44 protein-coding genes and 3 tRNA genes (1 of these 47 cut by a window edge) are annotated in these 50685 nt (G+C 35.8%); 29 read left to right on the top strand and 18 right to left on the bottom strand.

Features of this window, described 5'->3' with window-relative positions:
- Nucleotides 1-1074, top strand: partial view of a M23 family metallopeptidase gene (locus GN105_RS05575; RefSeq protein ID WP_155284447.1) — the 3' portion only. Its footprint begins 603 nt before the window's first position; the window shows 1074 of its 1677 coding nt (coding positions 604-1677); the start codon falls outside the window, past its left edge; it ends in the stop codon at nt 1072-1074.
- A 48-nt stretch (nt 1075-1122) separates the two neighbouring features.
- Nucleotides 1123-1500 carry a RidA family protein gene (locus GN105_RS05580; protein ID WP_095896936.1) on the top strand — a complete coding sequence of 126 codons (378 nt, stop codon included), beginning with the start codon at nt 1123-1125 and terminating at the stop codon, nt 1498-1500.
- A 64-nt stretch (nt 1501-1564) separates the two neighbouring features.
- Here GN105_RS05580 and hemW read toward each other — a convergent pair whose 3' ends face one another.
- Genes hemW through GN105_RS05595 form a run of 3 tightly spaced genes read right to left on the bottom strand, consistent with a single transcriptional unit; the run spans nt 1565 to nt 3804 of the window.
- A complete protein-coding gene (hemW, locus tag GN105_RS05585; RefSeq protein WP_155284448.1) occupies nt 1565-2710 on the bottom strand; it encodes a radical SAM family heme chaperone HemW in 1146 nt (381 codons plus the stop codon).
- Nucleotides 2711-2722: 12 nt separating this feature from the next.
- On the bottom strand, nt 2723-3268 hold the full coding sequence (gene ruvC / locus GN105_RS05590) for a crossover junction endodeoxyribonuclease RuvC (protein WP_155284449.1): 546 nt from the start codon (nt 3266-3268) through the stop codon (nt 2723-2725).
- A 2-nt stretch (nt 3269-3270) separates the two neighbouring features.
- On the bottom strand, nt 3271-3804 hold the full coding sequence (locus tag GN105_RS05595; protein WP_155284450.1) for a hypothetical protein: 534 nt from the start codon (nt 3802-3804) through the stop codon (nt 3271-3273).
- 233 nt (nt 3805-4037) lie between these two features.
- On the opposite strand from GN105_RS05595, the gene pyrH reads away from it, so the two are divergent.
- The 3 genes from pyrH (at nt 4038) to nhaA (ending at nt 6910) form a co-directional block, all read left to right on the top strand.
- The gene (gene pyrH / locus GN105_RS05600; RefSeq protein WP_155284451.1) at nt 4038-4745 is read left to right on the top strand and encodes a UMP kinase; all 708 of its coding nucleotides are present in this window, start codon (nt 4038-4040) and stop codon (nt 4743-4745) included.
- 43 nt (nt 4746-4788) lie between these two features.
- A complete protein-coding gene (gene frr / locus GN105_RS05605; protein WP_155284452.1) occupies nt 4789-5343 on the top strand; it encodes a ribosome recycling factor in 555 nt (184 codons plus the stop codon).
- A 208-nt stretch (nt 5344-5551) separates the two neighbouring features.
- Nucleotides 5552-6910 carry a Na+/H+ antiporter NhaA gene (gene nhaA, locus GN105_RS05610; RefSeq protein ID WP_155284453.1) on the top strand — a complete coding sequence of 453 codons (1359 nt, stop codon included), beginning with the start codon at nt 5552-5554 and terminating at the stop codon, nt 6908-6910.
- 91 nt (nt 6911-7001) lie between these two features.
- On the opposite strand, the gene GN105_RS05615 is transcribed toward nhaA, so the two are convergent.
- Complete coding sequence (locus tag GN105_RS05615) at nt 7002-8309, bottom strand: alginate export family protein (RefSeq protein ID WP_155284454.1); 1308 nt, start codon at nt 8307-8309, stop codon at nt 7002-7004.
- 196 nt (nt 8310-8505) lie between these two features.
- Here GN105_RS05615 and nrfH point away from each other — a divergent pair, with 196 nt between their 5' ends.
- The 10 genes from nrfH to GN105_RS05665 all read left to right on the top strand — a co-directional run bounded on the left by nrfH (nt 8506) and on the right by GN105_RS05665 (nt 18333).
- Nucleotides 8506-9111, top strand: coding sequence for a cytochrome c nitrite reductase small subunit (gene nrfH / locus GN105_RS05620; protein WP_155284455.1), 606 nt, complete (start codon nt 8506-8508; stop codon nt 9109-9111).
- A gap of 53 nt (nt 9112-9164) precedes the next feature.
- Nucleotides 9165-10631, top strand: a complete 1467-nt coding sequence (gene nrfA / locus GN105_RS05625; RefSeq protein ID WP_155284456.1) for an ammonia-forming cytochrome c nitrite reductase — start codon at nt 9165-9167, stop codon at nt 10629-10631.
- Nucleotides 10632-10750: 119 nt separating this feature from the next.
- Entirely contained in the window at nt 10751-11524 is a 774-nt protein-coding gene (locus GN105_RS05630; protein ID WP_155284457.1) for a hypothetical protein, read from the top strand.
- A 461-nt stretch (nt 11525-11985) separates the two neighbouring features.
- Nucleotides 11986-12177, top strand: a complete 192-nt coding sequence (locus GN105_RS05635; RefSeq protein ID WP_155284458.1) for a hypothetical protein — start codon at nt 11986-11988, stop codon at nt 12175-12177.
- Between the two features lie 32 nt (nt 12178-12209).
- Nucleotides 12210-12521 carry a membrane-binding protein gene (locus tag GN105_RS05640; RefSeq protein WP_155284459.1) on the top strand — a complete coding sequence of 104 codons (312 nt, stop codon included), beginning with the start codon at nt 12210-12212 and terminating at the stop codon, nt 12519-12521.
- 331 nt (nt 12522-12852) lie between these two features.
- Complete coding sequence (locus GN105_RS05645) at nt 12853-14013, top strand: Imm26 family immunity protein (RefSeq protein ID WP_155284460.1); 1161 nt, start codon at nt 12853-12855, stop codon at nt 14011-14013.
- A gap of 87 nt (nt 14014-14100) precedes the next feature.
- Entirely contained in the window at nt 14101-15330 is a 1230-nt protein-coding gene (locus tag GN105_RS05650) for a cytochrome c biogenesis ResB family protein (RefSeq protein WP_155284461.1), read from the top strand.
- A gap of 3 nt (nt 15331-15333) precedes the next feature.
- On the top strand, nt 15334-16128 hold the full coding sequence (gene ccsA, locus GN105_RS05655) for a cytochrome c biogenesis protein CcsA (RefSeq protein ID WP_155284462.1): 795 nt from the start codon (nt 15334-15336) through the stop codon (nt 16126-16128).
- 111 nt (nt 16129-16239) lie between these two features.
- The gene (locus GN105_RS05660) at nt 16240-17103 is read left to right on the top strand and encodes a helix-hairpin-helix domain-containing protein (protein ID WP_155284463.1); all 864 of its coding nucleotides are present in this window, start codon (nt 16240-16242) and stop codon (nt 17101-17103) included.
- 87 nt (nt 17104-17190) lie between these two features.
- Complete coding sequence (locus tag GN105_RS05665) at nt 17191-18333, top strand: acyl-CoA dehydrogenase family protein (protein WP_155284464.1); 1143 nt, start codon at nt 17191-17193, stop codon at nt 18331-18333.
- A gap of 83 nt (nt 18334-18416) precedes the next feature.
- Here the strand turns inward: GN105_RS05665 and purE are convergent, their stop codons facing one another.
- Nucleotides 18417-18896, bottom strand: a complete 480-nt coding sequence (gene purE / locus GN105_RS05670; RefSeq protein ID WP_155284465.1) for a 5-(carboxyamino)imidazole ribonucleotide mutase — start codon at nt 18894-18896, stop codon at nt 18417-18419.
- Between the two features lie 32 nt (nt 18897-18928).
- Nucleotides 18929-21112: a beta-N-acetylglucosaminidase gene (locus GN105_RS05675; RefSeq protein ID WP_155284466.1), complete on the bottom strand. Its 2184-nt coding sequence runs from the start codon at nt 21110-21112 to the stop codon at nt 18929-18931.
- Between the two features lie 314 nt (nt 21113-21426).
- Here GN105_RS05675 and GN105_RS05680 point away from each other — a divergent pair, with 314 nt between their 5' ends.
- From GN105_RS05680 to GN105_RS05690, 3 genes are all read left to right on the top strand, one after another.
- Nucleotides 21427-23376 carry a DUF349 domain-containing protein gene (locus GN105_RS05680; protein WP_173014971.1) on the top strand — a complete coding sequence of 650 codons (1950 nt, stop codon included), beginning with the start codon at nt 21427-21429 and terminating at the stop codon, nt 23374-23376.
- A 90-nt stretch (nt 23377-23466) separates the two neighbouring features.
- A complete protein-coding gene (locus tag GN105_RS05685; protein ID WP_155284467.1) occupies nt 23467-24045 on the top strand; it encodes a non-canonical purine NTP diphosphatase in 579 nt (192 codons plus the stop codon).
- A gap of 8 nt (nt 24046-24053) precedes the next feature.
- The gene (locus GN105_RS05690; protein ID WP_155284468.1) at nt 24054-24668 is read left to right on the top strand and encodes a 3'-5' exonuclease; all 615 of its coding nucleotides are present in this window, start codon (nt 24054-24056) and stop codon (nt 24666-24668) included.
- An 8-nt stretch (nt 24669-24676) separates the two neighbouring features.
- Here the strand turns inward: GN105_RS05690 and GN105_RS05695 are convergent, their stop codons facing one another.
- The 5 genes from GN105_RS05695 to tgt all read right to left on the bottom strand — a co-directional run bounded on the left by GN105_RS05695 (nt 24677) and on the right by tgt (nt 31007).
- Nucleotides 24677-27010, bottom strand: coding sequence for an ATP-dependent helicase (locus GN105_RS05695; protein WP_155284469.1), 2334 nt, complete (start codon nt 27008-27010; stop codon nt 24677-24679).
- Nucleotides 27011-27154: 144 nt separating this feature from the next.
- Entirely contained in the window at nt 27155-27841 is a 687-nt protein-coding gene (locus GN105_RS05700) for a PAS domain-containing protein (RefSeq protein ID WP_155284470.1), read from the bottom strand.
- A gap of 248 nt (nt 27842-28089) precedes the next feature.
- Nucleotides 28090-28569, bottom strand: a complete 480-nt coding sequence (locus GN105_RS05705; RefSeq protein ID WP_155284471.1) for a Dps family protein — start codon at nt 28567-28569, stop codon at nt 28090-28092.
- A gap of 131 nt (nt 28570-28700) precedes the next feature.
- On the bottom strand, nt 28701-29786 hold the full coding sequence (locus GN105_RS05710; protein ID WP_155284472.1) for an LptF/LptG family permease: 1086 nt from the start codon (nt 29784-29786) through the stop codon (nt 28701-28703).
- Between the two features lie 90 nt (nt 29787-29876).
- Entirely contained in the window at nt 29877-31007 is a 1131-nt protein-coding gene (tgt, locus tag GN105_RS05715; protein WP_155284473.1) for a tRNA guanosine(34) transglycosylase Tgt, read from the bottom strand.
- 289 nt (nt 31008-31296) lie between these two features.
- Between tgt and GN105_RS05720 the strand changes: the two genes are divergently transcribed.
- The 7 genes from GN105_RS05720 to GN105_RS05750 all read left to right on the top strand — a co-directional run bounded on the left by GN105_RS05720 (nt 31297) and on the right by GN105_RS05750 (nt 38890).
- A complete protein-coding gene (locus GN105_RS05720; RefSeq protein WP_155284474.1) occupies nt 31297-32706 on the top strand; it encodes an SPOR domain-containing protein in 1410 nt (469 codons plus the stop codon).
- 39 nt (nt 32707-32745) lie between these two features.
- Entirely contained in the window at nt 32746-33378 is a 633-nt protein-coding gene (locus GN105_RS05725) for a 7-carboxy-7-deazaguanine synthase QueE (RefSeq protein WP_155284475.1), read from the top strand.
- Nucleotides 33379-33534: 156 nt separating this feature from the next.
- Nucleotides 33535-36297 carry a sodium-translocating pyrophosphatase gene (locus tag GN105_RS05730; RefSeq protein ID WP_155284476.1) on the top strand — a complete coding sequence of 921 codons (2763 nt, stop codon included), beginning with the start codon at nt 33535-33537 and terminating at the stop codon, nt 36295-36297.
- Between the two features lie 313 nt (nt 36298-36610).
- Nucleotides 36611-36694 (top strand) — tRNA-Ser (locus GN105_RS05735).
- 18 nt (nt 36695-36712) lie between these two features.
- A tRNA-Pro gene (locus GN105_RS05740) sits at nt 36713-36787 on the top strand.
- 71 nt (nt 36788-36858) lie between these two features.
- A tRNA-Arg gene (locus GN105_RS05745) sits at nt 36859-36932 on the top strand.
- 131 nt (nt 36933-37063) lie between these two features.
- Nucleotides 37064-38890, top strand: a complete 1827-nt coding sequence (locus GN105_RS05750) for an alpha-1,3-galactosidase-related protein (RefSeq protein ID WP_155284477.1) — start codon at nt 37064-37066, stop codon at nt 38888-38890.
- A gap of 597 nt (nt 38891-39487) precedes the next feature.
- Here GN105_RS05750 and GN105_RS05755 read toward each other — a convergent pair.
- Together GN105_RS05755 and GN105_RS05760 are read right to left on the bottom strand one after the other, a co-directional pair.
- Nucleotides 39488-40531, bottom strand: a complete 1044-nt coding sequence (locus tag GN105_RS05755; RefSeq protein WP_155284478.1) for an isochorismate synthase — start codon at nt 40529-40531, stop codon at nt 39488-39490.
- A gap of 51 nt (nt 40532-40582) precedes the next feature.
- The gene (locus tag GN105_RS05760) at nt 40583-41005 is read right to left on the bottom strand and encodes a PaaI family thioesterase (protein ID WP_155284479.1); all 423 of its coding nucleotides are present in this window, start codon (nt 41003-41005) and stop codon (nt 40583-40585) included.
- Between the two features lie 95 nt (nt 41006-41100).
- Between GN105_RS05760 and porD the strand changes: the two genes are divergently transcribed.
- Nucleotides 41101-41982: a type IX secretion system protein PorD gene (gene porD / locus GN105_RS05765; RefSeq protein WP_155284480.1), complete on the top strand. Its 882-nt coding sequence runs from the start codon at nt 41101-41103 to the stop codon at nt 41980-41982.
- A 24-nt stretch (nt 41983-42006) separates the two neighbouring features.
- Nucleotides 42007-43665: a DNA repair protein RecN gene (gene recN / locus GN105_RS05770; protein ID WP_155284481.1), complete on the top strand. Its 1659-nt coding sequence runs from the start codon at nt 42007-42009 to the stop codon at nt 43663-43665.
- 44 nt (nt 43666-43709) lie between these two features.
- Here recN and GN105_RS05775 read toward each other — a convergent pair whose 3' ends face one another.
- The 3 genes from GN105_RS05775 to GN105_RS05785 form a co-directional block, all read right to left on the bottom strand.
- Nucleotides 43710-44144: a PepSY-like domain-containing protein gene (locus GN105_RS05775; RefSeq protein ID WP_155284482.1), complete on the bottom strand. Its 435-nt coding sequence runs from the start codon at nt 44142-44144 to the stop codon at nt 43710-43712.
- Between the two features lie 76 nt (nt 44145-44220).
- On the bottom strand, nt 44221-45504 hold the full coding sequence (locus GN105_RS05780) for a sensor histidine kinase (protein ID WP_155284483.1): 1284 nt from the start codon (nt 45502-45504) through the stop codon (nt 44221-44223).
- Nucleotides 45501-46172 carry a response regulator transcription factor gene (locus GN105_RS05785; protein WP_155284484.1) on the bottom strand — a complete coding sequence of 224 codons (672 nt, stop codon included), beginning with the start codon at nt 46170-46172 and terminating at the stop codon, nt 45501-45503. The genes GN105_RS05780 and GN105_RS05785 overlap by 4 nt, the downstream gene beginning before the upstream one ends.
- A 171-nt stretch (nt 46173-46343) precedes the next feature.
- On the opposite strand from GN105_RS05785, the gene GN105_RS05790 reads away from it, so the two are divergent.
- Nucleotides 46344-47882: a sulfatase family protein gene (locus GN105_RS05790; protein ID WP_155284485.1), complete on the top strand. Its 1539-nt coding sequence runs from the start codon at nt 46344-46346 to the stop codon at nt 47880-47882.
- Nucleotides 47883-47965: 83 nt separating this feature from the next.
- On the opposite strand, the gene GN105_RS05795 is transcribed toward GN105_RS05790, so the two are convergent.
- Nucleotides 47966-48376, bottom strand: coding sequence for a DUF4293 domain-containing protein (locus tag GN105_RS05795; RefSeq protein ID WP_155284486.1), 411 nt, complete (start codon nt 48374-48376; stop codon nt 47966-47968).
- Between the two features lie 179 nt (nt 48377-48555).
- Between GN105_RS05795 and GN105_RS05800 the strand changes: the two genes are divergently transcribed.
- The gene (locus GN105_RS05800) at nt 48556-49728 is read left to right on the top strand and encodes an AIR synthase related protein (RefSeq protein ID WP_155284487.1); all 1173 of its coding nucleotides are present in this window, start codon (nt 48556-48558) and stop codon (nt 49726-49728) included.
- Between the two features lie 95 nt (nt 49729-49823).
- On the opposite strand, the gene GN105_RS05805 is transcribed toward GN105_RS05800, so the two are convergent.
- Nucleotides 49824-50534 carry a DUF6261 family protein gene (locus GN105_RS05805; protein WP_155284488.1) on the bottom strand — a complete coding sequence of 237 codons (711 nt, stop codon included), beginning with the start codon at nt 50532-50534 and terminating at the stop codon, nt 49824-49826.
- Between the last annotated feature and the right edge of the window lie 151 nt (nt 50535-50685).

A 50685-nucleotide genomic window follows, 5' to 3' on the forward strand; every position in this document is an offset into this window, starting at 1 on the left:
CAAACGGTAAAACTCGTTAAGCAAGCCGACGGCTCGTATGTTGCGGATAAAATTTTTGCCAACGGAATGATAGGATTCGGATTGCAGTCCATAGACAAGCAAAATGACACGCATCATCAGAACGGCGTATATAAAGTGAGCTTGGCGGTAAACGGAGAAACGCACTTTCAGTATGTATTTGACAAACTTAGCTTTAATGAGGCTCGTTATATCAATACATTTATTGATTATCAAACGTATGTTAATAAAAAGTCACGCGTGCAATTGCTCTATCGTGGCAAAGGGAACAGAATTTCCACCATTTACACAGTCAATAAGAACGAAGGACAGCTTGATGTTCAGGAAAATATGGATTATCTCGTAACAATTACTGCCGAGGATATAAAGGGGAACGTCTCCAAGATTAGTATTCCGGTAGAAGGCAAGAAGTTGAAAGTGAAAGAGCCTCGACCGGTGATAAACGGAGAGGTTATAGTATCAGGACGCAACCAATATTTCACCTTTGATGGCGGGAATATCTATTTTCCCGAGAGAACTTTCTACGATGATTTTCTGATGCAGATAGAAAGCAAAAATGACACGCTAACCTTGCATAATCCGGCAACAGCTGTGCATAAATTATTTAATTTGTCGTTCAATAATACGAAATTCAGCGAAAAGGAAGCCAAACAAGTGTTCATTGCCCGGTTAAATGAGAAAAATAAGCCGTCAGCCGAACGAACTATTTATAAAAACGGACTATTTACAACCCGAACGCGTAATTTGGGAAGGTTTACGCTTATGAAAGACACTATCGCTCCCACTTTGCGTCCGTTAAACTTTAAAAACAATGCAACGGTTACTGCATCTGCTTTGAAAGTGGAGATAAAAGATGATTTAAGCGGCATTGAAAGCTATTCGGCGACGTTAAACGGACAGTGGATTTTGTTTGAATACGAACCAAAGACGCAAACCCTTACGTTCGACTTTTCAGACATCGATACGAAGAAGACAGATACCTATAAATTGGAGATGACAGCCAAAGACGGAGTCGGAAACGTGCAAAAGCTCAATGTATCTTTCAAAAAGAAATAAGAATTAATACATTAACAATTAAGTAAATAATTAAAAATAAGTAAATATATGAAACGTATTATTTTTACAGAAAACGCTCCTGCCCCAATTGGTCCTTATAATCAGGCAACTTTGGCAGGTAATACTTTGTATGTATCAGGACAAATTCCGGTTGACCCAAAAACGAACGAAGTTGTAAAAGGAATTGAAGCAGCTACGGTTCAGGTGATGGAAAACTTAAAAGCAGTGCTTGAGGCTGCGGGTGCAACGTTTGAAAATGTAGTAAAAACAACTATATTTTTGGCAGATATGAATCAGTTTGGAGAAGTAAATGCCGTATATGGCAGATATTTTGACGAAAAAACAGCTCCTGCTCGTGAAACGGTTCAAGTAGCGAACTTACCGAAGTTTGTTGAGGTTGAAATTTCGTGTATTGCGGTTTTATAATTCCCAAAATGATATAAAAAATCCGAAGAATTCAGAACGTTCTTCGGATTTTTTTGTGAATTTATCAATCAACGATGAATAAATCTGCAGCAATGCCGTCGGATAGGAACTTTCCTTTGTGAGTTACTACAAGATGTTTGTCTTTGAAGGCAAGCAGTCCGTTTGTAATGTGCTTTTCGGCTTGTAATTGAATGTAATCCGAGTATTTTTTTCCGAAAACACTTTCAATTTCTTCAACGGAAATGCCAATCATCGTTCGGATTCGGGTAATGATGAGTTCGTTGTATCGGTCGTTTTGTGAAAGCACTTCTTTTTCTGCAGGAAGTATGTTTTTTTGTATCTGTTCGATGTATTTTATGTTGTTGGCGATGTTCCAACTGCGTTCAGTTCCGTTAAAACTATGAGCAGAAGGACCAATTCCCATATATTTTTTTCCAAACCAATAAGCAGTGTTGTTACGGCTGAAGTATCCTTCCTTCCCGAAATTGGAAAATTCGTAGTGAATGAAGCCTTCTTCTTCCAAAATAGAAAGCATCGTTACGAAATGTGCGTGAGCTTGCTGCTCATTAACGTCAGGGATTTTCCCCAGAGCGATAAATTTGTGTAATGCGGTTTTAGGCTCAACGGTTAATGCGTACGCCGATATGTGCGGAATGTTAAACGACAGAGCTTTACGAAGGTTTTGTTCCCAGCGTGTGTCATCCATATTGGGGATTCCGTAAATCAGGTCGATGGTGATGTTATCAAAGAAATTGGGAGCTTCCGCAAGGAGTAATTCGGCTTGTGTTGCGTTGTGGGCTCGATTCATAAGGTGTAAATCCGCATCATAAAAGGACTGTACGCCAATACTCAACCGATTTATGCCCAATTGTTTCAAATTTGAGAGCAATCCGGTAGGAGAGGAGCTATCTCTGAAAAAATCATCAGGATTTGCTTCCAGAGTAATCTCTGCATCGGGGCTGATATTGTAATTTTCGTGAACGGTTTGCAGAATGTTTTGTAATTCTTCAAAGGAAAGTATGCTGGGCGTTCCTCCTCCGAAGTAAATGGTTTGTAGTTGGCTGTTATCGGCTTCTTGTTTTCGTAAAATCAATTCTTTTCGGATAGAATTTACCATTTCATTTTTCCGTTTTAAAGTTGTGGAAAAATGAAAATCACAATAGTGGCAAGCCCGCCTGCAAAAAGGGATATGAATGTAAAGACTATGCACTATTTGGAAGTATTAACGCACCCGATTTTCGTTCTGTTTGACAAAAGATTCCCAACTATTGTATGATTTTTGTGAAGAAACTCGTCCGCTGTTAAAAAAGTGGCACACAGCTACGGCTAATCCGTCGGTAGCATCGAAATATTTGGGCAATTCTTTGATGTTCAGTAGCTGTTGAAGCATTTTGGCTACTTGTTCTTTGGAAGCATTTCCGTTACCGGTGATAGCCATTTTAACTTTTTTGGGTTCGTATTCCGTTATGGGAATTTGTCGGGAAAGTCCTGCTGCCATAGCGACTCCCTGAGCTCTTCCCAGTTTCAGCATCGATTGCACATTCTTCCCGAAAAAAGGAGCTTCGATTGCCAATTCATCGGGATGATAGGCGTCAATAAGTTCTAAAGTTCGCTCGAAAATAACACGGAGCTTTAAATAATGGTCAGAATATTTTTTTAGTTGTAATTCGTTGATTTGTAATAACTCCATTTGTTGTTTTTCGACCTTTATAAGCCCAAAACCCATTATGGTAGTACCCGGGTCAACTCCTAAAATTATTTTTTCCAAAATTATTTTACGTTAATAGCGATGGGAATTGTAAATTGCGAACTTACTTCCAATCCTTGTTTTGTAGCAGGAATTACCGGATTTTCTTTTGAAATGTTGTTTAAGTGCATAGCCAAGATTTCCTCAAAAGATTGCTCGGCTGTTGCCAAAGTTTTACTCACTTTATCGGAAGCTTCCAAACTAACAAGCACGATGCTTCCTGAGTTATCAACTTTAATATTTACCAATATTTTTTCGTTAATTGCTTCTAAAGCCTCAAGTTTTTCTTTCTGAAGTTTTTCCGTAAGTAATTTTACGAAAGAATCTTCAAAACATTTTTTTTGCTCTTCTTTAGGTAAAGAGTCAGAACAAAGACCTCTAAATACAGGAAAAGTATCCACTTCGTCTTTGTTTATTTCATTGAGTTTTACTTCAACGATAGAATCCAACTTTGCTTTTTTTATTTTTTCCTTCTCTTGACTTGACAGATTTGAATTATTTCCATTGCACGAAATAAACATAAAAGGCAAGCATAAAAACCAAAAACAATATTTCATAAATAGATGTTTTAGAAATCAGGTTCCAAAAATAGTATAAAAAATGATACAAAAAAAATAAAACTGATTTTTTTATTATTTGTAAAATTTTATATCTTTGTGGACTGTACACAGGAATGAATGTAAAAATGTAATTTTGTAAGATTTTATAAAAAATGATTTTTTGCCAAAGATTAATTTTTTATGCTTTTTAATTCCTTGTTAATCAGATAAGAAAATATAAACAAAAGGATATGAAATACAAAAGGATTTTGTTGAAATTGAGCGGTGAAGCCTTGATGGGAGGACGTCAATACGGAATAGATCCGGTTCGTTTAAAAGAGTATGCAACTGAAATCAAACAAGTTGTTGAAAAAGGTGTTGAAGTAGCGATTGTTATTGGAGGAGGAAATATTTTCCGCGGGGTTGCGGGAGCAAGTAATGGAATGGATAGAGTACAAGGCGACTATATGGGGATGCTGGCAACGGTTATAAATTCGCTTGCCTTGCAAAGTGCTTTGGAAGAAGAGGGTGTATTTACGCGTTTGCAAACAGCCATCACTATGGAAGCCATTGCAGAACCTTTCATCCGTCGTCGGGCGGTGCGTCACTTGGAAAAAGGGCGTGTGGTGATTTTTGGTGCAGGAACCGGAAATCCGTACTTTACAACCGATTCGGCTGCGGTTTTGAGGGCAATTGAAATCAATGCCGATGTAATTTTAAAAGGAACTCGCGTAGATGGAATCTATACCGCTGACCCTGAGAAAGATAAAAATGCAGTAAAATTTGAGAACATCACTTTTGATGAGGTGATGAATAAAGGTTTGAAAGTTATGGATATGACGGCTTTCACTCTAAGTCAAGAAAACGAATTGCCAATTATTGTTTTCGATATGAACAAAAAAGGCAATTTGTTAAAGGTGGTTTCGGGTGATAATGTGGGAACTACCGTGAATTTGTAAAAAGACTATTGAAAATAAAACTTTGTAAAGAAATTTGATTTATATGAATGAAGAAATAGATATTATTCTGGACAGTACAGAGGAGGCGATGCAAGGGTCTTTAGCACACTTGGATAAGGCATTAGGAAACATTCGGGCAGGAAAGGCGAGTCCGCAAATGGTGGGAAGCGTCTTTGTCGATTATTATGGTTCGCAAACTCCGCTGAGCCAAGTGGCAAACGTAAGTGCCCCCGATTCCCGAACAATTACAATTCAGCCGTGGGAGAAAAAAATGATTCAACCTATTGAAAAGGCAATTCTGTTGGCAAATTTAGGTTTCAACCCGATGAATAACGGTGATGTGGTTATTATCAGTGTACCGCCTTTAACGGAAGAACGTCGTAAAGAACTTGTTAAACAAGCTAAAGGTGAGGGAGAAGATGCGAAAATCAGTATCCGAAATGCTCGTCAGGAAGCAAATAAAGAAATTAAAAAAACAGAAGCTTCTGAGGATGTTAAAAAAGGAGCAGAAGAAAGCGTACAAAAACTCACCGATAAATATATCAAAAAAGTAGAAGAAGCTTTAACGGTTAAAGAAGCTGAAATTTTGAAGGTGTAATAAGGTTAAAATAAATTGAGGAAATGAGCAATGGAATAATTTTTCGTTGCTCATTTTTTATTTGTGAAAGATTAAAAAAAATGTTGTTGCAAATCATTATAACAGAAATGAATACACTTACACTTCTTTCATATATCTTGAATTTTTTGAAATTATCTTGATTTTTTATTGAGAAAATATTAATTTTACCACGATAAAACTTTGATATATGGAGAAACATTTAATAGACCGATTAACCTCCCCGATTCACAAATTTACTAAACAAGCAAAATCCGGAGGTATTGTATTAGGACTTAATGTAATTATAGCTATTGTGCTGGCAAATTCACCTTGGGCTGAGCATTATTTCCATTTTTTTGAACATCATTTAGGATTTACCTTTGATGGAAAAACATATTTAAATATGCCATTACACCATTGGATTAATGATGGATTGATGGCATTGTTTTTTTTCGTTGTGGGGCTCGAATTAAAACGTGAAATTGTTGCAGGAGAGTTATCAAATCCTCGAAAAGCATTATTGCCAATTGGGGCAGCTATTGGTGGGATGCTCGTACCTGCAGTCATATATATATCATTAAACCCAACAGGAGAAGTACACGGAGGTTGGGGAATTCCTATGGCAACGGATATTGCTTTTTCATTAGGAGTGTTGTATTTATTAGGAGATAAAGTGCCAATATCGTTAAAGGTATTTTTGACTGCATTGGCAATTGTTGACGACCTTGGTGCAGTATTGGTAATTGCATTCTTCTATACTTCCGAGATTTCGTTGGCGAATTTAGGAATTGGTTTAGGGTTATTATTCTTGCTTTATGTAGGAAAACGTATCGGAATACGTCACGTTTTGTTTTATGCATTGGTAGGAGCCGTTATTTGGGGGGCATTTTTGCTTTCTGGTGTTCACGCTACTATTGCGGCGGTATTGATAGCTTTTATGATTCCTACTGATGTACAAATGAAAGAAAATGAGTATGTACACAACATAAAAGGTTATTTGAAAAAGTTTAAACGATTGGATCCTAATAATAAGATTCCAACACTTACTGAAAAACAATTGCATTTGTTGGAGAAAATAAATGTGGATACACGTAGGTCTATTCCTCCATTACAACGTTTGGAACACGCTATGCATCCCTTTGTTACTTTTGTGGTAATTCCAATTTTTGCCTTGGCAAATGCGGGAGTTTCTTTATCTATAGATGTAGATCAATTGTTTAGCACCAATATTGCTTTGGGTGTTGCACTTGGTTTGTTCTTCGGAAAAGTTATTGGAGTTTCAGGATTTACAGTGTTTATGGTAAAAGTTCTTAAATTGTCTCCATATCCGAGGGGAATGAATCTGCGAAACCTTATCGGATTAGGGCTTTTGGCAGCCATTGGATTCACAATGTCTCTATTTGTAACCACATTAGCTTTCGAACATCCACTTTATATGGATCAAGCCAAAATAGGTATTTTTGTAGCTTCACTTTTAGGTGGAACTTTGGGATATATAGTTTTGAATAAAAAGGAAGATAAAATAAATAAAGATGAAACAATAGATATAGGTCAATCGGAAGAATAAATAAGAAATTAGATAACAAATTCATAAAGGAAAAACCTCTTCAAGTTTTATGTTTTGAAGAGGTTTTCCTATTTTATAAAAAGATTAAATTTTAAAATTTAGCCGAAAAAATCTTCGGATTGATGTTTAAACTACACCAGAACCAATCTTGATAGCCACGTGCATTAGGCGTTTTTTTGAGTGTATTGAGGGCATCTGTGGTAAAGTAGGTAGAATATCCCATTTGTAACCCGATATAAGGCTGTACTTTAAGGGTATAAACCAAATCTATTTCGTTACCTAAACCGCGTTTTTTGTTGCCTTTGCTATCGTAAACAATTCCTGCTGAAGCAAAATTATGCCAAGTAGCAGAAAAGCTGCTTTTTTCACCAATTCGGAAATTAGCCGTCAGGTACGGATTGATAAGTCCGAAGGGATTTACCGCAGGAACGTAATAATAGTCCATAAATCCGTAAAATTTATGGTTAGTTCCCGAAAATGGGTCGAAAGCCTTATCTTTTCCTGATGTGTCATCGGCATTTTTTCCGCTCAAATAATCAATTCCTGCCGATAAACTGAACACATCCGAAAATTTATATCCCATATTTACAGCAAACATATAAGCACTTTTGGTAGCTCCACCGGCATTTTTTCCGGTTTGGAAGTACGAAGTCAGCCCATATTTCCAATCGTTTGTTGTTCCCGCATAATGAAACCCGAAAGTCTGCATATTATGAGTTTCATTTGAAACCGCATCATCTCTGAATCCTAAATTGCTGAATAGTAATGAAATTCGATTACTTTCGGAAATACGATACAGTCCGTGAAATGCTTCTAAATGCTGATAATTCTGAGCTCCTTTGGTAAAATACTGACCAGCCGGATTATTGATGTTTTTATCCGTGTAATTTTGGTTGAAGGCAAAGAAACTGCGAAGCAAAAACTTATCCGAGGTCTTCCAATCTAAGTTTACCGCATCGTGGCTTCTGCCAGCAGGATGCCAATCCAATGAACCAAAAATGCGGTCGTCATCTAAAACAATCATCTGCCTACCGATTTTTGCACTTAATTTTTGTGCTATGGGGAAGGAGGCGTAAGCTTCAAAAACAGAGAAACCTCCGGTTTTGTCCGTTACTTGAATTTGAGGTGCTTGCCCCCAAACATTAACATTTTGAAGCGAGAGATAAAATCGTAATCGGTCTGTATTTTTGTAATCGAAATTCAATCTTGTACGATTGTTCACCAAGATGGCAGGTTGTTTGCCTTTCTCCAAAGGAAGATACGCTCCGTTACGATACTCAAAACGCGGACGGATTTGAGCCGAAAGCGAAAATTCATTGTGTTCCTCTTGAGCATTTGCCGGAACTGACAACGTTAAGAGGACGCCAAGTGTAACTGCTGAAAAAAAATGTGTCTTCATATTTATTAGTTAATTTTAAGTTTCTCTTCAAATTTATAGTTTGCTGTAAAATAATGTAAAACTTACAGAATATATGTCTCTTATTTAGAATAAAAATAAAATACCTTAAAATCTTAAAATACTTTATTTTGCTCTTGCAAATGTAGTTAAAAGATTTTAAATTTGCAATAATAAGATACAAATATCTTTTTAAACGATGACAACAAGAAATAAAGAAACAAAACAGGTCAAAAAGGGCAAGTATTTTAAATATTTGATTCCTTCTTTGGTAGGGGTGTTACTTGGATTGAGCGGATACATCTTTTATATATCCAAGGCGTATTCTTACCTATCTGACGACCCCAAAGCCTGTGTGAATTGCCACATTATGGCTCCCGAGTATTCCACGTGGTTTCACTCCTCACACGGGCGAAACACCGTATGTAATGATTGTCACGTTCCGCACGACAATTTCTTCAGAAAGTACTATTTTAAAGCAAGCGATGGCCTACGGCACGCCACAATGTTCACTTTCCGAATGGAACCGCAAGTGATAACAATGCACAAACCGGGGCAAATGGTGGTTCAGGAAAACTGCATCCGTTGTCATAGCGAGCTTAACAGCGTGGTAGGTATGGGAAATGTAACGGCTCAGATGGCACACGCCGACCAAGGTAAGTTATGCTGGGAGTGCCATACCGATGTACCTCACGGAAACGTTCGCGGGCTGAACTCGGCACCCAATGCCAGAGTACCCCTTGCCTCCGAACCAGTGCCTGATTGGCTTAAAAATATGGTAAAAAACCAACAAAAAGGAAAATAATCCGTTTTGTAAGCGAAATATAAAATATTGACTGACAATTAATACACTTAGCGATGAAAAAGAAAAATTGGTTAATCGTAGGAATTTTGGCTGTGGTAACCTTCCTTTTAGGAATGCTTGCCAACTCCATTATGGGAAGAAAAGCCGAAGCACAGATTATTTCGAGAGCAAATACCGATATCAAAGAATTTGAAGCTCGAAACGAAATTTGGGGAGAATACTATCAACGTGAGTACCAATCGTGGTTACAAACTGCCGATACTACTTTCCGAGCCAAATATATGAGTAGTGATAATGATGATTTATTGGCAGAACGTCCCGAGATGGTCATTTTATGGGCAGGATATGCTTTTTCAAAAGATTATACCGCACCACGTGGGCATATGCACGCCGTTGCGGATGTTACGCATACGTTGCGTACTGGGGCTCCAACCGATTCCACACATTCGCCACAACCCGGAACGTGCTGGACTTGTAAAAGCCCTGACGTTCCCAGACTTATGAATAAAGTGGGTATTGAAAATTATTACAAAGCTCATTGGGACGAGTGGGGAAGTGAAGTAGTAAACCCGATTGGTTGTGCCAACTGCCACGACCCTAAAACAATGAATTTGACCATCACGCAACCTGCTCTTGTAGAAGCGTTTAATCGTCAAGGGAAAGATATTACCAAAGCTACTCATCAGGAAATGCGTTCGTTGGTGTGTGCACAATGTCACGTGGAGTATTATTTTAAAGGAGATACTAAATATTTGACTTTCCCTTGGGATGAAGGAACAAAAGTAGAAGATGTCGAGAAATTTTACGACAACGTAGGTTGGACGGATTTCGTGCATAAAGTGAGCCGTACGCCTATCTTAAAAGCTCAACACCCCGATTATGAAATCTTTAAGTTAGGAATTCACGCACAACGTGGTGTTTCGTGTTCGGATTGTCATATGCCTTACAGAACTGAAGGAGGTGTGAAGTACACAGACCACCACATTAGTAGTCCGCTCAGAAACGTGAACGCAAGCTGCCAAGTTTGCCACAGACAACCTGAACAAGAGTTAATCAAAAACGTGTACGAACGTCAGGATTACGTATTTACTTTAAGAAATCGTTTGGAAAAACAATTGGCAAAAGTACACTTCCAAGCTAAATTTTTGTGGGATAACGGAGCAACCGAAGAGCAAATGAAGCCGATTTTAGACCTTATCCGTAAATCGCAATGGCGTTGGGATTTCATCACAGCTTCACACGGTGCGGCTTTCCACGCTCCGATTGAATCACAGAAAGTGTTGGGTGATGGTATGTTTTTCGCAATGCAAGCCGAATCGGATATGAACAGCTTGACCGACAGATTGAGAATCGCTGCCAAATTTGAAATGCCGGATATCAGCACGAAAGCCAAAGCTCAGGCAATTATCGGTTTAGATATGGAGAAAGAAGAAGCGAACAAAAAACAATTTATGAAAACCATCGTTCCGAAATGGATAAAAGAAGCCAAAGAAAAGGGCAATTTGGTTACTCAAAAGTAAAATCTTCCTAAAAAATTAACAAACCGTTGCAGATTATTTTGAAATACAAAACACTGCAACGGTTTTTTTTATAATTTTGAACGATAAGAATTTAAAAAAGAAGAGAATAACAAAATATAATGAGTATAATCAACTCGGTGATAAATTTAGGTGTCAATGCAAAGGATTTTCCTGCTATTGATGTGGATATGTACGGAAATTTCATCGCTTTTGATGGAAAAAATAGCGTAAATAGCAACGGAATGATTGTTTCTTTGCAAGAACACATCAAAATGAAATTCCCATTGATGCAAATGCTTGATAATGGTTCGTTTTTGCTTGTAGATATGCGTGCAGTAAGTACCAATGCGTTCATTTTCAACGCCGAGGGCGTATTGAAAAAGTCTTTTTTTATAGGCGATGCTGTCCAAGATGTTACTTTTAGCGATGGAAAACTCATTGTCAGCTATTTTGACGAAGGTGTTTTTGGCTATCCGCCCAGTACGGAAGGTTTGGCGGTTTTTAATATGGAAGGAGAATTGCTTTTTGGGGTTAATTCCAGCTTTGGAGAAGACTATATTTGCGATTGTTACGCTCTTTGCAAGTCGGGAGCAAATGCGGTGTACTTTTTTGCCTATACGGAGTTTGAACTTGCCCAACTTTTTTTGAAAAACTTCAAAATAGAGCGTATTAAAATACCTGAAACTTTGGCAGGGGCTTCCGCAATGGTATTAGACAAAGGGACGATTGTTTTTTTTAATCCTTATGAGCATAAAAACACACTATTTCGTTATCATTTGTATAACAAACAGCTTGAAAAACTTGGGAAAGTGGATTTTTCCATACTAAAAGGACTTGAAAATGGTCGGTTTTTAGCAATAAAAGATGATGTTTTTCATATTATCGGTGTTTAAATATTTATAATAAATAAGAAGTTGCAATCGGGTAAATTTTTGTGAATTCGAAACTTTTTAAAAGTGGTTGATGAACAACTTTATGAGGAATGAATATTTGTTCTGTATGTCAATAAACATAACCTCAGAACAATTGCAACCACTATAATAAAAGAGATTTTGCTTCTGCAATTAAAAAAATCATTAATTTTGTAATTATAAACTAATGTAATGTTCATTTTGCAGTAAAATTAGTATGATTTTCCTTATGCAGGGTTAATGTATAAAGTAAATTTGTGATATTAACAAAAGAAATATATCAATTATTTTGTTCGTTTTAGATTTTTGCATTATCTTTATGGAATTAAATACGATATAAAGTGATATAAATATTATTTCGTGCAATTTTATTGCTATTTTTTGTAATAAAAAATATAAGTTTAATATTAAAAATAGAAGATTATATATCTATTACTTTTTGTTTGGTAGTCCTTACACGAGATGATGTATATAAAACACAATGTTGTGCAAGTGTTACACGAGGTTGTGCAGAAGTTGCACAAGATGGGGCAAAGGTTACACGATATAGTGCAAGCGTTACACAAGCTCGTGCAGAAGCTACAAAAGATGGTGCAAGAGTTGCACAAGCTATTTTATGGAATGTTTCTTATTAAATTAATGGTTTAACAATAAAAAAAGTAAAATTATGGCAAGAAAATCATTTGCTGAAACTATTGCATCAGCACAATTGTTAGTGAAATCTCTTATTGAAAGAGGGGATAATCTTCCGGTAGGTGTTACTGCCGAAATGCGTGATAAACTTGAAGCTGCTTATAAAAAGGCAGTCGATGCCAATGTAGAGCAAGAAAAACTCAAAGCTCAACTTAAAGAAAAAACTGCCGAAGTGGATAAGCACATCACAGAGACTGAAGAGGTATATGCACTTTTGAAGAAATATCTTAAAATAGCAGAACCGCAAGAGCGTTGGCGAGAGTTCGGCTTTGAGGATAAGAGATAACATAAGATTACAGCTTCTTTTTTTGAATATTTAATTTGATGTTTTTTAGAGGGTTATTGCTAATTCTCAGGTAAAGTATGCTTTGTGCTGAAATGAGTAAACAAGGCATTATAACTAACTTAAAATAATTGGGTTGTACAATACTTTCTTTTGAAATAGATAGAAGAATTTGATAGTTAATATACCATTCTCCATTGTTTTTTATACATTCCACTTTTAGGATTTTCCTATTTCAAAAGAAGATTTTAAGGATTGACATGTTAAAGTGAATTAGCAGTATGTCGAAAAGAAAAAGCATCATAAAGAAGACTTTACTTTAAAGCTAAGAACTATGTATGAACTAAATAATGAAGAGCGTCGCTATTTTGGGCTTGACCCTATTGACATTTCGTGGGATAAAGTAATTCTGAAAGGTGATATACATCGTCCTGATAGTATTTTGTATTATGAAGGGGAAACTATCAAAAGACATATTATTTCAACCCCCAATGAGTACAAGGAAGCCCACTACAACGAGCAAACTCGAAATCGTGAAGTTCTTCTTCCTAAAACTTCAAGAGGTAAGGAACAGAAGCTCAATGCTTCTACTTTTGAGAAGCGAAATCCGATAGGCGTGTATTTGTCTGTATTAGAATACGGAGATTTAACTGTGGGGAATATTACTTCACAGACTTCTTTTTATAACAGATTGTGGGAATATCCCGTGCAAAAGGGGCAAAAGCCTGCGGACTTGATACGTGAGTTTATACAAAATTCTCCTGAAAATCACTTTGAAGAAATCGAAAAATTTAAGCAATTGCAACGCAAGAATGTCAAATTCCGAAAAGGCGATTATTTTTGTTTTAAGCTCAATCGTACTGAATTTGGCTTCGGACGAATTTTGATGAATATTGATAAACTCAGGAAAAACAATGTGTTACCGCTTGACCATACATTATTTCGGTTGATGGGGAAGCCCGTGCTGGTGCAATTATTCGTATATGCTTCACCCAAGAAGGAAGTTTCTTTGAAAGTGTTGAAGCAACAGCCTCTTTTACCTGCTTCGGTAATGATGGATAATGCGTTTTTCTATGGTGAGTATGAGATTTTTGCAAATGAGATGATTCCTGATTCGCAGTATGATTTTCCGATGTCATTCTATTACGGAGAAGATAAATCCTTATTGCAGTGGGGTTTCATCGAAATAGAATCTGATATGTACCACTTCAAACAACAAGCATCCGAAGCGTTGAAACAGTTGCTCAATCATCAGTATTTTGAACACAATGCTATTGGTTTTTCACCGGCTTATTCTAATTTTGAAATTAACAATGCATTAAAAGGGATTGAGATTGGGCAAGATAATTGGATGTGGAAAGAAGATTTACGCAATCCGAAATATAAAACCATCAAGGAAGAACTTTTTACTATCTTGGGGCTTGACCCTTCCCTTAACTATGTGGAAAATTGCCAAAAGTTGGGAGTGAAATTACCCAGTGAAGTGAAGGAATAGTTTAAGAAAGGAGTAATTTCATAAGTGAAAGTTACTTCTGTACTCTGTAAAGAATAAAAAGCGTATAATTATTAGTAATAAGAACGTATGAATTTGGATAAAGAATTTCACAAAAGTAACCAATATCGTTATTCGGTGTTAATTGCCCTATTGTCGGTGTTGCTTGGGCTTATTTTGCAGTATTTTTTGGGCAGTATCCCAAAGAGTTGGTTTAGCTTTCCTCAAAACATCGTCGGGGGATTGGCTTTTGTACTGCTTAATACGGCTATCTTCTTTCTTTTTAAGAAGAAAAATTTCATCAATTTGCATTCAAGCACCCCTTTTGCTATCGTTACGGTTATCACGCTTGGATTGCTAACCATTGGTTTGGGGAGTATCAGCGTGGATAAGGGGCATCATCAAACTTCGCCACTCATATTGCAATTTGGTTTGGACGATATTACCAAGACGTGGTATTTCGCACTCGTTTTTTTGATGGCTTTGACCAACTTATGGCTGGCAATCCTCAAACGTTCGGTGGTTTATCAAGCTAAGAATATTACTTTTCTGCTGAATCATTTTGGGCTTTGGCTGGTGATGTTTGCCGGAGTATTGGGGCAGGGAGATTTGATACGCCTGAAAATGGATTTGCGTAAAGACCAGATTGAATGGCGTGCTACCGATGATTACGGAAATGTTATTCAGCTTCCTATCGCAATGGAGTTGAAATCTTTCGACATTGATATTTATCCTAACAAACTATTTGTGATTGATTCCTTAGGGAATTCGCTTCCGAAATCAAAACCTGAGGGCTTTATGCTGGAGAAAGATGGCTCGGAGGGCAAGATTATGGATTGGAAAATCACTCAGCATACGTATTACGAAAAGGCTGTGCCGGAGTCGGATAGCACGTACGTAAGTCACGGAATGTGGGGGGCTACCAATGCAGCTTTCGTTACGGTTGAAAACTTGAAAACGGGAGTGAAGAAACAAGAATGGATTTCGGCAGGGAATTTTCAGCTTCCGCCACGCACTATTGAGCTTGATGCCCAACACACGTTGGTAATGGCACCCGCTGAGGCACGAAAGTTCCAATCGGAAGTGGTGATTTACCAAAAAAATACAGAACAAGTCCGCAATGAAAAAATAGAAGTGAACCATCCTGTGAAGGTTGATGGATGGAAGGTGTATCAGGTAAGCTATGACGAGCGTATGGGGCGTTGGTCAGATTTGAGTGTTGTGGAACTCGTTTTAGACCCTTGGTTGCCTGTGGTTTATACGGGTATATTTATTTTGATGGCAGGAGGTATTGCGTTTTTATTGACAAACAGAAAGTAAACTATGTGGAAGTATTTTGATTATATTACAATTGCAACGTTGTTGTTGTGGATAGTTTCGGGGATAATGCTTTATTCCAAAAGTAAGATAAACAAGCAGATAAGTTTGGTGTTTCACTTGTTGGCAACGCTGCTTATTGGCGTGTTCATAGCCCGATTGTGGGTGGAGCTTGCTCGTCCGCCGCTTCGTACTTTGGCAGAGACGCGTATTTGGTACGCCTTTTTTATGGGGCTTATCGGCTTTGTTATTTATTGGTTGTATCGTCAAAAATGGATGTTACACTACTCGGCTTTGATGGGGATTGTGTTTATGCTCATAACGTTTTTTCGTCCCGATACGATGAACAAGACGTTGATGCCTGCCCTACAAAGTGTTTGGTTTGTGCCACACGTGATTGTGTATATTTTTGCTTATGCGATGTTAGGAATGGCTTCGCTTACGGCTATTTACGGGATGTATCTCTGTAAAAAACAGAAAGACACAGAAAAAACAGCTTTAGTAACCGACCAACTCATTAAAGTGGGGTATGTTTTTCTGACTTTTGGGCTGCTTTTCGGGGCTTTGTGGGCAAAAGAAGCTTGGGGGCATTACTGGACTTGGGACCCCAAAGAAACGTGGGCTTTCATCACTTGGCTTGCCTATCTGGTGTATATCCATTACAAGCACAAACACAAGGAAAAGAAACAGTTCAATAACTTCCTGATTGTGGTGGTTGCTTTCCTATTGTTGTTAGTTTGCTGGTTCGGTGTGAATTATTTGCCAACAGCACAAATGAGTGTGCATACCTATTCGGGGTAAAGATAATAAATGAAGGAAATTGTTTTTTTGTAACAGAGGTTAAGTTGTACGATTTTAGCTTTCTTTAAAAAAAAGAAATATATTTGTGTCGAAAAATTAATTCTTTTGGCTATGAATCGACTTTTCTTTTTCAACAGAAATCAGCGTATCGGTGTTGTCGTGTTGATTTTGATAATTGTAGTTTTGCAAATCGTTTATTTCACGGTTGATTTTTCAGGGGGTAAAATTTCTTATAATCAGCAACAATTTGCTGAATTGAATAAAGAATTGGATTCGTTGCGAAAAGTAGCTTCAATGCCCAAAAGAGATACGATTTATCCGTTTAATCCGAATTTTATAACGGATTATAAGGGGTTTATGTTGGGAATGAAACCTGAAGAAATAGACAGATTGCTGGCTTTTCGAAAAGAAAACAAGTTTGTAAATTCAGCAAAAGAGTTTCAGAAAGTTACAAAAATTTCGGATAGTTTGCTTTTGAAAATTTCTCCTTATTTTAAATTTCCTGATTGGGTAAATAAACCAAAATCAATTGAAAATAAAAGTGTTAAATCGGAAAATAAACCGAAAGCAATCGTTAAGAAAGATGTAAATCTGGCGTCAAAGGAAGATTTTATGGAAGTACGTGGCATTGGAGATGTTCTTTCTACCCGAATTTTAAGATATCGAGAAAAATTGCAAGGATTTTCTGAAATTATGCAAGTCTCTGAGGTATATGGCTTAGAAAAAGAGGTTTTTAATAGAGTTGCGCAGCAATTTGAAGTAAAAACGTTGCCTAACATTCAAAAAAAGAATCTTAATGAGTTAAATATGTATGAGTTAGCTAAAATTCCGTATATTAAATTTGATGAAGCCAAGAAGATTATTGCACTTCGTTCCGAATTGGTGAATATTAAAAATTTTGAAGAACTTTTAAGAATAAGCGAATTTAATCAAGAAAAAATAAGAAAAATTCAAATATATCTGTACATTGACTGATTGTAATGGTTTTTGTAAATTCAAATATTTTTCGTAAAATTGCACGCTTTTTTGCGTAGATATTTTATAATTAAAGTAGAACTATAAATGAATTTTAGCTATTCTGAAACACAAAAGATGGTAGCCGAATTGGCAAGAGATTTTTCTGAAAAATATATTCGCCCCAACATTATGAAATGGGATGAAAGTCAGGAATTTCCATTAGAGGTATTTAAAAAAGCAGGAGAAATGGGCTTTATGGGAATTTTAGTTCCTGAAATTTATGGAGGTGCGGGTTTGAATTATCACGATTATATTGCCATTGTTGAAGAAATTTCAAAGGTTGACCCTTCTATCGGTTTATCCGTTGCGGCTCATAACTCTTTGTGTGTTAATCATATACTTGAGTTTGGGAATGAAAATCAGAAAAATAGATGGTTGCCTAAATTGGCTTCGGGTGAGTGGATTGGAGCTTGGGGACTTACAGAGCACAACACGGGTTCAGATGCAGGAGGAATGAGCACTACGGCTGTAAAAGATGGAGATTTTTGGATTTTAAATGGAGCTAAAAATTTTATAACTCACGGAAAATCAGGAAATGTAGCTGTGGTTATTGCCAGAACAGGCAAAAAAGGTGATAAACACGGAATTTCAGCTTTTGTTGTGGAGAGTGGCACAGAAGGATTCAGTAGCGGAAAGAAAGAGAATAAATTAGGAATGCGAGCCAGCGAAACAGCCGAAATAATTTTCCAGAATTGTCGCATTCCTGCAGAAAATTTGTTAGGTGAAGTAGGAGAAGGGTTCATTCAGGCTATGAAAGTATTGGACGGCGGACGTATTTCTATCGGGGCTTTATCACTCGGAATTGCTAAGGGAGCTTACGAGGCATCGGTTAAATACGCTAAAGAACGTACACAATTTGAAAAAAGATTGATTGATTTTCAATCCATTGCATTTAAGTTGGCGGATATGGTCACTGAAATAGAAGCTTCGGAATTGTTATTGCACAAAGCAGCCTATTTGAAAAATAATAAAGAAAAAGTAACGCAAGCAGGAGCAATGGCGAAAATGTACGCTTCGGAAGTTTGTGTGAAAGTAGCTACAGAAGCCGTTCAAATTCACGGAGGTTATGGCTACACGAAAGATTTTCCTGTTGAAAAATTCTTCCGTGATTCAAAACTTTGCACTATTGGAGAAGGAACTACTGAAATTCAGAAATTAGTTATCAGTAGGCATATTGATAAAAAATAATTCCAAATTTATGGAACCAATAAAAAAAGGAAATTAAAATCATTGTTTTAATTTCCTTTTTTAGTTTTCTAGAAAAAGCTTAATTACTTCAATTCCTCTGCCGATTTTAACACAGCTTGCTTTAAATTTTCTTTGTAGGCAATAATTTTTTCTAAAACTTTAGGTTGTTGTGCCGCAATGATTTGTGCTGCCAAAATCCCTGCATTTTTTCCGCCATTTAAGGCAACGGTAGCCACAGGGACGCCTCCCGGCATCTGTAAAATCGACAAAACCGAATCCCAGCCGTCAATGGAATTACTGCTTTTTACAGGCACTCCAATAACGGGTAGTGGCGACATTGAAGCAACCATTCCGGGCAAGTGTGCCGCTCCGCCCGCTCCGGCAATAATTACCGAAATTCCTCTTTTGTGTGCATTGGAGCTGAAATCCATTAGTTTTTCAGGGGTGCGATGAGCCGAAACAATATCTACAAATACTTCAATATCAAATGATTCTAAAATGGTAATGGCTTCTTGCATTACAGGTAGGTCGCTTTTGCTTCCCATAACAACAGCTACTTTCATAGTTTTTTTATATTTTATTGATTTTAAAAATATTACTCTTGCGTTACTTCAAATTGTTTCAATTGAATATCATAGGGTTGTCTTGAATGACTTATGAAACGTACAAACTTGGCATTTCCTAAATCTTCCGAACTTTGCCAACGCGTTTTTTTGAAGCTTCCGTTTACGGATTTCCAACGTTTTCCGTCTGTTGAAATTTGAATTTTTCCTTTGGTGATGCGTGCTTCTTCGCCAAAATCAACTACAATTGATTTTAAATGAACTACTTTTTCAAATTCGATACCTAAAAAGTTGTTGTTTTTCAATGAAATATATTCCAAAGCAGGAGAAATTCGCAAAGTTTTTCCTTTTTGCCAAATCGGCTGACTTTCTAATTGTTTGATGTTGGTAATCAGTGTATTTGGATTGAAATTTAGCGAAAGTTTCAAATTTTCACCGGTTTCAGCATTGAATTTTGAAATGGTGTATGTAAGCAATTGATTTAAAAGAGGTTCTACAACCAAAGAGGCGGTTTTTACTCCGGGTTGATACGGATTTTGATTGTAATTTTGGTCGATTTCAAACATCTGTTTTTGTAAATCTTGCACGTTTGCATAAGCCGATTTAAAATGCTGATAATCTTTGTTTTTCAATGAATTATACATCTTCATTACAGAAACGCCCGTTTTTCCGACCAACTCAAATTGCAATAGCCAAGGATGTAGTTCTTCTGTAAGATATTTGTTTTCAGAGGTTTTTAAAAGTTGTTCGGAAGCCCAAACCATTTTTTCAAATTCTTGGGTAACGGTTTTCGTTTCAGGATTGTTTAAAGTTTCCAAATTCTTTAAGAAACTTGCTGCAATAGGCTTAAATTCAACAGATTCCTCTCTTCGATAACGATGCCCATTAGCTCCTAAATCCGAATTGTGTTTGGCAAAAGTGAGCAATGCTTCTTGGTTTTGTGGCATCATTTCGGCAATGGCATTTTTCCAAGCGGTATTTGAATTGTATTTTTCTAAATTCCAAGTATAATCGGCTACTCCGTAAATAGCTATTTTTGAGGCTTCTGGGTGTTCCATAGGATTGGAAACGAAGCCTGACATATCGTTCTTAATATTAGAAGTATTTCCGTAAGCAGGACCTAAAAGTATGTGGTTTCGCACATAATCCGAAACGGGAAAATTCCACCAAATGTAGGCTTTTCGCTTGATTTTGGCGTTAATCCATTGCATAGTAGGTTTGTCGATGTCGGCAACTACGGTGTTTCCCGTCCACATAATTTCGATGGAAGGATGCAGGGTTTCTCCTAATGTTTCCAAATAGCGTTTTTCAGGATTTGACCAAGCTTTGTTGTACTCTGTTGGACACATAATCAGCGGATTAACATCTTTTTTACGAGCTACAAATTCATTGTGAAGGAAGTTAAGCAGCTCGGCTTGTTTTTGCGGATTGGTGCCTTCTCCCGAAATATCATCAAAGAAAACGGCAAACGCCCGAACGCCCAGAACGTACATTTTCTCGAATTTTTTTAACAGATTTTGCCGGTCTTCGTCATTCCAACGGATATCCTTTCCGGGGTGAATTGCCCAAACGAAATCCACATAATTTTCTTTGGATTTTTGCACCAATGCTTTGAGTTGTTCGGCTTCTTTTTCAGGATATGGTTGTCGCCAATTTGGGGAACTGTGGTAAGGGTCGTCCTTTGGTCCGTAAATATAGGTGTTGAGTTTGTGTTTTCCGTAGAACTCAATTTGTCGCAAGCGTTTTTCGTGACTCCAAGGCGTTCCGTAAAACCCTTCCACTACGCCGCGGCTGGGCAAATTGGGGTAGTCAATAATCTCTCCCAGAGGAAGTTCTGTTTTTGAAAGCAATTGCTCCAGAGTTCGAAGTCCGTAATAGGTTCCTCGAAGGTCATTGCCAATTACGTAAATGTTGTTTTTCTCGATTCGCAAGTAGTAACCTTCCTTTCGGTTAGGAACTTTGGAAACGAATTTTTTCGCCGACCGCGAATTTTTGTCCGCAATGTAGAGATTCATTAGGTGTTTTTTGCCTTTTCTCTGCGAAAGAATTTCTTTCAAAAGGGGAGATTCTGAAAAAATGTTCTTTGTTTTTAACTGAAAATGAGTAGGAACAACAAAATCACCTTCAAAGGTAAAATACTGAGGATTAGGGTTAATCATCTGCCCCCACGAGCTAATAGAAATAAGCATTAACAAGGTAAAAAATAAATTTTTCATTGGAAAATGGATTAAAAGTTCAGCCTGCAAAAGTATGATTTTTAGTGCGGATTTCAAAGAATAAAATTCTTCAATTGATATGAAGATTTTTTAACTCTGAGGATTATTTTTCCATAAAAAGTAATTCTTTTTTTGAAAAGATAATTATTTATTTAAGTGTTTGTTAATCAAAAAATTGTGATTGTATGCTTAAAAAAATATTAAAAAAGTTAAATAAATAAATAAAAAAAATTAGGAGATTAAATATTTTGTTGTACCTTTAGGTCGTGTTTTACTTGAAAGTTAAAAACAAATAACCATAAATCATTAAACTTATGTCAGAACTAAAGAAGGATAATCTGCAACCAACAGAAGAAGGGAGAGATTTTCACAAGAAAGAAAATCTTGAAGGAAATGTTAATTTGACTGCAGAAAGCGGTAACACTACTGAGTATTTGGATGAAATTCATCAAGAAAATGCTGAAGATGCTGAAGATTTTGAGAATGCAAAACGGCACGAGATTCCTATGCTAAATTATGAAGCAATGTCTTTGGAGGCTCTTTCAAAAGAATTTAAGAGGCTGCTTCATACCGAGAAGGTACAGGCAATCAAAAAACACGCTGAGGCAATTCGGCAGGAATTTGATAAAAAATACGAAGAACTTCTTGAAGAGAAAAAAGAAGAATACATTGCCGATGGGGGAGAAGAGTACGATTTTAAATACGAAAGCCCTATTCACAGAACTTTTTATGGCTTGTTTAATGAATATCGTGAAAAACGAAATAATTATCACAAAGAATTAGAAAAAATCCATAAAGAAAACCTGAAAGAACGTCAGGAAATCATTGAGGAAATTAAAAAATTAATAAACGTAGAGGAAAATATTAACACTACGTTCAAGAGTTTTCAGCAATTGCAGGAGCGTTGGCGTAAGGCAGGACCTGTTTCACGCAAGGATTATGATGTTTTATGGGGAAACTATCATCATCACGTTGAAAATTTTTATGATTTTATTGATTTAAGTCGTGATTTGCGAGATATTGATTTCAAAAGAAATTTAGAAGAAAAATTAAAGATAATTGAAAAAGCTGAGGCTCTTTGTAAAGAAGACGTAGATGCTTTGAAAGCTTTCCGAGAGTTACAGCTTTTACATAAAGTCTGGAAAGAAGAAATTGGTCCTGTGGCTCGTGAGTATCGTGAGGAAGTGTGGCAAAGATTTAGTGAAATTACAAAGAATATTCATAAGAAAAGGCAATATTATTTTGATAATTTAGATAAAGTTTACGAGCAAAATGCAGTAAAAAGAACAGAAATTATTGCAAAAATTAAAGAAATTGCAGATAAGGAAATTACTTCTCATAATGGTTGGCAGAAAGGAATCAAGGAAGTAGATGCGTTGCGTGAAGCTTTCTTAAACATAGGAAAAGTTCCGGCTCATCTTACTAACGAAATTTGGGATAAGTTTAAGGAATCAGTGCGTTCTTTCAATCGTAAGAAAAATAATTATTACAAAAACCTGAAAAGAGAACAGCAAGAAAATCTTGAGAAAAAGTTAGCATTATTGGAGATAGCCAAAGCTAATAAAAACAGTAGAGATTGGGATGCCGTAACTCCTGTAATGAAAAAAATTCAGGAAGAGTGGAAGGAGATAGGAAACGTTCCGAAGAAAAACGCGGATAAAATTTGGAAAGAATTCCGAAAGGCTTGTAATGAGTATTTTGACGAGTTACACAAAGCCATAAAAAGTAGTCAAAATGAGGAATATGCAGCTCTTGACAAGAAAAAAGAATTTCTTGATAAGATAAAAGAACACAAGCTTACACAAGATAAAGAAAAGGAAATTGAAATTTTACAAGGTTTTGTAAGTCAGTGGAATGAGTTAGGGAAAGTACCTCACGCTAAAAGAGGAATTGATACGAAATTCCATAAGGTTATTGATGCTTTTTATAAAAAACTGGATTTTGATAAGCAAGAAATTGAGCTTATTAAATACAATAATAAGTTAGAAAAATTAGCCAATGAAGATGATGAAAGCTCATTGAATCAGGAGATGTTTTTTGTTCGTCGCCGAATTGATGAACTTAAGTTGGAAATTTTACAATTGGAAAATAACTTGCAGTTTTTCAATAATGTAGATGAGAACAATCCGTTGTTCCGTGAGGTTATCAAAAATATCAATAGCCAAAAAGAAAATCTTGAAACTTGGACTGTAAAGTTACGCGAGTTGAAAAATTTACAACAAACGCAAGCAGGGGAATCAGAGGAAGAGAATAAAGAAGAATAATTTATTTTTCATAATTTTGTTGAACGAAGAGGTATATGTGTTCAAACTAATATACCTCTTTTTTTTGTCCAAATAATAAAAATAATGAAGATGCGTAAACTTGTTTTTGCTACACATAATAAAAACAAAATGAGGGAGATACAGTCTCTTATGCCTGAGGATATTCAGCTTTTGAGTTTAGATGATATCAATTGTTTTGAAGATATTGAAGAAACGGAATCAACCATTGAAGGAAATGCGATTTTGAAGGCAAATTATATTAAGAAAAAATATGGTTATGATGTTTTTGCTGATGATACAGGTTTGGAAGTGAAAGCATTAGATGGTCAGCCTGGGGTTTATTCGGCAAGGTATGCAGGAGGTCACAAAAGCGATGCAGATAATATGCAATTACTTCTGCAAAATATGGAAGAAAAAACAAATAGGGAAGCTCAGTTTAAAACGGTGATTGCCTTATGTTTAGGTGATGATACGCACATATTTGAAGGAATCGTAAAAGGGACAATTACTACTGCCCCAATAGGAACAAATGGATTTGGTTACGACCCTGTTTTTCAGCCAATTGGTTTTTCACAAACTTTTGCACAACTTCCACTTACTACTAAAAATGAAATAAGTCATCGAGGAAAAGCTTTTAAAAAATTGCTTAGTTTTTTGAGAAAAATATAAAATTTTTTATGTCTCTATTTAATATATTTCGACGTAAATCAAAAAAAAATGAAATTCCTTTGGAGGAAGTTCGATTTGTGGTTTTTGATACGGAAACCACAGGATTTAAATTTTCTACTGACAGAATATTATCCATAGGGGCTGTTAGCGTCTTAAATGGTCGTATTGATTTGAAAAACAGTATTGAATTTTTCTTAGAGCAAGAAAAATCAAACCCGGAAAGCATTCCTATTCACGGCATTATAAAAAATCATAAATATTCAAAACTATCTGAAAAAGAAGCTCTTACTCAATTTTTGGAGTATATAAAAAACGCCGTTTTGGTGGGACATCACGTAGGATATGACATAAAAATGATAAACGCTGCATTAGAGCGAAACGAATTATCTCCTCTGAAAAACAAATATTTAGATACTAATTATTTATTTAAAAAAACGAAAGTAATCAATTATCTTTTGAAAAATGATAAGAATTACAGTTTAGATGAAATTTGTCAGGAACTGAATATAACAACTCACGACCGACATAATGCGGCAGGAGACGCTTTTTTAACAGCAATTGCTTTTTTGAAAATTGTAAACAAATTGAAAATAAACACTTTGGGTGCTTTATTGAAATTATAGATAAAAGTCTAAACTACAGTAAGTTTAGCAAACTTCAATAAAATCTTTTTGATTCCGCCTACTTCAAAATTGATTTCGGCTTTCCTGTCATTGCCAGCTCCTTCCAATGATAATATTTTTCCACGTCCAAAACGTTCGTGTTCTACCAACATTCCTATTTCTAAGTGCGAGTTCGTATTTGGGTTTGTTGCTGATGAAGTTCCATTGATTGGTTTCAATTTTCGCAGTCTTTGCAGGGCTTCTCCTGTTGGTGCATTGGCTGTTGGAGGTGTTGAACTTATTGGCTTTTGTAAACGTAATTTGCTTTTATCTACTTCTCCAAAAATGTCTCTGTTAATCAATGGTTTGTAACGATAGTTTGGGTTGCTAACAGGAGGAGTTAAATATTGTACGTATTTTGAATCGATTTCATCAATGAAACGACTTGGCTCACTATCAACTATTTTGCCCCATCGGTAACGATTTTCAGCATACGTTAGGTAGGCTTGTTTTTCGGCTCTTGTTAAAGCAACATAAAAAAGCCGTCGTTCTTCCTCTAATTCCGAACGTGAATGCATACTCATTCCGGACGGAAATAAATCTTCTTCCATCCCAACAATGTAAACATAAGGGAATTCCAGCCCTTTGGCAAGATGAATTGTCATTAGAGCTACACGGTCATCGTCTTCAATTTCTTTATCCATATCGGTAGCCAAGGAAACATCTTCAAGGTATTCAGAAAGGCTGGCAGTGCTATCGGCAACGTCTTGCTGTCCTTCCACAAAATCCTTGATTCCGTTGAGCATTTCCTCGATATTTTCCATTTTAGCAATGCCTTCAGGAGTTCCATCTTTTTTAAATTCTTGTAATAGTCCGGTTTTTCGGGCTACTTGTTCAGCTATGTCGAAAGCGTTGGCTTGTTTGCTGAATTCCTGAAAGTTACGAATCATCACTACAAATTCCGTTAATCGCTGTTTGATGCCAGCACCGATGTTTAACCCTTCAATTCGATTAATGTTGTACATTACATCAAAGATGGATTTCTTATAATGATTTGCAGTCAGAGTCAGTTTTTCAATGGTTGAACTCCCAATTCCTCTTGCCGGAAAGTTGATAATTCGGATAAGAGCTTCTTCATCGTTTGGATTGATAATCAGGCGTAAGTAAGCCAACATATCTTTGATTTCTTTACGCTGATAGAACGATAAGCCACCGTAAATTCTGTAAGGAATATCTCGTTTTCGCAAAGCATCTTCAATAGCACGAGATTGAGAATTGGTTCGGTAAAGTACGGCAAATTGTCCATTCTGCATCTGGTGTAACATTTTATTTTCAAAAATGGAACTTGCTACGAATCGCCCTTCGTCCGAATCAGTTGCACTGCGGTGTATTTTTACAGGCTCTCCCAGTTCATTGGCTGTCCAAACTACTTTTTCTAAGCGAGTTTTATTGTGTTCGATGACAGAATTTGCAGCTTCTACGATATTTTTGGTAGAACGATAATTCTGTTCTAATCGATATACTTGAACATTTTGATAATCTCGCTGAAAATTCAGAATGTTATTGATATTTGCTCCTCGAAAGGCATAAATACTTTGTGCGTCATCGCCTACCACACAAATATTTTGGAAACGGTCAGCCAAAGCCTTTACAATCAAATATTGAGAATGATTCGTATCCTGATACTCATCTACTAAAATGTACCTAAAACGATTTTGATATTTAGCTAAGACTTCAGGATACATATTTAGCAATTCATTGGTTTTCAGTAGTAAATCGTCAAAATCCATTGCTCCGGCTTTAAAGCAACGTTCTACGTAATTTTGATAGATTTCTCCCATTCGTGGGCGTTTTGCCATTGCATCGGCTTCCATTAATTCAGGATTGTTAAAATATGCCCGAACAGTTATCAAACTATTTTTAAAGGACGAAATACGAGATTGAATTTGTTTGTATTTGTAAATATCCTTATCGAGTTCCATTTCGCGAATGATGGCACTTATCAAACGCTGGGAATCTTGTGTGTCGTAAATGGTAAAATTTTGCGGATAACCTAATTTATCAGCTTCAATACGTAAAATTTTTGCAAACACCGAGTGGAATGTTCCCATCCACAAGTTTTTAGCCTCACTATTTCCTACAATCTCTGCGATTCGTTTTTTCATCTCGTTGGCAGCTTTGTTGGTAAATGTAAGAGCTAAAATATTGAAAGCATCAACTCCCAAATGCATCAAGTTGGCTATGCGATAGGTTAGTACCCTCGTTTTTCCAGAACCTGCACCTGCAATAACCATTAAAGGGCCATCTTTTTGAAGTACAGGAGCTTTTTGAGCATCGTTGAGTAGTGATAAATATTGTTCCATAATCAATTTTTTGAAGAGGCAAAAATAGGAAAATAATTGAAAATTGACAATGAATTCAGAAGAGACAAACCGATATAAAAAATATTGCCGACTTAAATAAAGTCAGCAATATTCTCGTTTTTGATTATGAAAAAGTATGATTTACTAATTTATTGAAAATAACCGAGTGAAAAAATTTCTACGTCTTGTATCTTCACTTTTTTCTTCGTTAAAAATATCATCAGAGATTTCTTTAAGAGGCATAATTTCATCGTCAGGTTTTTCGTAATTAGCAACAATTTGCGTAATATTTGCGGTTGTATCTTCGCCTACGATATCCATTATATATTCAACATACGATTTTCCTTGCTTATCCAGAAATCCTTTGAAGTAACGATTACTTAAGTCTGTTCCACCAATCTTTTCCAGTTTTAGAAGCGTTTCATAAAGTGGCACAATGTGTTCATTAATAACATTTTCTGCCACAGCCCTCCTTCTTGCAGAAAAAGAGATAATCTCTCCTTCAGTATTTCTATTTACTTCAAAATCAGTGATAACCCAGTAGTATTTTCCTGATTTTGAAATGTTTTTAAGAATTACGTGAAAATTTCTTCCTGCTAGAATATTCTCCCAAAGAATCTTAAAAAGAATCTTAGGAGAGTCAGGATGCCGAATGATATTATGCGGCTGTCCTAGTACTTCTTCAATTGAATATCCACAAACATCTAAAAATGTTTGATTGACATCAATAATCGTCCCAAATTTGTCAGTAGTAGAAACAATGGTCTTTGTTTTGTCCCAAACAACTTCTTGATCAACGGGAACCGGCTTACAAATAGCTTGCTTTATCATATAGCATATTATATATTCGGGGCAAAAGTAATAAAAAAATGTGAAAAGAAAAATGTAAAATGTTAAATTTTTTCACATTTATAACTTTCCTGAATATGCAATTTGATGGTTTGTTGTTTTAATTTGTTGATTTATAGTGTTTTTATGTTTTATTTGTTAAAATAAAAAGTTAAAGAAATTATAATTTTAAAAAGTTTTAAAAACTGCTCTATAAATCGTTTTTTTGATTATAAAGCAGTTTTTAATACTTATATAGTTTCATTCAGATATGCTTTTAACATCCAGATGTTTTTCTCTTGGTCTGCTATTAGCTCACCAACCAAAGCGATAGTTCCTTCGTCGTTAGCTTCATCGGCTGTATTGAGCAAGTTACGTTCTAATTTAAGAAGTTCAGAAATGCTATCCATAATTAAGCGAACAGTTTCATCATCATTAAAAACATTATGCCCAACAGGTACTTTTGAATTTTTTACATATTCTTCGAATGTGTGGAAAGGAGTAAACCCTAATGTTAAAATACGCTCTGCTATTTCATCAACGTGAAGTTGAGCAGCGTTGTAAAGTTCTTCAAATTTTACGTGAAGCTCAAAGAAACGTTTTCCTTTGATGTTCCAATGTACGCCTCTCAAATTTTGATAGTAAGTTTGAAAGTTTGCCAAAAGAACGTTCAATTCACTTGCTACATTTTCTACTTTTGACTTTTCAAGTCCCAATGCATTATAACTCATAATGTTAATATTTTTTGATTTCGTAATGCAAAGGTAAGAAAATTAATTTGGCGTGGGTGAATTTCGGATTGATTTTTTTTATAGTGCTATTTATTTTTCCTAATGAATTGATTCTTATTGTTGTATGTGATTTATCTTTTGGTAGAATTCAGCAAGTATATAGCTAAAATTAAAAATATAACATTCGGGATAGCTACTGCCATTAGGGGAGATAACCCTGAAGTTTCAGCAAGAGTTCCGAAAATACGGTCAAAAAATACAAAAACAAACCCTATGACAATCCCAAAAGCTAAATTTATTCCCATTCCTCCTCGTCGTTTTACGGAAGAAACAGCCACGCCTATGATGGTTAAAATAAATGCAGTAACCATCAACCCCCAACGACGGTATTTTACTAAGAGATAGAGGTTTATGTTGGGAGAGCCTTTCATTTTCTCACGTTCGATGAATTTATTTAATTCAAAAATATTTTTACTTTCGGCGGCATATTCCACCGGCATTAAGTCATCAACCTCAAAGGTGAAAAGTGTATCCAATGTTTCTTTTCGTTCGATAATATCTTCATTTTTACCAATCGTTCGTTTTACATAATCGGTTAATCGATAGGTTTTTATGCTGTCATTTTCAATCCATTTGATGGATTGAGCCATTATTTTCTGCTTTAAATGGATTCCTTCAAAATGTTCAACAGAAAAATTATGTCCCATCTTTTCTTCATAATTAAAAGAACTGACATACAAATAATCATCTTCCGAAAACTGATTGTACAAATCGGTTACACTTGTTACAGATCTGCTTTGTAAGTATTTGTTGTAGAATTCATTATAAATTTTACTGGCTTCAGGAACAATAAACATTCCCATAAAAAACACAATAATCGAAATGACAGAAGCACCGATAAAGTAAGGACGTAAAAACCTTGTAAATGAAATACCTGAGCTTAAAATGGCAATGATTTCGGTGTTATTAGCCAACTTCGAGGTAAACCAAATGATGGATAAAAATAAAAAAATCGGGAACAAGATATTGGCAAAATATACTGTAAATGCGGCATAGTAGGTTAAAATCTCATTCAAAGGTGCCTTATTATTCTCGTTGAGCATTTTATCCACTTTTTCCGATAAATCTACCATTATACCAATCGGTATAAAGAGAAGCATCAGAAAAAAAAATGTTGTTAAGTAGCGTTTGAGTATGTACCAATCCAATATTTTCATTTGTATCCGTAGATTTTTAATCCGTCTTTATCTTTTTCGCAACAAAATTGTGCCAAATTGCTCATTATTATGAACTTTAATTTTTTTGATTTACAGTCGTTGCCCCATTTGTTTTACCATATTTTCTTTCCAAATAGGAAAATCGCCAGCCAAAATACGTCGCCGAGCCTCACGAACCAACCACAAATAGAATCCTAAATTGTGAATAGAGGCAATTTGCTTTCCTAAAAATTCATTAGCTGCGAATAAATGACGTAAGTAAGCCTTTGTGTAATAAGTATCTACATACGTATGTCCGTCAGGGTCAATGGGTGAAAAATCATTTTCCCATTTTTTATTTTTAATATTGATAATTCCTTGTGAGGTAAAAAGCATTCCGTTACGTGCATTTCGTGTAGGCATCACACAATCAAACATATCTACTCCTAAAGCAATGTTTTCCAGTATGTTAATAGGAGTTCCAACGCCCATCAAATAGCGTGGTTTGTCTTTTGGAAGGATATCGCAAACCAAATCTGTCATTTCGTACATATCTTCGGCGGGTTCACCTACAGAAAGTCCTCCGATGGCGTTTCCGTCGGCTCCTTTGGAAGCAATGTATTCAGCCGATTGCTGACGCAAATCTTTATAAACCGAGCCTTGTACAATCGGAAAAAGTGATTGTTGGTAGCCATATTTCGGTGGAACTTTTTCCAAATGTGAGATACAGCGGTCGAGCCACCGGTGCGTCATAAACATTGATTTTTTAGCATATTGATAATCACACGGATATGGAGTACATTCGTCAAAAGCCATTATGATATCCGCTCCGATGCTTCGTTGTGTTTCCATCACATTTTCAGGTGAAAAGAAGTGGTATGAGCCGTCGATATGGCTTTTAAATTTTACACCTTCTTCTTTAATTTTTCGCGTGTCAGAAAGCGAATATACTTGATAACCACCACTATCGGTAAGGATATTCCTATCCCAATTCATAAATTTGTGAAGTCCTCCTGCTTGTTCCAAAATATGCGTGGTGGGACGGAGATATAAATGGTAAGTATTTCCTAAAATAATATCAGGATTGATATCTTCTTTGAGTTCCCGCTGATGAACACCTTTAACCGATGCAACCGTCCCAACGGGCATAAATATCGGAGTTTCAATTACTCCGTGGTCTGTTGTGATTTTTCCGGCACGGGCTTTCGTATGTGGGTCTGTTTTTAATAGTTCAAATTGCATTTGTTTATAATATTGTAAGATATAAGTAGTTATGTGTTTGAAAAATTAATATTTAAAATTTCAATACATAATAAGGTATTAGCGAGCAAAAATACAAATAAAATTGAATAATTCTTTAAAAAAATAATTTCAGTATTGATTTTACACATTTTGAAACATTTAAAGATTGTTGTTTTTTCGGTTTTATTATAATTGTTTATGTAATTTATGATTTCTCGTTTTCGTGTTTGGTTTTTGGTTTCTTGAAGAAAATATTTTTTATCTTTGCGAACTCTAATAGAATCAGAAAATGAAATATTTACTACTTATAACTTTGGTGTGGATGATGATTTCTGCCCATTCATACAGCCAAACGTCTTCTCAAGAATTTAATATTCGGTATGAAACTTCCGTGAAGGGAGAAATGAAAATAATAGGAAATAATATAGTTAATAGACAAGACAGACGAAATAAAGCAAATGTTCCTTTTGATGACCGTTCTAACAAGGTGAAAATGAACGATGAATTTGATATGCAATATATTGATATTGATGATAATCCGGATACATTTTCTTCAAGTAGTGCAAATTTTTCTTTTGAAGGTAAAGAAAATGCAAAAGTGATTTACGCTGGACTTTATTGGACGGCAACCTATCCGTATGCTTTAGGTGTGCTTAAAGGGAAAAATTACAAAGCAAAACAATCAAATCGTGAAAATCCTGATAATGTGATGATTAAAACTCCATCAAATGAGGAATATTCTTTGGTAAAAGGAGAACTTATTTTTGATGGAATTGGTGATTCTTCATTAGAAGGAGTAGCTCCGTACGTTTACTATGCTGATGTATCTCAATTACTTACAAATTCTTCAATGGTTGAAGGAGAGTACACGGTGGCTAATGTGAGGGCTGCAAATGGTCATATTGCGGGAGGCGTTGCAGCTGGTTGGGCTTTGGTATTGGTTTATGAAAGTTTGGAAAGCAGTGAGAAAAAAATCATAACTTATGATGGTTTTTCAACTATCAATAACCAACCTAAAACATTTAATTTCAGAGGATTTTTAACGCCAAAGGAAAATGCTTTTCAAGCCAAAGTTATGGGAGCTGTATTAGAAGGGGATTTTAGTATATCGGGGGATAAAGTTATGATTTACAATCCGGTAACTGAAGTTTCTTTGGATTTGGAAACAGGAACTCGTTCTGCAAGAAATTTTTTCAATAGCGGAATAACGGAAAACGATACTTTTGTAATGAATAGAAATCCGGCAAGTAAAAATACATTAGGTTTCGATATTTTTAGCTTCGATATTCCTAATGAAAATCAGTTACTTATCCCAAACGGAACAAACTCACTGGGATTGACATTCACACGAAGTGCAGACCAATATTATCTATTCCTGACGGCATTACAAATAGAAAATATCCGCAAAGAAATAGATGTAAATCAATTTTCAGAAATAGGTTCAGAAAATTCTAATTTCAAATATTATGTAGTTGTGGGAGTGTATATAAATCGGCATAATATGCTGAAGCAAGTAGAAAAACTTAAAAAATTAGGATACGAAGCACATACAATTTATAATGAAGAACGAAATCTCAACTATATCTACATTGAAAAGTATGATACCTACAAAGAAGCTTCTTTAAAAGCAGAGGAACTTAAAGCAATAGCCAATATTCCGGATACTTGGGTACTGAAAATGGAAGATTTATCAGAATAAAATTATTATTGTATTTTTGCACCGCAATAATTATTGACAATGTTAGATAAAGAAACACAAAAAGCTGTGGAAAAAGGAGAAATGCTTCCGTTGATGGAGGCATTTTATACGATTCAAGGGGAGGGATACCATAAAGGGTCAGCTGCTTATTTCATTCGTGTAGGAGGTTGCGATGTAGGTTGCCATTGGTGCGATGTGAAAGAAAGTTGGGACGCTGAAAAACATCCTCCTACGCATATAGATGTAATTGTAAGTGAGGCTATTAAGTATTCTAAAACAATTGTAATTACCGGAGGAGAGCCCCTAATGTGGAATATGTTTCCCTTAACTCAAAAATTAAAAGAGAACGGAGTAAAAACACATATAGAAACGTCTGGTTCTCATACGCTTACAGGTGTTTGGGATTGGATTTGTTTATCGCCCAAAAAAATGAAATTACCAACTCCTGAAATTTTTAAAGAAGCTGATGAATTGAAGATAATTGTTTACAATAATCACGATTTCATTTTTGCCGAAGAAATGGCTTCAAAAGTGTCGGATAAATGTATTTTGTATTTGCAACCGGAGTGGAGCAGACGCGAAAAAGTGATTCCTGAGATTGTGGATTTTGTGATGAAAAATCCTAAATGGAAAGTTTCTCTTCAAACACATAAATATTTAAATATTCCTTAGTAATTAAGAGGTTATCCAAATTTTATTATTTTGATTAAATACCGTTGGAAAAATTTGTCAATTGTTAAATTTTAAGATTTTTTTTGATACTATTTTTAATAGTATTACTTTTACGGCCTTATTTTACACTAATATAAATTTAAGTTAATACATTTTATGGAAAAATTTGTACTCTATCTTCCATTAGTCCTTGCAATTTTTGGACTTATTTTTATGATTATCAAAGCTTTGTGGATTAATAAGCAAACCACAGGCAACGAAAAAATGCAGAGTATTTCTGAAAAAATTCAGGAAGGAGCTTTGGCTTTTTTGAATGCAGAATATCGTATTTTGGCTATTTTCGTGGTAATCGCCTCAGTGGCTCTTTTTATAGTTTCCCGAATGGTTGAAACCTCACATTGGCTTATTGTTGTGGCTTTTGTTTTTGGGGCTTTATTTTCGGCTTTGGCAGGAAACATCGGTATGCGAATTGCCACTAAATCAAATGTTCGCACTACAGAAGCAGCTCGTACCAGCCTTCCGAAAGCTTTGAAAGTTTCTTTCGGTGGAGGAACCGTAATGGGGTTGGGAGTTGCAGGCTTGGCTGTACTTGGGCTAAGTTTGTTTTTCATTATTTTTGTTAATGTTTTCTTACAAGGGAGCAAAAGTTTTTATGACGAAATGACTATCGTTTTGGAGGCTTTGGCAGGATTTTCACTTGGTGCTGAATCCATTGCACTTTTTGCTCGTGTTGGTGGGGGTATTTATACAAAGGCAGCTGACGTTGGTGCGGATTTGGTAGGAAAAGTAGAAGCCGGAATCCCTGAAGACGACCCTCGAAATCCGGCAACTATCGCTGATAATGTGGGAGATAACGTGGGAGACGTAGCAGGTATGGGAGCTGACCTTTTTGGGTCGTACGTGGCTACTGTGTTGGCTTCGATGGTGTTAGGAAATTATATCATCAAAGATATCACAGAAGCAACGGGCGTTGCTTATTCGGATAATTTTGACGGATTAGGACCTATTTTACTTCCGCTTGTAATTGCCGGAGTGGGGGTTATTGCTTCTATCGTGGGAACATTTTTTGTAAGCATCAAAAATAACGAGGCTAAAGAAAAGCAAGTACAACAGTCATTAAATATGGGTAACTATGTGGCTTTGGCTTTGACATTGATTTCTTGCTGGTTCTTAATTGATATGATGTTACCGGAAACTATCCAGATGAAGTTTTTTGGTGAAGGAGTGAAAAGCATTCCAAGTAGTAACGTTTTCTTTGCTACTGTGGTTGGTTTGGCTGTTGGTTTATTGATATCTGCTTTTACAGAATATTTTACAGCTTTGGGTAAAAAACCGGTTTTGAATATCGTTCAGAATTCATCAACCGGTGCCGCAACTAACATTATTGCAGGTTTGGCAACAGGGATGAAATCAACGTTCTCTTCTGTTTTGCTTTTTGCTGTGGCAATTTGGGGTTCTTATGAATTAGCTGGTTTCTACGGAGTTGCGATTGCTGCTTCGGCGATGATGGCTACTACGGCAATGCAGTTAGCTATTGATGCTTTCGGACCGATTGCAGACAATGCGGGAGGTATTGCCGAAATGAGCGAATTACCAAAGGAAGTGCGTCAACGCACCGATATTTTAGATTCGGTAGGGAATACAACAGCTGCGGTTGGTAAAGGATTTGCTATTGCATCAGCAGCACTTACAGCATTGGCTTTGTTCGCGGCATACGTAACTTTCACAGGTATTGACGGAATTAACATTTTCAAGGCTGACGTTTTAGCGGCTCTTTTCATCGGAGGTATGATTCCTGTTGTTTTCTCTGCTTTGGCTATGCAATCGGTAGGAAAGGCAGCGATGGATATGGTTCAAGAAGTTCGTCGTCAGTTCCGTGAAATCCCTGGTATTATGGAAGGTAAAGGCACTCCTGAATATGGAAAATGTGTTGATATTTCAACCAAAGCAGCACTTCGTGAGATGATGCTTCCCGGTGCGATTACTATTGTTACACCTATAATAATAGGCTTTGTGATGGGAGCAGAGGCTTTGGGTGCATATATGGCGGGCGTTGCCGTGTCAGGGGTTCTTTGGGCTATTTTCCAAAACAACGCAGGTGGAGCTTGGGATAATGCTAAAAAATCTTTTGAAGCCGGAGTTGAAATCAACGGACAAATGACTTACAAAGGGTCTGACGCTCATAAATCAGCTGTAACTGGTGATACTGTCGGAGATCCTTTCAAAGATACATCAGGACCTTCAATGAATATTTTAATTAAATTGACTTGTTTGGTAGGTTTGGTTATTGCTCCGATTTTAGGCGGACATACATCAGATGCAAATGATTCAGAATCAGCTAAAGTTGAAGTGAAAGATGAAAGTATGCAGTCTGTTCAAACAGAAAATATGGAAGATAATTCGGACAAGGAGTTGTTAGACGCTTACGGAAATTATAAATATGATGTAGGAGAAGTTTCTGCACTTAGCTTGCCGGATAATAACGGGCTTCAAGTAGGTTTGAATTCTTCTGAAAGAAAGATTGTGAATTTGTTGTTAGATGAAAATTTTGACATAGAAAGAGATGCAAAACAGAATTGGATTACTCTTGATAGAACTTATTTTAAATCAGGAAGTGATGAATTAACATCTGATTCTGAGGCACAATTGGTAAACATAGTTACAATTTTGAAAGCTTTTCCTAAAGCAGGGCTTCGAATTGGTGGATATACTGACAATTCGGGAGATGCTCAAAAAAATATTGAGTTATCAAGAAGACGTGCCGAGTCTGTAAAGTCAAAATTGGTAGCTTTGGGGGCAAATGAATCTCAATTAAGTGCAGAGGGTTACGGAGAAAGACATCCCGTTTGTCCGGAAAATGATACTCCTGAGTGTAGAGCAAAAAACAGGCGTGTTGATGTTCGTTTGTTCGCCAAATAACTAAAAAATTAAATAGAAATTAAAAAGTACAAAGTTGAAAATAAAAGAACTTTGTACTTTTTCTTTTTTTAAGAATATTAAAAAATCTTATTTGGAGAGTCATTATTTTGTAAAAAACGTATGATTTTTCGAGTAATAAAAAATTTTAAAAAAAGCGTGTGAATTTTATTTATTGTAAGGTATTGAAAATAAATATGATGAAAAAAAATGTAAAAAAAACACTAAAAAAACTTCAAATTTATTTGCACAAGAAAAAATAACATTCTATATTTGCACTCGCAAAACAGAAACAAAGACGTTCACAACAAATAAAGGAGAGGTGCCGGAGTGGTAACGGAGCAGATTGCTAATCTGTCATCGGGTAACCGATGCCTGGGTTCGAGTCCCAGTCTCTCCGCATCAAAATAAAAATTCTCGGGGCGTAGCGTAGTCCGGTCATCGCGCCTGGTTTGGGACCAGGAGGTCGCAGGTTCGAATCCTGCCGCCCCGACTCAAAAAAACAAAATATATTTCATAAATGTTTCAATGTTGCATTTAGGAATATATTTTTTTGGTTAAAGGGGTCACGTAGCTCAGCTGGATAGAGCATCTGCCTTCTAAGCAGACGGTCGCAGGTTCGAATCCTGCCGTGATCACGAAAATTTGTTTCATTTTGTATTAAAATTTATGTTCAGAGGCAATGCAGGGCGAAAGTCTTGCATTGCTTTTTTGTGTTTTCTCCTTATAAATCTTTATCTTTGCGAAGTATTCATAAAAACGCAAACCAATGAGAAATTATTTTTATCTTCTGTGCTTTGTTGTGGCAATGCTGGTAGGTTGCACAACTAACAAATCCCAAACCATACAAATGAAGGAAGGAATAAAAAACTATGCTTCCGTTGTAAAAAATGAAATAGAAAAAATTAAAAACAATCGGGAGAAGGCTGGGCAGATTGTTATGGAGAAGGGAATCTATCACTTCTATCCCGAAGGAAGCTATGAAAAAGAGCTTTATATCTCCAATCACGATCAAGATAATCCCAAAAAAGTGGCGTTCTACTTGGAAAATCTTCAAAATGTAACCATTGATGGTAACGGAAGCGAGCTAATCTTTCACGGAACAATGATTCCTTTTGTAGTAAAGAATTGCCAAAACATCGTCTTGAAGAATTTTTCAATAGACTTTGAGAATCCGCACCTCAGGCAGCTGGAAATTCTGGAAGTAGATAAAGAAAACAACATCACCATAGCAGAAATACACCCCAAACAAAATTACCGAATAGAAAACGATAAATTAATACTCTTCGGGGAAGATTACAAAATCAATCCGATAGTTGCAATGGCTTTCAGTAAAGATAGAAAACTTACCTATCAGCGTGGAGATGTTAATTTTACACCTCGAAAAGTAAGTGAGCTTCGTCCTGATGTGTTAAAAATAGAAGGCTGGCAACAAAATCCGTTTACCGAAGTAGGTGAGAGATTTGCCCTACGAACATATCATCGTCCCGCACCCGGAATAGTACTTGACTATTGCAAAAATACACGTATCGAAAACGTAAAAGTACATTACGCTTGGGGAATGGGATTATTGGCACAGCTTTCGGAAGATATAACGCTTGATAAGTTTTCTGTCTGCTTAAAAGAAAATGATTCCCGATACTTCACCACACAAGCCGATGCTACCCATTTTTCTGCCTGCAAAGGAATTATACGTTCCGAGAATGGTTTGTATGAAGGAATGGCAGATGATGCAATTAACGTACACGGAACGTATCTAAAAATCATTGAGCGGACAAGTGGAAACACAGTAAAGGCAAGTTATATGCATCCGCAGGCTTGGGGATTTTTGTGGGGAGAGGTAGGCGATGAGGTTCAATTCATTTCCTCAAATACGATGGACTTGGTTGATAACAAAATCTATAAGATAAAAAGCATTAAAGCTGTGGATAAACCTTCGGAATTTGGTGCTAAGGTCTTCGAGATAGTGTTTACGGAGGATATTCCTCAGGAAATTAACGAAAGCAATCCTTTCGGTATTGAAAACCTTACGTGGACACCTGAAGTCATCTTCAAAAACAATGTTGTCCGTAATAATCGTGCTCGCGGAGTTCTGTTCAGCACTCCCAGAAAGGTAGTTTGTGAAGATAATCTGTTTGACCATACGCACGGAACGGCTATTTTGCTTTGTGGAGACTGTAACGGATGGTATGAAACGGGGGCTTGCAAGGAAGTCATCATCAAAAATAATAAATTCATCAATGCTTTAACGGCAAACTATCAGTTTACAAACGCAGTCATTTCCATTTATCCCGAAATCCCTAATTTGAAAGACCAAAAACAGTATTTCCATTCGGGAATCGTGATTGAGAACAATGTTTTCGAGATGTTCGACGAACCTATTCTGTATGCCAAATCAGTGGATAATCTTATTTTCAAGAATAATAAAGTTGTCAAAAACAAAGATTTTAATCCTTTTCATTGGAACAACCATAAATTTTTCTTTGAACACGTTAAAAATGTAACTATCAAAGATAATTCTTTTGAAAAACCTCTTACGGAGGAAGATATTAAGATAAATCTTTCCAATAAAGAAGATGTAAATTGGAGTAAATAGATTTCTTCAGAGAAAGTAAATAGCTATCATATAAAAACTTTGTTATAAAATGTTTAAAGATACATTTATAACAAAGTTTTTTATTTGGAATATATTTTATTCTACTTGTATTTTGTATCTTTTTACTTGTATTTTTTCTCTTCCCTAAAGGGATTTGCTTCTTCTCTAAAGGGATTTGCTTCTTCTCTAAAGGGATTTGTTTCTTCCCTAAAGGGATTTGTTTCTTCCCTAATAGAATTTCATTTTCCCCACTTAGATTTTGTATCTTTCCACTTGGATTTTGTATTTTTCTACTTGGATTTTGTATTTTTCTACTTGGATTTTGTGTCTTTCTACTTGAATTTTGTCTATTTTTATATTGAATAGCTTCAATTTGATGATGATTTCTTTTGTGTAGTTTATGTGGAGCTTATTTTTAATCTTGTTGAATGTATCAATTAGCAGTTACAAACTAATTAACTTCTTTACAAAAGACTAAGCTATAATGATAAGTGTTTAGGATTGAAGAAATTGATTCATTGTTATCTATAAAAGTAAATTTTCAAGATAACTTTGCTTTTTGTAGATGTTTCCAAAAGGGAAAAACAAAAGGATTATTTAAAGGATTGCAAACATTGTTTGTGCTTTATTCTGTGTTTCTTCCCATTCCGCTTGTGAATTGGATTCTTTTAAGATGCCTCCGCCTACATATATGAAAATTTGATTGTTTTCAAGCTGCATACATCGTAAATTCACATAGAAATCGATTGATTTTTCATTGCCATTAACAACGCCGCAATATCCCGAATAATAGGAACGGTTGTAATGCTCATTTTCTATAATGAATTGCTTTGCTTCTTTATTGGGAAAGCCGCAAACGGCAGGGGTGGGGTGTAATTCATTGACGATTGTAAACGGATTCTCATTGCTTTTGAGTTTTGCTGTAATGTCCGTGCAAAGATGCACTACATTTCCTGCCCGAACGGTCTTTACCGTCGAAACATCAAGATTATCTACGTGTGTGGCAATCTTGCTAAGGATTACATCAGTTACGATTTGCTGTTCATCTTTCTCTTTTTCTTTCCAAATGTGGTCTCCTTGTTCTTTGTAAGGCTGTGTTCCTGCAAGAGCCATCGTATAAATATAATTTTTATGCACGTTTAAAAGCTTCTCGGGCGTTGCTGCAATCCAGATACCTATTTTTGGGTGTGAAAACAAATAACAAAAAGCCGAAGGATAATGATTTGTCATTTTTTCAAAGACTTCCACAGGATTTGCTTTGTGATTAAGAGTTATTTTTCGAGAGAGAACTACTTTTTCAAAAACTCCTTTTTGCATTTGCTCAATGGCTTTTTCTATCAATTGGATATGTTTTTCTTTTTCAATGTTGCAAATAGGAATTTCTTTCTTGGCAGGAAATCCGATATGATTGTTTTTTAAATCTTCCTGATATTTTTTGTCTGCTTTTATGATGACGGAAAGGTTTTTATCCTTTTCAAAAGGAGCTAACACAAAGCCACTAACAGAAAATGTGTCGTCAAAGCAATAAACCGTATCATCGAACTGTTCGAATACTTCGATAATGTTTGAGTCTGGCTTTCTGAAAGCAACAAAAGGCATTTCAGAATGATATATTTCATTGATTTTCTTAAAAATATTCATACCAAGATGTTTGTCAGTGATGAAAGAAAAGTTTTCTTTGTGTTTTTTGTGTTATTGTTTTACTTTTATGGTTGTAAACTTACAGAATGAAATCAGTTTATCATCTTGATTGGTAATTTTTATCTCCCAAAGCTGTAAAGTATTCCCTGCATTGATGCAGGTTGCTTTGGCAAAGATAATATCACCCACTTTTGCAGCTCTTACGTGGTTTCCGCTCAGCTCGATGCCTCGTATGCTTTCGCCTTCCTTTCGGTAAAGAATCCAAGCACCGATACTTCCGGCAGATTCTGCCAAAGCAAGCGTTGCCCCGCCGTGTAAAATACCGTCAATTTGAGTAACTTTTTCGGTAACGGGCATTTTTAGTATGATGTAATTCTCTCCCAACTCTACGAAATCCATTTCCCAGAATTTCATCATATTATCACCGGAGGTTTCATTCCATTTTTTTAGTAAGGTTTGCTTATTTGTGTTCATAGGATTGTTTTTGGAGCGTAAAGATAGAAATTTTTTTAAATCTTTTTCTATTCCGTAAAAATAAATTATATTTGCGTTAAAATCTGAATGAAATTATGAAAAAAATTTTATTTGTTTTGGCTTTAATTCTTGGTTGTAATTTACATTCGCAAGAATTAAATTGTATTGTTACGGTAAATACACAAAAAGTGAATGTTACCAATAAGTCTGTTTTTAAAACTCTTGAAAAATCATTACAAGAATTTATAAATAAAACACAGTGGACAAGCCAAAAAGTACGAGAAAATGAACGTATTCAATGTAGTTTTACATTTGTGATTAATAAATATGAAGGAAATCGGTTTGAGGCAAGCCTTTTGGTACAATCCTCACGTCCTGTTTTTAATACTTCGTATCAAACGTCTGTTGTAAACTTACAAGATAAAGAAGTTATGTTTAATTATCAGGAATATGAACCTCTTTCTTTTAATGAAAATTCGTTTCAGTCAAATTTAACTTCTGTTGTGGCTTATTATGTTTACTTGATTTTAGGTTTTGATGCCGATACTTTTTCTGAAATGGGAGGAAATCATTATTTTACAAAAGCTCAGAATGTTGTAATTTCAGCTCAGAGTAGTGGTTTTTCAGGTTGGACAGATGACGGAAATAACAATCGTTGGTTACTTGCCACCGAATTACTTTCTGAAAATTATCAGAAATATCACCAAGCATTCTATCAATATCACCGATTGGGTTTGGATACGATGACTGCCAATGAGAAACAAGGCAAAGAAGAAATTCAAAAAGCAATCTTGTTGCTTGAACAAATCCCAAGCCTTAGGCTGAATTCCTATGCGATGAATTTATTTTTTAACGCAAAAACAGATGAAATAGTATCTGTTTTTTCAGGTGGAAGCATTTTTAATACATCTGCATTGAAAGAAGCTCTTAGTAAAATAGCTCCTTGGCAAGCTACTAAATGGAATCAAATAAAATAACGAAGAAAAAAATTATAAATATTTATGCTTAAAGTACTTTCAATCAAAAATTTTGCATTAATCGACGATTTGCAGATTGATTTTCCGGAAGGTTTTATTATTATCACGGGAGAAACTGGAGCCGGAAAATCTATTTTATTAGATGCCCTTTCGTTAGTTCTTGGAAAGCGGGCAGATATGTCAGTTTTACGAAATGCAGAGGAAAAATGCATCATTGAAGTGGAATTTGATTTGCATAAATATGAATTTGAATCGCTTTTTGATGAATTGGGAATTGATTACGATGCAAATACAATTATCCGTAGGGAAATACTCCCAACGGGAAAATCACGTGCTTTCATTAATGATTCGCCCGTAACTTTGGATATTCTTACTAAATTAGGACAAGTGTTGGTGGATATTCACTCACAACATCAAACCATTTCATTAGGAGATTTAGGCTTTCAGTTTGAAATTATCGATACAATGGCAGGCAACAAGGATTTAAAGGAAGAATATAAATCCTTATGGTTGGCATTGAAGAAATCTCAAAAAAAACTGCAAGAGTTAATTGATTTCCAAAAGAATGCAAATAAAGAATATGATTATAATCTGCATTTATTAAAGGAATTGAAATCGGCTCCTTTGCAAAAAGGCATTCAAGAACAACTGGAAGAAACATACGAAGAAGCCTCAAATATAGAGGAGATAAAAGAACGCATTTCGGAGAGCTTACATTTGCTCAGTGATGAGAATATAGGAATAGTTAATCAACTTCGAGAGTTGAAACGCACTTTTTCAAGCCTAACCGACTACAAACAACAGTACAGAGACATATTTGAACGCATCGAATCGGCTTTTCTTGAATTGGAAGACTTGCAAAATGAAGTATTCGATATTGACGAAAACATAGAAAGCAATCCTGAAAAAATGGAGGAGGTTTCCCGTCAGTTAGATTTGATTTACAGCTTGCAAAAGAAACATAAAGTCTTGACAGTTGAGCAACTTATTGAAATTCAAGAGGATTTAGAGAAGTCGGTTTCACAAACCGAAAACATTGAAGAAAATATCGCACAGCAAACACAGACAGTGGAGAAAGAGAGGGAGAATACCTACCAAAAGGCACTCGAAATCCATAAAACACGTGAAGAGGTAATTCCCAAATTGGTAAAGCAACTTACCGAATTCATACACGAATTAGGAATGCCCAATGCACGTTTTTCTGTTGAGGTTACCTCAACCGAGACTTTTTTTAATAACGGAATTGATGAGCTTTCGTTTTTGTTTTCAGCCAATAAAGGAGGAAATTTCGGACAATTGAAAAAGGTTGCCTCAGGAGGAGAACTCTCGCGAATAATGCTTTCGGTAAAAGCCATTATGGCGGAACACACAGCACTCCCTACCATTATGTTTGATGAGATTGATACGGGAGTTTCGGGGGAAATTTCTCAAAAGATGGGCGACATTATGAAATCAATGAGTGCAAACCGCCAAGTCTTTGCCATTACTCACCTTCCTCAGATTGCAGCCAAAGGGGATTATCATTTCAAGGTTTTTAAAGAAGATATTAATGGCAAGACTACAACTATGTTGAAGGTTCTTTCTGATAATGAGCGTATTGTGGAAATATCGGAAATGCTTGGAGGTAAAAGTAGTAGCGAATCGGCACGTAATCACGCAGTTGAACTTTTAAGAAAAAGATGATAATTGTTAAAAAAATAGTCCCCATTTATGGGGGCTATTTTTTTTTATCCGTCAACTCGTCTGAAATTTCCTTTGGAATCAAATTCAAGCTCCAAGCCGTTGGAAAGCTTTACTTCTTGACTTCCGAACGAACCTTTTTCTATTTTTACAATTTTGGTATTCGAGAATTTTGTTTTGACGTATGACAGAATGTTTTTTGATATGAATTCGGTAGGGATTTGGGTGTAATTTCCGTCCACTTCTGTCCATTCGCCTCTTCCGTTGAATTCGATTTTTAATCCTTCGGCAAATCTCACTGTGTAATCATCTGACGAGAAATACTCTTTGTCAAGCACCACATAATCCAAAGTGTATTTTGAAAAATGCTTTTTGATGAAATTTTGTGCGTTTTGAGGCAACTCATTTTGTGTTATGACGTATTCTTGTGCATTGATTGTCATTCCGATAAGCAGAAATAACATTGTAGTTAATTTTTTCATATGTGATATAAATTTTAATTTGATGGTGCAAAATTATGGGCTAATTTAGGAAAGAAATGGGAAGGAGATTAAAATCTTATAATTTTTTCACTATAAAAATATGCATATTGTCTTCAAATTGATAATCTATTTTGAGATTCGGAGTGTTATCAACGATGGTTTTCACGATTGAAAGCCCTAATCCTGTTGATGTGCTATCTTGATCGGATTTGTAAAATCTATTGAAAATGAGAGATTTGTCAAGAGATTCCGAAGTGGAGGAAGTATTGCTGATACTAAAACCATTCTCGGAAAAATCAATGCGAATGGCACCACCATTTTTGTTGTATTTGATAGCGTTACGCAAAAGATTTGAAACCAAAATGTAAGCCAGATCAGGATTCATTATCGGTTTGAAGATTTTATTATCATTTAATTCTAACGAAATCTCCTTGAAATCAATCATATCCGAAAAATCATTAACGATATTTTTTGTTATTGCGTTGAGATTTATCTCTTCCCGAGGGCTGAACTGATTGTTTTCAATGCGGGAAAGCATCAGAAGAGACTTATTGATTTTCACTAATTTGAGCAATGTTTCACGTGTGTTGCTGAGTTCTATGAGTTTTTCTTCACTCAAAGTATCGTCTTCCAAAAGGATTTCTATTTTGTTGATGGCAATTGCCAAAGGTGTTTGTAATTCGTGTGAAGCATTTTCTATAAATTGTTTTTGTTGCTTGAACATCAGCTCATTTCGATGAATCATTTTTTGGATTTGGCTGTTCAAGAGTTTAAATTCCCTAACATTGGTCGATTCGCTCTTTGTGGTATTGTTTCCTTTTCCTAATTCGTAATTTCCTAATCTTTCGAGTATTTGATAGAAAGGTTTCCAAGTTTTTCTCAGAATGATATTGTTAATCGTAATGATGCTCGTAACCATTACTACATACAGAACGATAAGAGCTATGAAAAGATTTTGACCAAATTCGTCTTCCTCCACTATGGAAGTGCGTATTTCAAGTCGTTTTGGTTGTCCTTCCTTATCTCTGAAATAAGTTTCCAAAACACGATACGGCTCGGGTTCGTCCTCGTATTCCATATAAAAGGATTCCGTTCTGAAATAATTACCTTCTTTGTAGTCTTGCAGCTCGATGGGAATAATACGAAATTGATTGAAGTCAAATTCATTGATATCCATTATTTTATCGTTAAGATATGCTTCTCGGATAATTTGGATTTTTAGGTTTTTTAATCCGTCATCAATATTGTCATAAACTTCTTCTATCAAAAAGGTATAAAAAAGCGTTGCCCAAACAGCAATGATGATAAAAAGTGCTGAGGCAAGGTATTTTAGCGTGTAACTTTTTAACGAAATACTCATACTAATTTGTACCCAATTCCGTAAACTGCTTGAAAATCAATTTCTGCATTATGTTCTTTAAGTTTTTTTCGCAGATTTTTTATTTGTGAATAAATGAAATCCAAACTGTCGGCTTGGTCAATGCTGTCTCCCCAAACAGATTCAGCCAGAGATGTTTTTTGTAAGGTTTTTTCGGGACGAATCATAAAGTAATAAAGCAAATCGAATTCTTTGCGGTTTAAGGTCATTTCTTGCTGATTTACCAAAACTTTTCGGTCTTCAGGAAAAATTTTTACATTTTTAAACGAAATGAAATTCTCTCCATTTTGGTTTTTTCGTCGTATGGCTGATTTTACTCTTGAATGTAACTCTAATAGGTTGAATGGTTTAGCTAAATAATCATCTGCTCCTAAATCCAACCCCAGAACCTTATCTTCAACCGAATCTTTTGCCGAGATGATAATAACGGCATCTTTTTTATTCAGGCGTTTAATTTCTTTCAGAATTTCAATTCCACTTCCTTTAGGCAACATAATATCCAGCAAAATACAGTCGTAATCATATGCCCCGATTTTGTCAATTCCTGAGATGTAATCAGTTGCTGTTTCAACGATGTATTTTTCGTTTTTTAAAAATTGCTGTATTGTTTCCAATAAAGCGGGTTCGTCTTCAATAATCAAGATTTTCATACTTTGAAACATTCAAAAAGGCAAATTTATGAAATGATTTGGGAATAAAGTTGGAAATATTAGTTTTTATGTGTTATTGTTTTCAAATATTTTTTGAAAAATGAATTTACCTTGGAAAATTATTTCATAATTTTGTGGAGATTTGAAATTATTGAATAAAAAGTTTTTCCGATGAAAATAAAAATGGTTACTTTATTGGTATTGTTTATCGTCTCTTGCGGAATAAAAACTAAGGAAGAGAAAATAAAACCCCCTAATGTGGTTTTAATCATTGCGGATGACCTTGGTTACGGTGATTTGAGTTGTTACGGAGCTACCACAATTCAAACACCTCAGGTAGATAAATTGGCTAATAGCGGGATTTTGTTCACAAACGCCCACACAACAGCAGCTACTTGCACGCCTTCACGTTATTCGTTATTTACAGGCGAATATAATTGGAGAAGAAAAGACACGGGAATCGCTGATGGTGATGCAGGAATGGTCATTCGTCCTGAGCAAGTTACTATTGCAGATGTGTTTAAGTCAGCAGGTTATACAACGGGAGCTATCGGAAAATGGCATTTGGGCTTGGGAAATGAACGAGGTTCTCAAAATTGGAACGGATTCATCACGCCTGGTCCGTCAGATATAGGTTTTGATTATTCCTATTTGATGGCAGCTACTGGTGACCGAGTTCCGTGTGTGTGGGTTGAAAATCAAAGAGTTTCCAATTATGATGCTACCGCACCTATTGAAGTCAGTTACCAACAGCCTTTTGAAGGAGAACCGTTGGGAGAAACACATCCCGATTTGTTAACCAAACTTAAACCTTCAATAAATCACGGTCATAATCAGGCTATTGTGAATGGGATTTCACGAATAGGATATATGAAAGGGGGAGGAAAGGCACTTTGGGAAGATGAAAACATAGCCGATTCCATAGCTCAAAAAGCAGTAAACTTTATCGAAAAAAACGCTAATAAACCTTTCTTTTTGTACGTAGGAACTAATGACATTCACGTGCCGAGGTATCCGCACACCCGTTTCGCCGGAAAAAGTGGAATGGGATATCGGGGAGATGCCATTTTGCAGTTTGACTGGACAGTTGGGCAGATCGTTGAAACTCTCAAAAAGAATGGATTGTTGGAAAATACACTCGTCATTGTGAGTAGCGATAATGGTCCTGTAATTGATGATGGTTATCAAGACCAAGCCGAAGAACTTTTAGGGAATCATAATCCTTGGGGAGAATTTCATCACAGAGGAGGGAAGTATAGCAATTTTGAAGCAGGAACGCGTGTTCCGTTCATAGTAAGTTTGCCACAGAAAGTGAAAGCGGGCACATCTGACGCCTTATTTTCTCAGGTGGATTTGTTTGCGACATTGACGGCTCTTTTGAATGGAAACATTCCCGAAGGAGCAGCGAAAGATAGTCAAAATCAATTGGAAACCTTATTGGGAAAAGACTTTAAAGGAAGAGATTACATTATTACATCGGCAGGGGCATTGTCTGTGAATAATGCAGTGTGGAAATACATAGAACCAAGCGACCGCAGAGCTTACCAAGAGTTGACACGTACGTATCTTGGAAATTCAAAACAAGAGCAACTGTATCATATTCAGAAAGATAAATCCGAAAGCCATAATGTTGCTGACCAATATCCTGAAAAAGTAAAAGAGATGAAGAAAATTCTTGCAAGAGAAAAACAAAAAGGATATTTGAAATAAGGAATAAAGAAAATAAGTAATAAAAAAATCCTAAGCTTTGCTTAGGATTTTTTTAACGCACTAACACTACTAAGATTATAGGTCTATCGTAATCTATCTGCTGATTTTACAAGGTTTTCGTCCCGTCGGATAGCCTGATTGGCTAAAAATAAAAAAACGATAGAAAGAACGGGTAAGAAAATCCCAACACCCTTCTCAGAAATTAAACTTTCTCCGGATGAAGTTAGCACTCGATATACAAATATTCCTAGTAAAGTAAGATTTATAAGAATATTCAGCCTGTTGAGAACAAACTGAGTCTGTCTTGTCTTGAATTTGAAAATGCCATAAATTGCTAAAACTGCTGATATTGCAAATAAAATACCACTTGCAATGTCATTTCTGTACGCGAATACAACTGTGCCGGCTTGTGTGTATAACGAAAATATCAGAGGAAAAACTCCACTAACAACTGCCACAATTAACATATAAACGCTTTGTATTCTCTGAATCATAGCTTAAATTTTCACCGTGCAAACCTACGGAAAATTTAACATATCTACCAAATTTAAAGTGAATTTTTTTTCTGAGTTCAATAAAATTTTATTGAGTTATGCAGAAGTAGGATTTATAAAAAAAAATCGTAAATTTGCCTCCAAGTACATTATTAAAAATACTTAAAAAGAATCATTTAATGGAAGTAAGTAAACGATACGCACAACGTGGTGTTTCGGCATCAAAAGGAGATGTGCATAATGCAATAAAAAATATTGATAAAGGGCTTTTTCCAAAAGCTTTCTGCAAGATAGTTCCGGATTATTTAACAAATGATGAGCAATATTGTTTGGTTATGCACGCCGATGGAGCAGGAACAAAATCTTCTTTGGCATATATGTATTGGAAGGAAACAGGTGATTTGTCTGTTTGGAAAGGTATTGCACAAGATGCGTTGATTATGAACATTGATGATTTGCTTTGTGTAGGAGCGGTTGATGATATTATGCTTTCTTCAACCATTGGGCGAAACAAAAATGTAATTCCTGCTGAGGTAATCTCAGCAATTATCAACGGAACGGAGGAGCTTATTTCCGAATTGAAAGAATTTGGCGTCAATATCCATTCAACAGGAGGAGAAACTGCCGATGTGGGTGATTTGGTTCGTACTGTGATTGTTGATTCTACCGTAGTGGCACGAATGAAAAGAAGCCAAGTTATTGATAATTCAAATATAAAAGAAGGAGATGTAATTGTAGGGTTGGCTTCTTTTGGTCAGGCAAAATACGAGAAAGCGTACAATGGAGGAATGGGAAGTAACGGATTAACTTCGGCACGGCACGATGTTTTTGCTAAGTGTTTGGCTGAGAAATATCCGGAAAGTTTTGATGCTTCCGTACCTGAAGAATTGGTCTATTCCGGAACAAAAAAACTAACCGATTTGGTGGAAAACAGTCCGTTGGATGCCGGAAAATTGGTACTCTCGCCAACACGAACTTATGCTCCGATAATCAAAAAAATTCTTGAGAAATATAACACGACACAAATTCACGGAATGGTGCATTGTAGTGGCGGAGCTCAAACAAAAATATTGCATTTTGTTGATAATTTGCATATTATAAAAGATAATTTGTTTGAAATTCCTCCTCTTTTCAGGTTAATTCAACAAGAATCCGCAACTGATTGGAAGGAAATGTATCAGGTTTTCAATTGCGGACATCGTATGGAACTTTATGTGCCTCAGGAAATTGCAAATGACATTATTTCCATTTCAGAAAGTTTTGGCGTGGCAGCAAAAATTATAGGTCGGGTTGAGAAATCTGAGGCTAAAAAACTGACAATCAACAGTGAATACGGAGTTTTTGAATATTAATGTAAGAAACGGATGATTACAAGTCATCCGTTTTTATTTGCTTTAAGTTGCCGAATTTTTCATAATCCCGTTCTTTTTGGTAGCTTCAGAAACGATTAGCTTTGAGGCTCTTCGGGTTTATTATTCTTCTTTTCGGAAGTATTGGGCTTTACCGACTTTACCAATTCATTGATTTCGTTGTAGAGAGGTTTCCACTCGGGGCTTTTCTGCATTACTTTTATGAAAGTAAAATACGCACGTAAATACTCTTCCAATTCGGTTCGTACTTTCGATGCCGAAGGAATATTACGAAGTTCGGAATTACTGGCTATTTGTTCGGCGTAAACAACATCAAAATCATCTTGAGCTTGTTTTAACAGTTCCAAAACAGTCTTTACGCCCAAATCTTCCAATAATAACAGGTTTTCCGACAGATTCATTTCTTCAAGGAATTTTCGTAGCTGAGCGGTTTGTTCAACATATTTTAATTTTGAAAGTCCGGTTCCGTATTTTTTAAATACGGCGTAAATGGTTTTGGCTTTGGCATTGTAGGGGAGGGGTTCCAAACCTGCATATCCTTTTATGTAATCGCGTAAGCCGTTGTAAAGTTTGTCGCGATGTCTGTCCGCTTCGGCTACTGATTTGCCTTTTCCGCTGAAAGTTGATTTCGTATAGACAAGCCTGTACACTTTAAAAATTTCTTCCACTTGTTTCAAAAGCTCATTACTTTCTATAAATGTGTACTTCCCGCTTTTGGAAATAGAAATTGTCGTTTCGGTTAATGTAGCCAACTCTTTAGTATTAAGTTTTGATAAAGTGATTTTCATAATAATACGGTTTAAATTTACAAAAAGGTATTTTACTGCGACTAAGGTACTTAAAATTATTAAAAAGACAATATTTTTTCTTAATAATTTTTTTAAAAATGAATAAAATACATTTTTTTGTAGGAAAAATAAAACTAAACTGCGAAAGTAA

Origin of the sequence: Capnocytophaga felis (genome assembly GCF_009684755.1) — a bacterium.
GTDB classification, from domain to species: domain Bacteria; phylum Bacteroidota; class Bacteroidia; order Flavobacteriales; family Flavobacteriaceae; genus Capnocytophaga; species Capnocytophaga felis.

Excerpts from the sequence above, each read along its gene's own strand:
- GN105_RS05580 (WP_095896936.1), top strand. The coding sequence starts at position 1,123 with ATGAAACGTATTATTTTTACAGAAAACGCTCCTGCCCCAATTGGTCCT.
- GN105_RS05595 (WP_155284450.1), bottom strand. The coding sequence starts at position 3,804 with ATGAAATATTGTTTTTGGTTTTTATGCTTGCCTTTTATGTTTATTTCG.
- pyrH (WP_155284451.1), top strand. The coding sequence starts at position 4,038 with ATGAAATACAAAAGGATTTTGTTGAAATTGAGCGGTGAAGCCTTGATG.
- frr (WP_155284452.1), top strand. The coding sequence starts at position 4,789 with ATGAATGAAGAAATAGATATTATTCTGGACAGTACAGAGGAGGCGATG.
- nhaA (WP_155284453.1), top strand. The coding sequence starts at position 5,552 with ATGGAGAAACATTTAATAGACCGATTAACCTCCCCGATTCACAAATTT.
- GN105_RS05615 (WP_155284454.1), bottom strand. The coding sequence starts at position 8,309 with ATGAAGACACATTTTTTTTCAGCAGTTACACTTGGCGTCCTCTTAACG.
- nrfH (WP_155284455.1), top strand. The coding sequence starts at position 8,506 with ATGACAACAAGAAATAAAGAAACAAAACAGGTCAAAAAGGGCAAGTAT.
- nrfA (WP_155284456.1), top strand. The coding sequence starts at position 9,165 with ATGAAAAAGAAAAATTGGTTAATCGTAGGAATTTTGGCTGTGGTAACC.
- GN105_RS05630 (WP_155284457.1), top strand. The coding sequence starts at position 10,751 with ATGAGTATAATCAACTCGGTGATAAATTTAGGTGTCAATGCAAAGGAT.
- GN105_RS05640 (WP_155284459.1), top strand. The coding sequence starts at position 12,210 with ATGGCAAGAAAATCATTTGCTGAAACTATTGCATCAGCACAATTGTTA.
- GN105_RS05645 (WP_155284460.1), top strand. The coding sequence starts at position 12,853 with ATGTATGAACTAAATAATGAAGAGCGTCGCTATTTTGGGCTTGACCCT.
- GN105_RS05650 (WP_155284461.1), top strand. The coding sequence starts at position 14,101 with ATGAATTTGGATAAAGAATTTCACAAAAGTAACCAATATCGTTATTCG.
- ccsA (WP_155284462.1), top strand. The coding sequence starts at position 15,334 with ATGTGGAAGTATTTTGATTATATTACAATTGCAACGTTGTTGTTGTGG.
- GN105_RS05660 (WP_155284463.1), top strand. The coding sequence starts at position 16,240 with ATGAATCGACTTTTCTTTTTCAACAGAAATCAGCGTATCGGTGTTGTC.
- GN105_RS05665 (WP_155284464.1), top strand. The coding sequence starts at position 17,191 with ATGAATTTTAGCTATTCTGAAACACAAAAGATGGTAGCCGAATTGGCA.
- purE (WP_155284465.1), bottom strand. The coding sequence starts at position 18,896 with ATGAAAGTAGCTGTTGTTATGGGAAGCAAAAGCGACCTACCTGTAATG.
- GN105_RS05675 (WP_155284466.1), bottom strand. The coding sequence starts at position 21,112 with ATGAAAAATTTATTTTTTACCTTGTTAATGCTTATTTCTATTAGCTCG.
- GN105_RS05680 (WP_173014971.1), top strand. The coding sequence starts at position 21,427 with ATGTCAGAACTAAAGAAGGATAATCTGCAACCAACAGAAGAAGGGAGA.
- GN105_RS05685 (WP_155284467.1), top strand. The coding sequence starts at position 23,467 with ATGCGTAAACTTGTTTTTGCTACACATAATAAAAACAAAATGAGGGAG.
- GN105_RS05690 (WP_155284468.1), top strand. The coding sequence starts at position 24,054 with ATGTCTCTATTTAATATATTTCGACGTAAATCAAAAAAAAATGAAATT.
- GN105_RS05695 (WP_155284469.1), bottom strand. The coding sequence starts at position 27,010 with ATGGAACAATATTTATCACTACTCAACGATGCTCAAAAAGCTCCTGTA.
- GN105_RS05700 (WP_155284470.1), bottom strand. The coding sequence starts at position 27,841 with ATGATAAAGCAAGCTATTTGTAAGCCGGTTCCCGTTGATCAAGAAGTT.
- GN105_RS05705 (WP_155284471.1), bottom strand. The coding sequence starts at position 28,569 with ATGAGTTATAATGCATTGGGACTTGAAAAGTCAAAAGTAGAAAATGTA.
- GN105_RS05710 (WP_155284472.1), bottom strand. The coding sequence starts at position 29,786 with ATGAAAATATTGGATTGGTACATACTCAAACGCTACTTAACAACATTT.
- tgt (WP_155284473.1), bottom strand. The coding sequence starts at position 31,007 with ATGCAATTTGAACTATTAAAAACAGACCCACATACGAAAGCCCGTGCC.
- GN105_RS05720 (WP_155284474.1), top strand. The coding sequence starts at position 31,297 with ATGAAATATTTACTACTTATAACTTTGGTGTGGATGATGATTTCTGCC.
- GN105_RS05725 (WP_155284475.1), top strand. The coding sequence starts at position 32,746 with ATGTTAGATAAAGAAACACAAAAAGCTGTGGAAAAAGGAGAAATGCTT.
- GN105_RS05730 (WP_155284476.1), top strand. The coding sequence starts at position 33,535 with ATGGAAAAATTTGTACTCTATCTTCCATTAGTCCTTGCAATTTTTGGA.
- GN105_RS05750 (WP_155284477.1), top strand. The coding sequence starts at position 37,064 with ATGAGAAATTATTTTTATCTTCTGTGCTTTGTTGTGGCAATGCTGGTA.
- GN105_RS05755 (WP_155284478.1), bottom strand. The coding sequence starts at position 40,531 with ATGAATATTTTTAAGAAAATCAATGAAATATATCATTCTGAAATGCCT.
- GN105_RS05760 (WP_155284479.1), bottom strand. The coding sequence starts at position 41,005 with ATGAACACAAATAAGCAAACCTTACTAAAAAAATGGAATGAAACCTCC.
- porD (WP_155284480.1), top strand. The coding sequence starts at position 41,101 with ATGAAAAAAATTTTATTTGTTTTGGCTTTAATTCTTGGTTGTAATTTA.
- recN (WP_155284481.1), top strand. The coding sequence starts at position 42,007 with ATGCTTAAAGTACTTTCAATCAAAAATTTTGCATTAATCGACGATTTG.
- GN105_RS05775 (WP_155284482.1), bottom strand. The coding sequence starts at position 44,144 with ATGAAAAAATTAACTACAATGTTATTTCTGCTTATCGGAATGACAATC.
- GN105_RS05780 (WP_155284483.1), bottom strand. The coding sequence starts at position 45,504 with ATGAGTATTTCGTTAAAAAGTTACACGCTAAAATACCTTGCCTCAGCA.
- GN105_RS05785 (WP_155284484.1), bottom strand. The coding sequence starts at position 46,172 with ATGAAAATCTTGATTATTGAAGACGAACCCGCTTTATTGGAAACAATA.
- GN105_RS05790 (WP_155284485.1), top strand. The coding sequence starts at position 46,344 with ATGAAAATAAAAATGGTTACTTTATTGGTATTGTTTATCGTCTCTTGC.
- GN105_RS05795 (WP_155284486.1), bottom strand. The coding sequence starts at position 48,376 with ATGATTCAGAGAATACAAAGCGTTTATATGTTAATTGTGGCAGTTGTT.
- GN105_RS05800 (WP_155284487.1), top strand. The coding sequence starts at position 48,556 with ATGGAAGTAAGTAAACGATACGCACAACGTGGTGTTTCGGCATCAAAA.
- GN105_RS05805 (WP_155284488.1), bottom strand. The coding sequence starts at position 50,534 with ATGAAAATCACTTTATCAAAACTTAATACTAAAGAGTTGGCTACATTA.